The organism is Pseudomonas sp. SDO524_S393 (assembly GCF_054071875.1).
In genome coordinates, this window is record NZ_JBSVVZ010000033.1 from 1 (window position 1) to 56,838 (window position 56,838).

The following is a 56,838-nucleotide window of genomic DNA, read 5'->3' on the forward strand; positions in this document are numbered from 1 at the left end:
GCACTCCAGCGCGGGACAAGCCCGCTCACTACAGTGCACTGCATGCCCTCGTTTGGTGCGCGAACAAACTTGAACTTCCCCCAGGCCCTTTTTTTCTAACTTCACCCGACCCCGTGTGGAGCATCGACGTGCCCAGAATCATCTCGCCCCAGACCCCCGAAGCCGCGCTGACCGACCACAGTGAACACAACGCCAAGATTTTCGGCTCGCCCAAGGACCGTCTGGACTTCTATCGGCGAGAAATCCAGTACGAGACCAGCATCCTGGCCAACCGTACCGACGCCTACCTCACGGCCCAGTCGTTCCTGGTGATCGCCTTCGTCTCCGGCATGGGCAACCTCAACCCGGAATGGGGCAAGTTGTTCACCCTGGTGGTGCCGGTGTTTCTGGTGGCGTTGGGCATCCTCAGTTCGTTGAACGCCTGGCCGGGCATTCGCGCAGCCTACGAAATCATCGACCACTGGCATTACAAGCAAAGCGAACTGCTGCGTAGCGAGCCGGTCATGGGCCTGGCCTACGACGAGTCGCCGCTGTTCTGCGAAACCGAGTCATCCCACAAGGGTTATCGCAAGTCGCTGCTGTTCTCCATGCGCGCGCCATGGTTGTTCATGGTGTTCTGGCTATTGCTGGGGATCTACGCGTTCTACATTCAGGTAGACAACCCGGGGTCTTAAACCAGGGGAACTTCAGCGCCCGGCGCGTGACCTTAACGTTAAGCAGGCGAGATTTCCGAGAGGTAACCCATGAGCACACCCAAGCAACCCGCCACCGGCGCCGATGCCCCCAAGGACCCGGCGCTGAGCCAGGATCCAACGGCCAAAGACCCCAAGGCCAAGGAAAACGACTACAGTCCAGACTTCAAGCCCGAGCGCGAGCCCAAGCCTGAAACCGATGCGGATATCGACACCCAGGGCGGTTAGAGGAGACGGTCATGTCAGATGCACTTGATGAAGAACTCGAGGAAGAACTCAACGACCCGGGCAATGAAGACCCCGGGTCGCTGATGGATGATGCGGAAGTGCCGCTCAATGATCTGGATGATGCGGCGGATTTGGGGAACACCGAGAATCAGGATTGAGCCCACGGGAATAGCCGCCTGAAAAACCGCTTTCAGGCGACTGACCTCCTAACGTCAGGTATTGATCCAGGAATGTTCGGCGCCAATCTGGACGTGCCAGCGTCGAAGTAACGGCTGGTAATGTTCCTTCATGGCCGCTATCTGCTTATTCAGCAAGTCAGGCGGTGCAATGCCCTGTCTTGCGAAGTACTCACGGATATCTTTTTCCACGTTGACGATGGGGCCCTTCGCAACGGGTTGTCCTCCAACAAACTCCATTTGCCGGGTGAGCCCGTCGAAACCCAAGTCGTACATGTCCGGTCTCTTGGTGCGCAGGATTTCATCGAACAGCGTCGGGCCTACGGTTTCGAAGATTTTCTGCTCATAGGCACGAAACTCCGGCGTGTACTGGATGTGGCCGTTGGCGTCTTTCGCGACGGTGGGGCGGTTTTTCTCGAGGTAGGGTTTATTGGCGGTAAAGCGTTTGTTCATCTCCGTAATCATGTCGCCGAGCACCGGATTGCCGGGTTGTGTCGCAAAGTTACTGGTGTTGTAGAACAGTTTGTAGTCAGACACCTGATGACCCACCGGGCGGTTGACCAGAATGTCGCGGGAGCCCGCGTTGAATGAAGCACCGCCGATGTTGGATTGAATCACGTCATCGGTGTCCAGATAGAACCCGCCATATTTGTTCATCAAGGGATAGCGCGCCACATCCGACGCGGCCGCGAGGTTTTTGCCTTGGCCCTGTCGGAAGTAGTTGTACATGTCTGTGCTTTTGAGCTGTTTGAAAAAGTCGTCGTCATGCAGATTGAGCACCGTCAGCCCAGGCGCCTGAGTTTCGAGGGTGTTTTTTATATTCTGAAAAATCGCCGGGCTGTCAGCGTCCACATGCAGGATCGAGCTGTACCCCGGCGTCTTCGAGCCGTTGTTGGCCATGTTCTTGACCAGCGACGGCGGTATGTCGTTGCCCGCCCAGAAATAGTGGATATGTTTGGGCAGGGGCTTGGCATCCTTGGGGATACCGATGATTGTCGGCGGCGATACCTCGACAAGCTTTAACTGCTGCGCATCGACTTTCTTCGCGCTTTTGAATTCGGTGAAGGTGCCACCTTGCCATTTGCCCTTGCGGCTCCTCCAGAAATACAGCGAGTCTTGATCGGAGGACTTCCAGGCCCCGGCGTAGCTGTCGAAGGTCACACTGCGTTCCTTACCCTGAAAGTCCAGCGTATAGGGGCGTGGCGAACCGGCCGTAAACTTGATGTCATCCAAGGGCAGCACGTAGTTTTTTTCCCCAAGTTTCCACGGTGTCAGCTGTCTACCCGCACCCCCCGGCACTCGACCGACCAGTGTGAAATCCTGCAGTGATTTGCCATAGGCCTGGCGTGTGCGTGGGTCATAGGCATGCCAATGGCCCGTTGCCGGGTCTGTTTTGGCTAACACGCGTTTTTCCTGGACCGCGCCTAACGACTTGGATGTGCCCTCGGCAATGTCCGGCTTTTTCGCCAGCTCCAGCAAGTTGATGTTGCGATATGATCCGCGCAGCTGCTTGATGCCGTTGTAGGCTGCGCCGTACGTCTTGCGCACGCCGTTCCCGACGCCCCGCGCCAGGACGTCCACTCCGTTCAGCGGGTTCAGAGCAGTCACGGTGGCGCGCCCGACGACCTTGAACGTCTGGCCGACTTTGGTCAGCGCAGAGACGCCCTGAGCCACGCCTTTGGCGCCTTTGAGCGCAGTACCGAAGCCGACCAGGAAGCCGAATACATCCCAGAACAAATCTCCAAATCCCTGGCGAGTATTGCCATTCTGGAAATTGACGATTGCTGAGCGGAACGGAATGAGGTTCAGGGCAAACGCTGCGACTTTTCCGTGGGTTGGCACCTCCGTATCAAAGGTGGTCACGCCTTTGACGGCCTTTTTGACAGCGGGAATGTCCATGTCCTTGAGGATCGCATCGGCCAGGTAAGCGGTTCGCGCACTGCCGAAGCTGTCTGGGGTGCCGCTGGCACCCGGGGTCTCGTCCATCAATCCGGCGGGGTAGTTCCCCTCGGGCGTGATGACCTTGAACTCGTTGAAAGGGCGTGTCTCTTTGTAATAGGGCTCGCCCGTCTTGAAGTCGCCGAGATCGGGGCGCGGGGTGATTTTGCCTTGTACACGGTCGATCTGGTAATTGAATATCTGGCCGTCGCGCTCGATCTTGACCTGCACACGACCTTCAGTCGAAGGTTTCTTGCCGCCCCATTCGTAATAGTTTTCCCTGGCGATGGTGACTTTGCCGAACTCGAAATTCTGCCGGTCCGCCAGGGGCAGCTTCGACACCAGGTATTTTATCTGCGCGGCAGTGGCGGTCTTGATCGCACCGGCATACTCCGAGAAGGCTCCCTCGAAGGCGCTGGGCAGGTGGGGCAACAGTGTGAGTTTTTGCAGGACATCGGCGATGTCGAATGCCGTCGACGAAGAGACCCAGGTGCCCGGCCTGCCGTCGGATGGTAAATCGACGATGCCGTATGTGGCTGCATTGATGAGGGCTCGACCTGTTTCCCCCCAGTTATCGGCGGAGTCCGGTGCTTTTGGGATGCCTCGACCGTCGAGGTATAAATCCAGTATCGAGTAGGGCCCGGGGAAGTACCGGTTGGCAGGGCTGACGCTGATGCATTTATCTTCAAGGTGCTTTGGGTCCAGCGCCGGCAGAGCCTTTTTCAGCTGTTCCAGAGCCAGCTCCCTGGCAATTGGCATTTCCGCGGTGGAGGCTTGCGAGGCCTTTTGCAGCTCGTTGACCTGAGCCGCAAATGCCTTGCGTACGTCAGCCATCTCGGCCTCGGTAACGGGGTACGGGCCGCCATTGGCAACGGCCCAGTCCTTGAGTGCGGCGGTATGGGCTGCGAACTCGATGCGCGCGTCCTCTTGCGAAACCGGCGCGATGCTGGCGTGCAGCATGACCTGTGCATAGCTCATGGTCGCCGTCGCCCCCGGGGCCTGGGCTTCGATACGCGCTACCGCCGTGGTGAAACTCACCCAACTGTGGGTACCCGGCACCAGATCCTGTGGAATGTCACGCACCAGAAACGCCGGCGCGCGGCTGGACAGCAACAACGTGGCCTGAGCCGACGCCAACTCGAGAGATAAACCCTTGCCGGCCTTGGCCAACACCTCCGTCAACTCCTTCAACACGGTGGCTGCGTTTTTGCCTGCGTTCTGAGCCGACAGCAAGGTGTACCCGGCAATACGGGTTTGTCCGTCGTTCGGTGCGGCGAGCTGAAGGTTCAAGGTCGCCAGCAGCCAGTCGTTGGCACTGCCCTTGACCGAACGGGCCTCGAATCGATCCTGAATCGCCTTGCCCAGCGCCTGGCCTTTGCGCGACTCGATCAGCGTGTCGATCAACCGCCGGGGATCCGCAGCGATTTCGGCGGATATCTGCTCGCCGTCCGACAGGTAATGCAGGACGCTGTCGAACGGGGTGAGGTCGATCCCGTCCAGCTTGCCCTGGATGTCCGCCCTTAATTGCCCTTCGCTGACGGCATCCAGCGGCTCGGGCCAGGCCAGGGCACCCCCGTAATTGCCATGAACCGCCGCCTTGGGAAGCGGAGTCGAGAGGGCGGCGGCCAGGTTGTCGAGTTGCTCAAGGTCGGTGGGGACGCTCCAACCGTGATCCTTGATGAACTGCAGCAGGCTGACGCTGTTCCACCGGCCTCCATCTTCAGGGACGTAAGTGCCCGCCGGATCCATATACAGCACAAGCGACTTCAGCTCGCGATTGATCTCTAACGTATCGCGCGAGCCTTCACGAACCAGTCCTGCCAGATGTCGCAGATCGTTCGCCGCCTGGTAGCGGTTGCCGATATCACCCAGCAATGCCTGTTGCTCCTCAAGCTTCGCTTCGCTACGACTGGCATGCAGGCCCGAAAAAAACTCGGGCTCCAATTCGATGAAAGTTTTGTCCCGTGCCAGCTCATCCACGCGCTGCTGTATTTGCTCGCGGGACAGCAGCGTCGGCTCTTTGTAAAAGCGATTTACCAGTCCAAAGGGCGCACTTCGCGCGGTCGTAAGCGAAGGCGGGGAGAACGTTGCGAAACCGTGACCGGAGACGATGACACGACCCGCCTCCAGAATCGGGCCGTTGACGGCAGACCACTCAGGATCGTCGCCTCTCAATGTGTGAATGACGTTGCCGGGATCCGCTTTGAGGCTGAAGGAAATCTGGCCGGACGTGGGGTTGAGGGTGATCGAGTTGCGCTTGATCCCCCGGTTTTCCATCCACTGCACGACATCGGGGGACTGAAACGCCAGCGCCAGTTGGTTCCACCATTGCCCAAAGGTTGAGCCGGCCGGGACGGGGTACAGCGAGAGGTTGAAATCGTGTGAAGTATGACCGTTGGTTTTGGCCAGCGTATGGCGATAGAGCGCCGCCAGCTCGCTGTCACTTTCCTCTCGCGTAGTGGGCAGCTGTTCCTGGCTGTCGGCGGGCTCATCCGCCTCACGGCGTTGTCGTGTCAGGGCTGGGGAAACGGGGGCGGTGGAGAATGGATCAAGCCGAGGCGTTTGGGTGAAAGTGATCATCATGGTTTCTCATCATGTGATTGACAGGTCTGTACCTGAGGCGCTGGTTACCCCGCGACAGAGTCTGTGTGTCACCTGAACCCCTGATGATTCCCGGCGTTGTGCGGTTTTTGTGTTGCTATTTCTAGGATGAGCGTCGTTCGTACCAGGCCAGCATCGGCTGGGTGCTCACGCCATGCACCACCCCAGTGGTGGGTCATGCAGGTTTGAGAGCCGCCGCGCGGTGCGGGTTCAATGCGTTTCGATCAACTGCGAGCCAATGGTTTTCAGACGGATCATATCGATCAAGTGCCGCAGGCCCGGCTGCGATTGCCGGCGACTCGGGTAGTACATGTACAGCGGCTCACCCATGCTGGCCCAGTCGGGCAAGACTTCGTGCAGGCGGCCGTCCTTGAGTTCCTGCTCCACGCGGTTGGACAGCACATAGGCGACACCCACGCCCTGCAGTGCGGCATTGACGATGGTTTCGGTGTCGGCTGCGCTGAAATGGCCAGGCACATCCAGACGCTGCTGGCGCGGGCCGTTGCCCAGCTCCCATTTGTAGGTGGTCCTGTCGCCCAGGTACATGCGGATGCAGGAGTGCTGCAACAGGTCGGCGGGCTCCTGCGGTGTGCCATGGTGCGCCAGGTAGGCGGGGGAGGCGACCATGATCCAGCGCAGCTCGCCGGTGAGTGGCACGGCGACCATGTCCTGGGGCACGGTCGCCCCATAGCGGATCCCCGCGTCATAGCCCTCGGCGATGATGTCGATCATCTGGTCCTGGACGATCAGGTCCAGGCGCAGTTGCGGATACGCGGCGCAGAAATCGCCGAGGATCGGCGAAAACAGTAGCACCGCCGCATCCCGTGGCACGTTCAGACGCAGGCGGCCAATGGGGGCTTCGCGATACAGCTCCAGAGTGTCGAGGCCGTCCTGGATCGTGGCGAAGCCCTGGGTAAGTTTTTCCGCGAGCAGGGTACCCGCATCGGTGGGTTCCACCGCCCGACTGGTGCGGTACAGCAACTTCACCCCCAGGCGGGTTTCGAGGTTACGCATGGTGTGGCTCAGCGCCGAAGTGGTGACCCCCAGCTCATGGGCGGCGTGGCGAAAACTGCGACGGCGGATGACGGCCATGAACACATTGAGATCGGCCAGTTCGGAGCGGTTAAAAGCGGCCATTTCAAGACTCTTTTAGGAGAATTCGGTTGTATGCGGCGTTGAGCCCTATTCAACCAGGGATGACCTAGAGTAATTGCTTTTCAAAGTATTGCTATGGGCAGAGTGATTTTTTATGAGTATCGAAACCCTCAAGATCCCCGGTATCGAAAAAGCCGTTTCACGGATCGCCCTGGGGACTTGGGCCATGGGTGGCCGTCTGTGGGGCGGCTCGGACAATGAACTGTCCATCAAGACCATCCGCCACGCCCTGGCCAGCGGCATCAACTTGATCGACACGGCGCCGGTCTATGGTTTCGGCTTGTCCGAAGAATTGATCGGCAAGGCCCTGCGTGGCATCCGCCACACCGCGGTGATCGCTACCAAGGCCGGTTTGCAATGGGACGACGGCACTACCCGCCGCAACGCGACTGCCCAGCGCATCCGCAAGGAAATCGAAGATTCGCTGGTGCGCCTGGAAACCGACTACATCGACCTTTATCAGATCCACTGGCCCGACCCGTTGGTGACGCAGGAAGAGACGGCCTACGAACTGGAGTGTTTGCGCCGCGAAGGCAAGATCCTGGCGGTGGGTGTGAGCAACTACTCGCCGTCGCAGATGGACGCGTTCAGTCAACACACGACCCTGGCGACGGTGCAGCCGCCGTACAACCTGTTCGAGCGCGCCATCGACAGCGATATCCTGCCTTACGCCAAACAGCACTCCCTGGTGGTGCTGGCCTACGGTTCGCTGTGCCGGGGCCTGCTGACCGGCAGCATGCATTCGGCCACCAGTTTTTCCGGCGATGACGTGCGCAAGCTCGATCCGAAATTCAAGGCGCCGCGCTTCGAGCAGTACCTGGCGGCCGTGGCGGCGCTGGACGTGTATGCCCGCGAATGCCACGGCAAAACCGTGCTCGCCCTGGCGCTGCGTTGGGTGCTGGACCAGGGGCCGACGGTTGCGCTGTGGGGTGCCCGCCGCCCCGAGCAATTGAGAGGCTATGAAGATGCTTTCGGCTGGCAACTGACCGCCGATGACCTGGGCCACATCGACCGTATTCTGGCCAGCACGATAAAAGATCCCATCGGCCCGGAATTTATGGCCCCCGCCAAGCGTTAACTCTTCGACAGGGATGTCGGCAGCCAAATAAAGAACGATATCCCTGTACGTCGAGGTTTTTGCATGAAGCGCGGTACCGTATTCACGATCGCTGGTGGTTTGCTCTGTGGGCTGGTGGTGCTGGGGGCCTGGAAATGGCGGGGCAACCCCGATGCCCTGTGGCAGATCGTCAGCCAGCAATGCGTGCCCAACCAGCAACGGCAGCACAATCCCGCCCCTTGCCTGTCGGTGGATCTGGACCGTGGCTACACACTGTTCAAGGACCGCAACGGCCCCTTGCATGACCTGCTGATTCCCGTGGACAAAGTCACCGGTATCGAAGACGTAGCCCTTAGTCGCCAGTTGCTGCCGCATTACTTCGCCCAGGCCTGGAAGCATCGGCGGGTGTTGTCCGAAGGCCTGAAAAAACCGATCGCCGATCAGTTCGTATCAGTGGCAATCAACTCACGCTATGGCCGTTCACAGAACCAGTTGCACGTGCACATCGCCTGTCTGCGCCCGGACGTTTACATGAGCCTCACTCAGCAAACCAAAGGCCTGAGCGAACAATGGCAGGTGCTGCCCACCGAGCTGAAGGGGCACACCTACAGTGCACGCATGTTCTCGGCGGCGGATGCCGAGGTGCTCGACCCGCTGGCGCTGCTGCGCGACTATGCGGCGGCCCGGAATGACTCGATCAGCCATTACGGGCTGCTGATGGCGCCGCGCGCCGACGGCAATTTCGTGTTGCTCACCACCCACCTGGACCTCACCGACCTGAACCTGGGCTCGGCCGGCGAGTTGCAGGACTATCGCTGCGACCTGATGAGTCAGTTGTAACTTTTTCCCTTTCTGACTGGGATATCCTTCCATGCGCTCGACTGTACTGCTTTCCCTGTTGCTGCTCGCCGGTGCCGTTCAGGCCGCCACTCGCGAAGTCGTCCCGATCCACAGTGCGACCATGGCCAATGGTGACTTGCGCTACAGCGTGACGCTGAAAATCGGCGACACATCGGTGGAGACCCAGTTCGACACCGGCTCGGTGGGGTTGCGCGTGCTGCCGGGAGTGCTCAAACCCCAGGACGTCGTCGCACAGGACACTCCCGCAACGATCCAGTACGGCAGTGGCGTGCGCCTGGGTGGCAAGCTGGCGCTGGCACGGGTCAGCCTGGGCAATGCCTCGGCACGGGTGCCGATGCAGTTGGTGGACAGCATCGGTTGCAGCGAGGCACGCCCGAAGTGCCCGGCGTCCACGGTGGCCGCCAGGGACTTCCTGATGGGTGGCCGCCCCGAACGGGGCGAAGGCTTCAAGGCAATCATGGGCGTGGGCATGCTGCGCGCGTCCGCCACCAACCCGCTGGTAGCCATGGGTGGCCGCTGGCTGGTGCTGCTGCCACGGCCAGGGCAGAGCACCGGGCAATTGATCATCAACCCGACCGCGGCTGAAACCCGGGGCTTCAGAAACATCAGCCTGCAACGCTTTGCCGTGAAGCCGGGTGATGCCGGCCCGTACTGGAAGGACCATGGCGTGCAAGGTTGCCTGCAACGCCTGGATACCCGTGAGCAGGTGTGCGCCAACAGCATTCTCGACACCGGCGCTGCGGGTTTTCATATTTACGCCGATGCCTTGCAGACCAACTGGCCGGTGGGCACGCCGGCGCACTTCAGCCTGGCCATGGCCGACGGTAGCCAGTTGGGCCAGCACTTCAAGGTGGACAACAGTGGCGGGCGCTATGTGCGCTATATCAGCGCCCAGGGCCCGCGCAACTTTCACGGCATCAATGCCGGGTTGCTGACGTATTTCGACAACGCGGTGCTGTATGACCAGGCGGCCGGCACCATCGGTTTGAAGGCGCGCTGATCGTCTGTACGATCCGGCACCGCGTCGAGGCTATCGCGCTTTTCCAGCCACTGCCAATCCCTGTGGGAGCGGGCTTGCCCGCGAATGCGTTGGGTCAGTCAGCATATTCAGTGATTGACACTCCGCATTCGCGAGCAAGCCCGCTCCCACATTTAAACCGCGTATGCCCGGTAAATTTCATTCACGACCTCTTTGCTCGATAAACGACATCCGCTCAAATTTATCCATTGAACGACTGTTCAGTTTCAACTATGTTGACCGCATCCACCCGTTTGCATGCAGGCGGGTTCGCGCTTTTTCTTCTTGAACGAGAGGCTCTGGCATGCGGTTTTCCCCCTTCGTCGAACGAATTGCAGGGCAGGGCGTAGCCGCCTGGGACATCCACCACGCCGCGTTCCACGCTGCCAGCCAAGGCGAAGACGTGATCATCCTCAGCGTTGGCGACCCGGATTTCGCCACGCCATCGTTCATCACCGATGTCGCCGTCGGCGCGTTGCGCACCGGTGATACCCACTACACCGAAATTCCTGGCCGCGCGGCACTGCGCGAGGCCGTCGCCGCGCGCTACAGCCAGACCCTGGCGCGCCCGCTGAACGCTGAAAACGTGATCATCGTGCCGGGTGCGCAGAACGCCTTGTTCATCAGTTCCCTGTGCCTGTTGCAGGCCGGCGATGAAGTGCTGGTGCTCGACCCGATGTATGTGACTTACGAGGCCACGCTCAAGGCCAGCGGTGCGAGCCTGGTGAGGGTGCCGTGTTCACCGGAGTCGGGTTTTCGCCTCGATGCACCAGCGCTCGCGGCGGCGATCACCCCGCGTACCCGGGCGATCTTCTTCTCCAACCCGAACAATCCCACCGGTGTGGTGCTCGACCCGCAGGAGCTGCAAGCCATTGCCGACCTGGCCATCGCCCATGACCTGTGGGTGGTGGTGGACGAGGTCTACGAAAGCCTGGTGTTCGACGGCCAGTACCACAGTCTCGCGGCCTTGCCGGGCATGGCCGAGCGTTGCGTGGTGATTGGCAGCCTGTCCAAGTCCCACGCCATGACCGGCTGGCGCATCGGCTGGATCGTGGCCCAACCGGCGATGGTCGCCCATGCCGAAACCCTGGTATTGAGCATGCTTTACGGGCTGCCCGGGTTTGTGATGGAAGCGGCGACGGCTGCCGTGCTGGCTCACGACGAAGTGACGGTGGGCATGCGCGAGCTCTATCGTCGTCGGCGTGACCTGGTGGTGGCCGGCCTCGGCCAGTGCCCGGGGATCCGCGTGCAGGCACCGCAGGCGGGCATGTTTGTGCTGGTGGACGTACGTGGCACGGGGTTGAGTTCGCTGGATTTCGCCTGGCGGCTGTTTCGCGAAGCCGGGGTGTCGGTACTGGACGCCGCCGCGTTCGGCGAACCGGCCCAGGGCTTTGTGCGATTGTCGTTCACCCTGGGTGAGGAGCGTCTGGCTGAAGCCTGCCGGCGTATCGCACAGTTCGTGGCCAGGCTTGCGACCGAACCGCGTATCGCCGCTGCACCGAAGATTGAAGTGGCGGCACCGGCCCAGGCCCGCAAGATGATCGAAGTCATCGACCTGCATAAACGCTTCGGCAATATCGAAGTGCTCAAGGGCATTTCCCTCACGGCCCACGAAGGCGATGTGATCTCGCTGATCGGTGCCAGTGGCTCCGGCAAAAGTACGCTGCTGCGCTGCATCAACATGCTCGAAATCCCTGATCAGGGCAGCATTCGGGTGGACGGCGAGAGCATCAAGCTCAATTACGACCGCCCCGGCGCGCCGCTGGTGGCCGACGCCGCGCAACTGGTGCGTATCCGCTCCACCCTGGGCATGGTGTTCCAGAACTTCAACCTGTGGCCGCATCGCACCGTGCTGGAAAACCTCATCGAGGCGCCCACCCAGGTGCTGCGCGAAAGCCGTGCCGAAGCCATCGAGCGTGCCGAAAGCCTGCTTGACCGTGTCGGGTTGGCCGCCAAGCGCAATGAATACCCGGCGTTTCTGTCCGGTGGCCAACAGCAGCGCGTGGCGATTGCCCGTGCACTGGCCATGCGCCCCAAAGTCATGCTGTTCGACGAACCCACCTCGGCCCTCGACCCGGAACTGGTGGGCGAAGTGCTGCGTGTCATCCGCTCCCTGGCCGAAGAAGGCCGCACCATGATCCTGGTCACCCATGAAATGGCCTTCGCCCGGGATGTGTCCTCCAAAGTCGCTTTTCTGCACCAAGGCATGATCGAGGAAACCGGTTCACCGGATGCGGTGTTCATCGACCCTCGCAGTGAACGTTGCCGACAGTTCGTCAACGCGCATCAAACTCGCTAACTCCATAAAAAGACGGGGCAAAATCATGAAATCCAAACGCATGGCAACGTGGTTGAGCAGTGCAGTGTTGATGGTGGCCGCCGGTTTCCTCCAGGCCGCGGAAAAACCCATCGTGTTCGCCGTCGCGGCCGAACCCTACCCACCGTTCACCGTGAAAGGCGGCAACGGTCAATGGTCCGGCTTTGAGGTGGACCTGATCCACAAGTTGTGTGAGGGCATGAAAGCCGAATGCCAGATCAAGGAAGTGGCCTGGGACGGCATCATTCCCTCACTGCTGGCCAAGAAGATCGACGTGATTTTCTCGTCGATGTCGGTCACCGACGAGCGTGAAAAACAGATCGCCTTCAGCCGCGCCTACTACGACTCTCTGTTGGGGGTGGCCGGTCCCAAGGGCAGCGAAGTGGAAATTTCCCCGGCGGGTCTCAAGGGCAAGCTGATCGGGGTGCAGATTTCCACCGTCAGCGCCAATTACCTGAAGAAGTATTACGAGAACATCGCCGACCTCAAGTACTACGACACCCAGGAGTCGGCCAACGCCGACCTGATCGCCGGGCGCATCGACTACATGATGGCCGACGACACCGCCATCGCCATGATGGTCAAGACCCCGGAGGCCAGCGGCCTGGCGCATATCGCCAGCGTGCCCTACGACCCGATCATCGGCCGTGGCGTCGGCGCCGGCCTGCGCAAGGAAGACACCGCCCTCAAGGCGCGGCTCGACAAAGCCATCGGCGAACTGCTGGTGAGCAAGGACTATGACGACCTGTCCCAGCATTATTTCGGCCTGTCGGTCAGCCCGTGCAAGCGCACCGACACCCCGGCGTTCGTCAGCAAGACCTGTGACAGCCCGTACCAGCAAGTCGCCCAGAAGACCGAATGATGTTCGAACTCCTCAGTTTCGACGAGCAAGGGTGGGGCCACGCGTTACTCAAAGGGTTAGGGATGACCCTGCAAATCTCCGCCGGGTCGTTTGCGGTGGGCTTGCTGATCGGCCTGGTGGTGGCGTGCGCCAAACTGGGTGCGCCACGCCCGATCGCACTGCTGATGCGCGGCTATACCACAGTGTTTCGCGCGGTGCCGGAACTGCTGATGATCCTGCTGCTGTACTACGCCGGCTCCATGGGCCTGAACGCGCTGATGCTGTGGCTGGGGTTCGCCCAGGTCAACATCAGCGGTCCGTTGGTGGCGGTGCTGGTGCTCGGGTTGGTGCAGGGCGCCTATGCGTCGGAGATCTTCCGCGCGGCGATCCTGGCGATTCCCCACGGGCAGATTGAAGCGGCGCGAGCCTTCGGCTTGAGCGGCGTTGGCCTGTTCCGCCGGGTGACGCTGCCGATCATGGCGCCGTATGCCCTGGCCGGCATGTCCAACCTGTGGATCAACCTGATCAAGGACAGCGCCCTGATCAGCGTGGTCGGCACCAACGAGTTGCTGTACACCGCCAAGCAGGCGGCGGGCTCGACCCGCCAGTACCTGTTGTTCTACCTCACGGCCGCCGCCTTGTATTACCTGGTGACGCTGGCTTCCAACTACCTGTCCGGGCGCCTGGAGCGACGCATTCGTCGCTGGATGCCGGTTGTCGAGTGAGGGGCCCATGCCTGAGTGGATGCCTGAATGGATCAGCTATTACGCGGGACTGATCGCCAAAGGGTTGCAGACTACCTTGTCACTGCTGCTGATTTCGGCGGTGCTGGGGTTCGTGCTGGCAGTGCTGGTGGCGTTGGCCCGTTTGTCACGGCGCAAGTGGCTGGCCCGTGGCGCGCTGGCGTACACCAGCGTGTTGCGGGGTACGCCGCTGCTGATCCAGATCTATATCTTCTATTACGGCCTGGGCAGCCTGTTCGCCCAGTTCCCGATGATTCGCGGCAGTTTCCTGTGGCCGTACCTGCGCGATGGCTACTGGTACATCGTATTTGCCCTGGTGCTGTCGGTGGGCGCCTACGTGGGCGAGGTGATTCGCGGTGGGTTGCTGGCGGTGCCCAAGGGCGAGATGGAAGCTGCTGCGGCGTTCGGCATGAAGCCCCGTCAGGCGCTGTTGCGCGTGCGCCTGCCACGGGCCATGCGTCTGCTGTTGCCGACCCTGGCCGGTGAAACCGTGATGCTGCTCAAATCCACCGCCCTGGCCTCGACCATTGCCGTGGTCGACTTGTTGGGCGCGGCCAACGTGGTGCGGGCGCAGACCTTGCAGGTCTACCAGCCATTGCTGTTGGTGGCGGGTGTCTACCTGTGTCTGACCTTCCTCATCGAAGGCGTCTACGCCATCGCCGAACGGCGCGGTACGCCGCTGCGCAGGTCGGCCGGATGAACCAGGACCGCTCGTTGCAAGGGATTGCCCTGTGTTCCCTGGCGTACCTGTTCCTGGCGTTGCAGGACGCGGTGATCAAGTGGCTGGTGGCCGATTATTCGGTGTTCACCATTCTGTTCTGGCGCAGCCTGGTGGTGGTCGCCGCGTGTGTCGTGGCCGGGCGCATGGGCCTGTTGCGCCGCGCCTGGACCTCGCTCAGCCGGCGACTGCTGATCGTGCGCGGGTTGCTGTCGTTGCTGGCCTGGCTGTTGTACTACACCGCCGCCCGGGACCTGACCCTGGCGGAAATGACCACCTTGTATTTCTCCGCGCCGATCATGGTCACCTTGCTCGCCGCGCTGATCCTCAAGGAGCGCGCCAGCCGTGGCCAGTGGGTGTCGCTGATCATCGGCTTCGTCGGCGTGGTGATCGCCTGTCGGCCCAGCCATCTGCTCGACCCGCTGCCCATCGCCCTGACTCTGGCTGCCGCATTGTGCTGGGCCTTTACGTATATCCAACTGCGTCAGGTCGACCCGAGTACCTCGGTGCTGGAGCAGATGCTGATCACTAACGTGGTGTTCGTGATTTGCATGGCGGTGACCTTGCCCTGGACCCACACCCCGGCGCCGATCCCGTCCTGGCTGGGTATGCTCGCGGCCGGCCTGGTCGGCGGCATCGGCCAGTTCCTGTTGTTCGCCAGCTTCCGTCGGGCCACGGCCACCTTGCTCGCGCCGTTCGAGTACACCGGGTTGATCTGGGCTTTTCTGTTGTCGAGCCTGGTCTGGGGCACGTCGATGGACAGCTCGCTGATCGTCGGCGCAGTGCTGATCGCCGTCAGCGGCACCCTGGCCATGCTCAGCGCACGCCACCCTGAATCACAGGACGTGGTCGGCGCCGAATGCTCCGTGACGCAGCCCCTGTACCCAGCAGCGACAGATGTGCAACCCGTTGGCGGGGCTGAAGGTGCCGGGGTTGAGGCACCCCTCGAGCCAGAGCCCGTCGAGCATCGCCGATAGGCCGATGGCGGCCAGGTGGCTGTCGTGGATCACCAGGTTTTCGCTGCGGGCCAGGTCGTCCAGCAGTTGCTGGATCAGCGCCAGGTAGGCGCGGTAGCTGTTTTCGTGGGACTGGTTAACGTGGGGCGAGTGGCGGATCAGGCTCCAGAACACGACCCACACGCCCAGCAGGTCGGGGTCCATGACCCGGGGTGAAAACGATGCGCTGAGAAACGCGTCCAGGCGCGCGGCAGCGCCCTCGGCCTGTTCCACCTGCTCCCAGAGGGCGCTGGTCAGCTCGTTGGCCAGCTTGTGGTAGGTCTCGGCGATGAGTGCATCGATGCTGCCGAAATGGTGGTTGAGCAAACCCACCGACACCCCGGCCTCGGCCGCGATACGCCGCACGGAAATCCCCGCGTGCCCGTCCCGGGCCAGGCTGGTGAGGGTGGCGGCAATCAGCAGGTCCCGGCGTTCGTCGGGGTCGGCACGGCGCAGTTTGGGAGGGTCGGCGGTCACGGAAAGGCCTTTGATGGGAACCGGTGCGATCAGGTTAGTTGAACGGCTGTTCAATCTCTACCCCTTAAACGATGAGAGGAGGGCAAGGCATGGCAAAAGACCTTTCGTGGCAGGTGCCGGGTGACGCCGGCAATGCGTTGCAGATTGGCGCCTGGCGTTTCGAGGGGAACGGCAGCGGGCCCCGGGTGCACCTGCAAGCGGGCGTACACGCCGATGAAATCGCCGGCATGCTGGTGCTGCACCAGTTGTTGCCGCGTTTGCAGGCGTGCGAGGCCGCAGGACGCTTGCGCGGCAGCGTGACGGTCGTGCCGCAAGCCAATCCGTTCGGCATCGGCCAGTTCCGCCAAGGCAAACTGCTGGGACGTTTCCACGAGGCCACCGGGCAGAATTTCAACCGGGGCTTCGACCATTCGTTGAACATGACGCGCCCGGCGAGCAACTTCGCACAGTGGCAAAAAAGCCTGGTGCAGCTGGCCGTCGATGCCGAGCTGATCCTGGACCTGCACACCGACGACGAAGCCTTGCCCTACCTCTATATCCACCGCAGTTTCTGGCCCGAACAGGGGTTGGCGTTGGCGGCGGCCTTGCAGGTGGATGTGGTGATCGTCTGGGATGAGGGCGGCGACGGCTCCTTCGAAGAAACCGTGATCGACCATGCCGCGCCACGCCTGGCGGCCACCGTCGAATTGCGCGGGCAAGCGGATGTCAGCGACGCGCTGGCGCAACAGGACGCCGACGGAATCTGGGCATGGCTGTGCCTCAATGGGGTGATCGACGAAGTGGCCCAGGTTCGCGAATGGCCGGGTGACGTGGTCGATATGGGCTGCATGGAGACTGTGCTCGCGCCCTGCGCCGGGGTGCTGGTATTCGAGAAAAAGCTCGGTGATGAGGTGCAGGAAGGCCAGCGCTTCGCGCGCATCATCGGACGCCCCGGCGAGCCGAATTCCGAAGTGATCCTGCACGCCGTACAAACCGGACGCCTGGTCACCGGCCACCGCGAACGCCTGGTGGCACAGGGCGCGGTGGTGGCCAAATTCACCGGTACGCGGCTGTCCGAGGGTTACAGCGGGGGTGTGTTGGATCCGTAGTCGTCTCTGTGAGTGTGACGAGCTTGGACACATTCGGTATTGAGGAGTGCTGGAACAAATTCGTACGCCAAGATCACACAAGGGAGGACAACGGCGATGGATTATTCCCGCGCTGACAATCAACTCCTTTACCTTGGCCATTTATGCTCATCACATCCTCCAGTCAATCCAGCGCTTCTGCAAACAGTGTCTCAGTGCTGGAAAAACCTTCGCAAAAAAATGCTGACCTGCATGTGTACAGTGATCACAAAGCCGCGTTCAGCGAGCGCGTGACAAAGGACTTGAACAGTGGCCGGCTGGCGCCTGACGCCAATGCCATGGTCGATGCCGTGTTGTACCCGGGGAAAGCGACCTCGCCCAAGGTGCAGGTCAAGACATTCGCGGTCAATGGCATCCAGGCGAATGACATCCTGTTCATACAGCGTGTACCCCCGGTTTCCGATGGTCCGAATATCGTGCTGTATGTGCCGGAAAAAGACGGCGGCTCCTTTCAAACCTTCACGACGCGCGAAGAAATGAACACCTGGTTGAAAGCCGTCGCGGGTGATCCCCAGCGCCTGAACGCTTTCGCCAAGCACTTTGCAGAAACCGGATACCCGGGTAGGACGCAAAGCGTCTTCGACACGATGGCCCAGTTCAAAAACAACGACATCAATGCCGTGGTCGGCCCCTTTGCCAATGAGTACAGCGATATTTTTGGCCGCCTGGACACAGGTGCATCGGCGCCACCGGTGTCGGTCAATGGGTTGAGCAACCTTAAAGCCGAGCGCGAGTCGCCAGAGGGGCGTGTGCTGTATTCCGGTCTGCGGCCGGACGGTGAAAAAGTCTACTTTCAGTTTGACGCCTATGGGAATTTGCTGGGCGACGGTGACAGGGGCAATTTCTATTTTTTGAACAACGGCGTGAACAGTAGCCGACCGCTGGTGCCTCTTTCGGAGCAAGCGTTCAAGCAGAAGGTTGCCAACCAGTCTCTCGATAACGTGGGCGCCAATGATATTCGCGGGTTCTACGATGAGCTGCTCAATCACCTTGAGCACCCATTTTCTGGCTTGGGTGAAGCGTTGCAGGTGTTCGGCGTCAACAAAAATACCGCCGACACCGTTGAACGCTACTTTGATAACCCCGTCAGCGCGCTGTTGTTGGATCTGAACAAAAACAACCAGATCGGCAACGTATTCGGCGTCGATAAGTCGACCATGGACGGTGTGCTCAAGGGCGTGGGTGACGTCGCCCAGGGCTTTGTGCCTGTTTATGGCCAAGCCAGGGGGATCGCGATGCTGTTGGCGAAGGCTATCCGCAATGAGCCGATGACAGACCAGGAAGTTCGCGACCTGGGTGATGCTCTGGGCTTGAAGCCAGACAGCCCGGCCATGAAAAACCTGCCGATGCGTGGGGCGCCCGGCAATCCTGCAGGACCATTGCCGGTTCCCCAGACAGCTGAAGTGAACACGCCGATTGAAAAGTCCCCTGTCACTGAGGTTGAAGAGCCCTCACCAGCAGGCCCTGCTACAACGCCCCAATACCCGGGTATCAGAAGCGTTTCGTTCCGGGGAGAAAATCGTTACTTCGCAGCTGAAACGCCGGATGCAGGCGATGGTGAGCATTACCTGCTGAGAGTCAAAGACCCGAATGATCCGACCCGATTGGTCAGCAGCGGCATCATTGCCAAGCCAGACAATACGGGGGTTTGGGTGCGTAGGGGGACAAGCGGCGGCGGTGGCGGCAGTTCGAAATCAGCCGCGCCGCAGGCATCTGCCAGCGGTGGAGGCTCGACGGGTTTCCTGGAAAACCTGCTGAAACAGCGTAACGAGACGCCTGGGGCAACGCCCGGGATCACATCTGTCGCCCAGCTCAAGGCTGAGGATTTTCCCGTACCTGCCAGGATCTATCGGGCTCACACCGGGACCGAGAATCCGTCTGTTACCGGCCTGCGTCGTGCCGCAGGAACAACAACGTCGGGTGATGACTACCTGGCGGCAATTATCAAACACACGGCGCGCCAGGGCGGCAGTAATGGCGAGGTCATGTCCTTCAGTACCCAGGGGATGAAGGCCGAAAGTTTCGCCAGGCAGTACTCCACCAACAACAATAAAGTGCCGGTCTACACCGTGGACACCACCCAAGACCCGTCGGCGTTTCGAACTGTGCCCGATATCATCCTCAAAGATGGGGAGCGCCTGGTGAGGGAAGGGAAAATAACCAAGGCGACCTTACTCCAAGCCATCGATAAGGTTCAGCTCAACGAGCAGGAAGTGTTTTATGTGAAGGGGGACGTGCCCCCGCAGTACCTGATTCTCTAGCGGTGGATGACATCGGCCAGGTGCGCCGAGCCTTGAGATCACTGCTGCTGCACCCACTCCCGCGGGCTGGTGCCGATCTTGCGCCGAAACGCCCGGGCCAGGGCCGAGGGGCTTTCGTAGCCCACTTCATCGGCGATCAGCGCGATGGGTCGGCCTTCGCGCAGGCGTTTCTGCGCCAGGCTCACGCGCCAGCTCAGCACATAGTCGGCCGGGGTCTGGCCGACGACCTTGTGGAAGTACGCGGCGAAGCTGGCGCGGGACATGTTCGACTCCACGGCCATTTCCTGCACGGTCCACGGACGCTCCGGATGGTTGTGCAGCAAGGTCATGGCCCGCGCCAGGCGCAGGTCGGCCAGGCCCGACATCATCCCGGTGGTCATGCTGTGCTCGGCCATCATATGGCGCAGGAACTGGATCACCATCAATTCGAACAGCCGGTTCATCACCGCTTCGCGGCCACAATGTTCGGCGAAGGCTTCGCTGAACAGCCAGTCGAGGGTGCCGGCGATCATCGGGATCTGGTCGAGGGGCATGACAATGGTATCGGTCAGGGCCACCGACAACGGGTTATCCAGGCCGCCGTCGAAGCGCAATGAGGCGGCAACCACCTGGGCGCCGTCCGCCGCGCTCGCCAGCAGCCGATGGGGCAGCGGACGAGGCACCAGCACCAGGCTGGGTTTGGGAATGCGCAACGGTCCGTCGGGCATTTCCAGCGTGGCCTGGCCTTCCTTGAGCAGGTAGACCCGACCGCGTTGCTGCAAGTCTTGAGTGTCGATGGCGCCGCGCAACGGGCCACTGTGGAAGGTATCGGCACCGATGCCGAAGTGCACGAGCAGTGTGGACAAACGATCCATGACTCACCTGAGGGTAAATAAACAATCTGTTTAGACGATCTGCGCCATATCGTCGACTAATAGCCTCCATTTGTAAAATCCGTTTCGGCATCATGGCTTCACGTTCAACGCCTTGAGCGCCTAACCCAACGGAGCAAATGCCCATGAAAACCTTCAAGTTCTCCCGTGTCGCCGCCGCCCTGTTCACCGGCGCTCTCGCCCTCGGCGCCGCCTCTGCCAGCTTCGCCGATACCCAGAAAGCCACCGTGGTGCTGGTGCACGGCGCCTTCGCCGACGCCTCCAGCTGGAACGGTGTGATCGCCGGGCTCAAGGCCGAAGGCTACCCGGTGGTCGCTGTGGCCAACCCGCTGCGCAGCGTGAAGACCGATTCTGACTATGTTGCCGACATCGTCGAACACACCCCGGGCCCGGTGATCCTAGTCGGCCATTCCTACGGTGGTTCGGTGATCACCAACGCCGTGCACGGCAGTGACAAGGTCAAGGCCTTGGTGTATGTCGCCGCCTTCGCCCCGGAAAAGGGCGAGACCGCCTTTGAACTGTCTGGCCGCTACCCGGGCGGCACCCTGGGCCCGACTCTGGACAAACCGGTGGTGTCCAAGGACGGCGTGACCGACTTGTATATCCAGCAGGACAAGTTCAACAGCCAGTTCGCCGCCGACGTCGCGCCGAAGGAGGCACAACTGATGGCCGCCGGCCAGCGCCCGATTACCGAGGCCGCGCTGAAGGAACCGTCGGGTGATCCGGCCTGGAAAAAACTGCCGTCCTACTTCATATACGGTTCAGCCGACAAAAATATTCCCGAGGCCGCGCTTAAATTCATGGCTGACCGTGCCGGCTCCAAGGAAACCGTCGACATCAAGGGCGCCTCCCACGTTGTGATGGTCTCCAACCCGGCGCGGGTGGTGGCGATCATCAACGATGCGGCCAAGGCCAACGCTCAATGAAGCTGAAATACCCGCTGTAGTGAGCAGGCTTGTCGAATCGTCGCACCGCCTGCGCCGGGGCGCGAAGCGGCCCTGAGATCAGGCGCCGCATTCTGGCTGACAGGATGCGGTGTTTTTATTGGGGCGGCTGCGCCACCCAGCGCGGGACAAGCCCGCTCACTACAAAAAGCCCGCAGGCGATGGCTTGGATTACTTACTGTGGAAATCAGGCGCCGCGTTCATCGGTCAAAATGTGACCCGCGCAATTTCAAGCGGCGCATCGCACTGTCCAGGTGGGCCCGCGCGCTGGCGGGGTCACCTTCGCGCATTTGTGTGTAGGCCAACTGTGCCACCTGTGGATCGATCGGTTTCAGCGCCTCGCCGCAGGCCATGGCCTTGAGTTGCACCTCGGCCGCACGCTCCAGGTAATACAAGTCATCCCAGGCTTCGGCGATGTTCGGCGCAGTCACCATCACGCCGTGGTTTTTCAGGAACAAAATATCGGCATCGCCCAATGCCGCCGCGATGCGCTGGCCTTCGCGGTTATCCAGAGCCAGGCCGTTGTAGTCCTCATCCACCGCCGTGCGCCCGTAGAACTTCAACGCCGTCTGCCCCAGCCAACGCAACGGCGGGCCCTGCAACAGGCACAGCGCCGTGGCGTTGGGCATATGGGTATGGAACGCCGCCTTGATTCTCGGCTGCGCCCGATGCAGTTGTGCATGGATGTAAAACGCCGTCGCTTCCGGCGTGCCATCGCCATCGATCACATGGCCGGCGACATCACACACCAGCAGATGGGACGCAGTGAGTTCCTCAAAGGCATACCCGAACGGGTTGACGAAAAACAGCTCGTCATGCCCCGGGACGGTCGCCGAAAAGTGGTTGCAGATGCCTTCTTCCATGCCGTGCAGCGCGGCCAGTTGCAGGCACGCCGCCAATTCGACCCGCGCTTGGATGGCGGCGACAGTGTCGAGGTTCCAACGCCCGGCGCGCGGGCCCAGGGATGAGGGCGTAAAGGTATGGGCCATGGCTCACCACCCCAGGGATTCGAACAGCCCGGGCACGCCGTCCAGGGTGGGCAGGGTGGCGTCGGGGGTGTAATCGGCCAGGCGCTGGCGACCGGTGCCGCGGTCGATCCACACACAACGAAAGCCCATGTCCCGCGCGGCGGCGTGGTCCAGGTGCGGGCTGGCGCAGATGTGCACCACCTCGTCGAGGCTCACGCCCAATTGCTGGTGTGCATGGTCGAACAGCCGGCGATCAGGCTTGTAGGCACCGGCCTGCTGGGCGGTAATCACCCGGTCGATATGCCCGCCCAGTTGCGCCACGTTGCCGGCGATCACGTCATCGTCAGTGTTGGAGACGATGCACAGTTTGTAGCCCAGTGCCTTGAGCTGGCGGAGGGTCTCCACCACTTCCGGGAACGGTGGCATGGCGCTGATGCTGTCGGTCAGGATCGCACCGTCCTCGGCGCTGGCCGGCAGCCCCAGGTCTTTGAGTGCCAATTGCAGGCTCAGCCCCGCCAGGGTGCGGAAGTTGCGGTGGGGCGGGGTTTGTTCGAGGGTGTGCTCGTGGTGGTCATAGGCGCCAATCAGGGTCTCACCGGCCACCTGATGTTCACCTTTGTTCTTCAGGATACGGTCCACGGCGGCGCGCAGGCCTTCGTCCCACTGGATCAGCGTGCCGTAGCAGTCAAACGTCAGCCATTGCGGGCGAGGGGAGTGTTCGAGGGGCATGGGTTCACCTGTTGGGTTATCAGCGACCGAACCAGCATAGGAGCCGTGGCGGTCAGTGGGAAATTAAATTAACCTCTGCATCTAAGTTGAATTATCGATATGAGGCGCGCTGCCATGTTTGATCTCGAACTCCTGCAAACCCTGGTCTGTGTGGTGGACGAAGGTAGCTTCACCCGCGCCGCCGAGCGGGTGCACCGCACCCAATCCACAGTCAGCCAACAGATCCGCAAGCTGGAGGAAAGCGCCGGGCACCTGTTGCTGGTGCGTGATCGCTCCGGGCAACAGGTCAGCCCCACGGAGCACGGCGAACTGCTGACCCAATACGCTCGCCGTTTGCTGAACCTCTCCCGCGAAGCACGTGACGCGCTGAGTACCGAAGCGAGCAGGGTGCCGGTGCGCCTGGGCGTACCTGAAGATTTCGACGCGGCGCGCATGGCGTCGATGTTGTCCGGCTTCGTGCGCGCCCGCCCGGAAGCGCGGTTGGAAACGGTGAGCGGCATGAGTATCGACCTGCGGCGGCAACTGGACGCCGGCGAGATCGACATTGCCCTGATCAAACGCGAGGCCGGCAGCGGCGACTGCCACGCCAGTTGGCCGGAACCGCTGGTGTGGGTCAGCGGGCAGGACCAGGACCTGCACGCCGAAACCCTGCCGCTGGCGCTGTTTCCCCAGGGCTGCATCTACCGCCAGCGTGCGACCCGTGCGCTGGACAAATCCAGGCGCGGTTGGCGTGTGGCCTTTGGCAGCCACAGCCTCACCGGGATTCAGGCGGCGGTGAGTTCCGGTCTCGGAATCAGCCTATTGCCCCGCAGCGCGGTGCTGGCCAGCCATCGGGTGTGCAGCGAACTGCCGGCAGTGCCGCCGTCGGAACTGGCGTTGATCAGCGGTACAGAACGTCTGAGTGCAACCCAGCGCGGGCTGATCGAGTGTTTGCGCGAGGAAATTTCACTGTCACATGTTGGTGCATCTCATTGATTGCGCACTGTTTTATGGCGATTTTCCGCATGGCAACGTCTAGCTACGCGGTCTTGGCCCTGATTCGGTAGGTAGCTAGCTAACTGGTGTGGTAATTGCCTTGGATTATGGCAATTGGATATCACTCCAGGAGAGCGCCATGAGCCTGTCGAGCAACGCAATGCAACTATCCCCCTCCGAAAGAGGCTGGCTGCCCTGGCTGGGCAAGACCGGCAAGCTTGCGATGGGGTGGTCCTGCCGGGTCAATCGCGCGTTGTACCCGGTGATAGAGCAAACCTTCGAAGCCATTGCAGAAACCCGGGTCAAGCTTCTGCACACCTGGACCCGCGAGCAGTGGGAGCATATGAGCGAGTTGAGCAGTGCGCTCACCCGTGACGCGAGCCTCACGGATAACCGGTTGTTGCTGGACAAGCTGCGCCAGGCCAGCGATTTTTCCGAACTGTTCGTACTCGACACCACCGGCAACCTGCTGGCCTCGACCTGGACACACGCCGCGCCGCGCACGGTCAATCCAAAGGCGTTGTCCGCCGGGCTGAAAGCGCCGTTTCTGCACGGCCCGTATACCGACCCGCTGACCTTGCAGATCGGCCCTTCGACCTCACGTTTTCACGATGAAGTCACCCTGATGTTCTACCAGCCGCTGATCAGCGAAGGCCACGTGCTGGGCTGCCTGTGCGGGCGGGTACCCAACGACATCCTGGGCGACCTGATCCAGCGCGAAGCCGGGCATATCTACCCCGAGTCCGGCGATAACTACCTGTTCATGGTGCAGTCGCGCTTCGACCCGTCGATTCAGCCCGGCATCGCCCTGTCGCGCTCGCGCTTCGAAGACGGTGCCTTCACCCATGGCGAAAACCTCAAGAGCGGCGTGCACACACCCTGGAAAACCGTGCAGATTCAGCGTCACACCGAGCTGGAACTGCGCTTTATCGACCCGGCTACCCAGCAATTGCATCCCGGCGTGCGCGAAACCATCCGCAAGGGCTCCAACCTGTTTGTGACGTACCCGGGCTATTCGGATTACCGGCATATCCCGGTGGTGGGCAAGGGCGTGACGTTCGAGCTGCCCGGCTCGCCGGATCGGTGGGGCATGATGTGCGAGGCCGACCTGGAAGAGGTCTATCGCCGGCGCTCCTTGAGCCACGGCCTGATGAAACCGTACCTGGCGACTATGGTCGGTCTGTTTGCCGGCAACTTCCTGGTCCAGCACTACAGTAGCCTGCCCCAGCCGTGGATCGATGCCTGTGAAGTCGCGAGCATGGCGGTGGCCGCGTGGGTGTTCGCGCACCTGGGGCCTAAGCGCCTGGCCTCGCGCCTGAATGAAATGACCGGGGTGATCCGCACCATCGCCGAAGGCGAGGGCAACCTGCGCCAGCGCCTGGACAGCGGGCGTATGGTCAACGATGAAACCGGCGAGATGAGCCGCTGGATCAACAGTTTCATCGACCGACTGGATTCGGTGGTCGGCCAGGTGGTCAAGGCCAGCCACAGCGTGGGCAATACCAACCAGGCGATGCTCGGGCGCAGCCGGGAAGCGGGGCTGATGTCCCATGAAGTGGCCGACGCCACCCACCGCATGATGATCATCGTCGAGGAGCAATTGGGCGAAATCCAGCAAGCGTCAGTGAGCGCCGAACAAATGAAGCAGGCCATGGATGACGTGGTGAGCCGCGCGCGAGAACAGTTCCTCGAGGTGCAGGCGGGCACCCAGTCGATTCGCGACGTGGTGCTGCGCTCCTCGGAGAGCGTGCGTCGCCTGGACAGCCGCATGGCGCAGATCAGTTCGATCACCGGGCTGATCAGCAACATCACCCAACAGACCAACCTGTTGGCGCTCAACGCCGCCATCGAGGCGGCCCGTGCGGGAGAACACGGGCGCGGGTTTGCCGTGGTGGCAGACGAGGTGCGCAGCCTGGCCTCGCGCACGTCGCTGGCGGCAGAAGACATCCGCCAGATGGTCGAAGGCCTGCAAGGGGAAACCCGCCAGGCGGTGAGTTTCATGGACGATGGTGTGACCGACGTCGACAACAGCCTGCGCCTGGCCGAAGACGCCTCTTCGGAAAACGTGCAACTGCATCAGGCGGTGGAAAGCATGTTCAGCATCATCCAGCAGCTCAACGCCCGCAGCCTCGATTACGGCAAGACCATCAAGCAGGTCAGCCATTCCTCGGAGCAGATGCGCGTCACCGTCGGCGTGTTGCAAAGCAGTGCGGAGACGGTGCGGATCAATGCCGGCAAGTTGCAGAAGCTGGTGGGACTGTTCGAGGTCAGCGACGCGGCCTGAGCCGCGCACGGTTCAATTCACGGCAAGGCGTTGCGCGCGCAGGTGGTCGAGGCTGAACGCGCCAGCGCCGAACACGTAAACCTGCAAGAAGCCGCCGGCGATCGCCAGGTTCTTCAGGAAGTTGAGCAACTGGCCTTTGTCGCTGAACTGGTTATGGAACATCAGCGCCGTCAGCAGGCTGAAGGCGGCCAGCACCAGCGCTACCGGGCGCACGCGATAACCGAGCAAAAAGGCCGTGGCCAAGCCCAACTCGACGATCAGCGCAATGCCGTAGGCGAGGGTGGGCAATGGGGCGCCTTTGGACGCGATATAGGCGATCGTCGCCTCGGGCGCCAGCAACTTGCCGATCCCGCTGAATAGAAACAGCGCGACCAACAACGCACGACCAAGGAGCAAGGTGAAATTCTGGCGGGTATTCATGGGACGACCTGCAGGGTGGTGGGAGGCGTTTTCCACGGATCATTCACCAACGTCCGCAGGCGCGAAAGGCATCTGTGTTTATTCACACTATTTGATTTGCTGATAGGGCCCTGTGCATCTATCGAAGGCCGAACATGAACGCCCCTTTTTCCGGGCAGTTCTCGCTCTTGGCTTTGGTGGCGAGGCCCCGGTCACGCAGCTCGTTACAGATCTGCGCGATGTTTTTGGGGGTGATGTACAGGTTGCTGGAAAACCACGCGCGCTTGATTGCCGGCAGTTCTTCCAGCGCGCCGCCCGCCTTGAGTACACGCATCACGATGGTCGAGCAGCTCTTGCGCAACATCTGATAATTGGCGTTGGGTTTGCTGCGGATGGCGTACCACTCGGCCTGCATCGCTTGCAGGTTCAGCCCGGAGATCGTGTAGACCACGTGGGGTTTGCTGCCTTCGGCGCTGATATCCGACTCCAGAAACAGGTTGCGTTCCTGCGGCTGTTTTTCGGTCTTGGCTGCCCGGCCTTCCGGCCACCAACTCACATAGGCGGTGTTGTACTGCTCGATAAAGGCGCGGTCGCGATCACGTTCGCCGTCGTTGCGATAACTGTCATAACGGACTTCGATCATTTTGCCGATCACGGGATCGCCGATGTACATCGCGGCATGGCCGATATTCGTCCCATGGGGATACCAGATATAAACAACGACGCTTGCAGGTGAAGTCATGACGCACCCTGATGTCTTCCAGTGAATGCAGGCAGAACGGCCCGGGGCGCCGTTTTATTCCGATGGCTTTCAAATTCATTTCATTCGCCCGCCCGCTGGCGAGTTGCGGGCTTTTGCACAAGATGAAACGTTTAATCTGTCGATAAACGGCATACGCAAGCGCTTGCGCAGCAAAATACATCTGGCATAGAGTCGGCAACACTCGATTACAAAAACAATAAATCCTGGAGCTCAGCCATGAGCCTTGAACCCTTGCTCGAGATGCAGGGCATCAGCAAGACCTTCAATGGTCTGCGGGTGCTCAAGAGTGTCGGCCTGAAGGTCTACCCCGGCGAAATCCACGCCTTGATGGGGGAGAACGGCGCCGGCAAATCGACCCTCATGAAAATCCTTTCCGGCGCTTACCAGGCCGACCCCGGCGGTGAAATCCGCATCGGCGGCCAACTCGTCGCCACCTTCGACCCTGCCACTGCCAAAGCCCTCGGCATCGCCGTGATCTATCAGGAATTGAGCCTGTGCCCGAACCTGAGCGTGGCCGAGAACATCTACCTGGGCCGCGAACTGCGGCGTGGCTGGACCATCGACCGCAAGGGCATGGAGGCCGGCTGCATCGAGGTGCTGCAACGCCTTGGCGCCGAGTTCACTCCGGCCACGCGGGTCAGCAGCCTGTCGATTGCCGAGCGCCAACTGGTGGAAATCGCCCGCGCCCTGCATGCCCACGCCAGGCTCCTGGTGATGGACGAACCCACCACGCCGCTGTCATCCCGCGAGACCGATCGCCTGTTTGCGCTGATCAAACAGCTGCGCAGTCAGGGCCTGGCGATCATCTACATCAGTCACCGCATGGCGGAAATCTACGAGCTGTCGGACCGGGTGTCGGTACTGCGCGACGGCCAGTACATCGGCGAGCTGACCCGCGAGGCACTGTCGGCCGAGGTGCTGGTGAAAATGATGGTCGGGCGCGACCTGTCCGGTTTCTACAAGAAGGAACACGCCGCGTACAACCCGGGCGATGTGGTGATGCGCGTGCGCGACATGGCCGACGGCAAGCGCGTGCGTCAATGCAGTTTCGACCTGCATGCCGGCGAAGTGCTGGGCATCGCCGGGCTGGTCGGGGCCGGGCGCACCGAGCTGGCGCGGCTGATTTTCGCTGCCGACCCGCGCACCAGTGGCACCCTGGAAGTGGTCGGTAAAACAGTGACTCAATTGCGCACCCCGGCCGATGCGATTCGTGCCGGCGTCGTGTATCTCACCGAAGACCGCAAGGCCCAGGGCCTGTTTCTGGACATGAGCGTGGCCGACAACATCAATGTGTGCGCCTGCGTGCCGGACGCCCGCGCCGGTGGCGTACTCGACCGTGCCCAGGGCGCACGGCGCGCCAGCGACGCGATCAAGTCGCTGTCGATTCGCGTGGCGTCGGGCAAGGTCAATGTCGGGGCGTTGTCCGGCGGCAATCAGCAAAAGGTGCTGTTGGCGCGGCTGCTGGAGGTCAAGCCCCATGTGCTGATTCTCGATGAGCCCACGCGCGGCGTGGATATCGGCTCCAAGTCCGAGATCTACCGCATCATCAATCAACTGGCCGAGGCCGGCGTGGGCGTAGTGGTGATCTCCAGCGAGTTGCCGGAAATCATCGGCACCTGCGACCGCGTGCTGATCATGCGTGAAGGCCGGTTGGTGGCCGAAGTCGGCGGGGCCTCGGGCCACGTCATCTCCCAGGAACGTATTATCGACCTCGCCACCGGTGGCGATCAGGTGGCTGCCAATGGCTGAGTTGAAGGTTGCAACAACGGGCAAGGCTGAACGCGCTCGCGAGCTGATGCGCACGGTCGGCATGTTGCCGGTGCTGGTCTTGCTGCTGGTGGGCTTCGCCCTGGCCAGCGAGAACTTCCTGACGGTGCAGAACCTGTCGATCATCACCCAGCAGGCCTCGGTCAACGTGGTGCTGGCGGCAGGCATGACGTTTGTGATCCTCACGGCGGGCATCGACCTGTCAGTGGGCGCAATCCTGGCGGCGTCGGCGGTGGTGGCATTGCAGGTTTCGCTGTCGCCGCAGTTCGGGATGTTCGGGATTGCTGCCGGCATCGGCTTCGGCTTGCTGCTGGGGTTGGTCAACGGTGGCCTGATCGCCTTTATGCGCCTGCCGCCGTTTATCGTCACCCTCGGCGCGCTGACGGCCATGCGCGGCCTGGCGCGGCTGCTGGCCGATGACAAGACCGTGTTCAACCCGGACCTGCCGTTTGCGTTTATCGGCAATGACTCGATCCTCGGCGTGCCTTGGTTGGTGGTGATCGCCGTGGCGGTGGTGCTGCTGTCGTGGTTCATCCTGCGGCGCACGGTGATGGGCGTGCAGATCTACTCGGTGGGCGGCAACCCGGAGGCCGCGCGGCTGTCGGGCATCAAGGTGTGGAAGGTGTTGCTGTTCGTCTACGCCATGTCCGGCGCGCTGGCCGGGCTCGGCGCGGTGATGAGCGCCTCGCGCCTGTTTGCCGCCAACGGCCTGCAACTGGGGCAATCCTACGAGCTGGATGCGATTGCCGCAGTGATCCTCGGCGGCACCAGTTTTACCGGCGGCGTCGGCACCATCGGCGGCACGCTGATCGGGGCACTGATCATCGCCGTGCTGACCAACGGCCTGGTGCTGCTGGGTGTCTCGGACATCTGGCAGTACATCATCAAGGGCATCGTGATCATCGGCGCGGTGGCGCTGGATCGTTATCGCCAGTCCGGCGCGCGCACCTGATTTCACTCAAACAACAATCACAAGAGAGACCCGCATGAACGTCAAACGCCTCTTTCCCGTCATTGCCCTGGCTGCCCTGATGGCCCAAACCGTCGAAGCCCGTGAACTCAAGGCCCTCGGCATCAGCATGGGCTCCCTGGGCAACCCGTATTTCGTGACCCTGGCCGATGGCGCGACCGCCCGGGCCAAGGAGCTGAACCCCAACGTCAAGGTCACTTCGGTATCGGCCGACTATGATCTGAGCAAGCAGTTTTCGCAGATCGACAACTTCATTTCGTCCAAGGTCGATCTGATTCTGCTCAACGCCGTGGACCCGTCCGCCATGGCCTCGGCGATCAAGAAAGCGCGTGACGCCGGCATTGTAGTCGTCGCCGTGGATGTGGACGCCAAGGGCGTGAACGCCACCGTGCAGACCGACAACGTCGAAGCCGGCAAGCTGGCTTGCCAGTTCCTGGTGGACAAGCTGTCGGGCAAGGGCAATGTGATCATTCAGAACGGCCCCCAAGTCACCGCCGTGACCGACCGCGTCAAAGGTTGCAAGGCGGCGCTGGCCGCCGCGCCGGAGATCAAGGTGCTGTCCGATGATCAGGACGGCAAAGGCTCGCGCGAAGGCGGCCTGAATGTGATGCAGGGCTACCTCACACGCTTCCCGAAAATCGACGGCCTGTTCGCGATCAACGACCCGCAAGCCATCGGCAGCGACCTGGCGGCCAGGCAGCTTAAACGCAGCGGCATCATCATCACGTCGGTGGACGGCGCGCCGGACATCGAGAATGCGCTGAAGAGCGAGTCGCAGATCCAGGCGTCTTCCAGCCAGGACCCGTGGGCCATGGCCCAGACGGCGGTGAACGTCGGCAATGACATTCTCAATGACAAAGCCCCGGCCGAAGCGGTTACCCTGCTCACGCCAAAACTGATCACCCGGGACAACGTGGGCACCTACACCGGTTGGTCGAGCAAACATTGATCCGTTGAAGGGAAGGGGAGCCGTATCGTGGTCACCATGGATGACGTGGCAAGCAGGGCGGGCGTGTCGACCTCGACCGTCTCCCACGTGTTGAACGGCACCCGCAAGGTCAGCCCGGCCACGGTGCAGGCGGTCCAGCGGGCGATTCAGGAGCTGGGGTATATCCCCAACACCCTGGCGCGCTCGTTGGCCCGGTCGAGCACCAACACCATTGGCGTGGCGATCTCGGCACTGTCCAACCACTACTTCAGCGAAACGGTGCACGCAATCGAAACCGAGTGCGCCAAGCACGGCTACATGATGCTGTTCGTCGACACCCACGACGACCCGGAGCAGGAGCTGCGGGTGGTTACCGCGCTGCATCACCGTCGCGTCGACGGCATCCTGCTGGCGCCGTCCACCGGCTCGCGGGCTCTGGAGTATTTGCGCGCCAACGAAATGCCCACGGTGCTGGTGGATCGCATGATGAGCACGCAATTCGATCAGGTCGGGGTGGAGAACACCCGGTCCACCCAGGCCTTGGTCGCGCACCTGATTGAACACGGTCACCGCCGTATCGGCTTTATCGCCGGTCGCGCGGGGCTGGGCACGACCGATGAACGGGTGGCCGGTTACCGCGCAGCGTTGCAGGCGGCCGGCCTGGGGTTCGATGCGCAACTGCTGGTCAACGGCGGTTCGAACAGCGAGCCGGCCAGGGCAGCCACTGCACAACTGCTGGCGTTGAACGAGCCGCCCACGGCGATCATGGCCGGCAACAACCTGATGACCCTGGGCGCCATGCACGCCTTGCGCGACGCACGTATCGACGTGCCGGCGCAGATGGCCCTGGTGGGCTTCGATGATTTTGACTGGGCGGACTTCTTTGTGCCGCGCCTCACCCTGATCGCGCAGCCGGTCAAGGCCTTGGGTGCGCAGGCGGTAGACCTGCTGCTGCAACGCATGACCACGCCCGACGCACCGACCCGGAGCGTGCGTCTGGCGCCCACCCTGCAACTGCGTAATTCATGTGGCTGTCTCTGATTGGAATGACACACGTATGAGCCTTCCTGTTTCCCTCGGTATTGATCTCGGCACTTCGGAACTCAAGGCCATCCTGATGGACGCCAGCGGCACCGTGCTGGCGCGCACCGGCGTGCACCTCGACGTGATGCGGCGGCACAGCGGCTGGTCCGAGCAGAACCCCGAGGACTGGTGGCAGGCCTGCCTGCAAGCACTTGCGCAATTGCGTGTGCATGAAGCTTTTGCCCGCGTGGCCTGCATCGGTTTGTCGGGGCAGATGCACGGCGCGGTGCTGCTGGATGAGGATGACCGGGTGCTGTACCCGGCGATTCTATGGGACGACTCCCGCGCCGTGGCCGAGGCGGCAAGCCTGGGCGCGGGCTTTGCCGACGCCACCGGCAGCCTGCCCATGGCCGGGCTTACCGCGCCCAAGCTGCTGTGGTTGCAGCGACATGAGCCCGACGTGTTCAAGGCGATCGATTGCGTGCTGTCGCCCAAGGACTACCTGCGTCTGCGCCTGAGTGGCGAGCGTGTCAGCGACGTGTCGGACGCGGCGGGTACGCTGTGGCTGGAGGTGGCTCGACGGCAGTGGTACGCGCCGATGGTACAGGCTACCGGCCTTGAACTGGCGCAGTTGCCCCGGCTGGTGGAGGGCGGCGCCGTCAGTGCGGTAGCCCGTAGCGACTGGGGGCTGGGCGAGGGCGTGGTGATTGCCGGCGGCGGTGGCGACAACCCGGTGGCCGCCGTGGGGATCGGCGCCGTGAATGCCGGCGATGCGTTCATCACCCTTGGCACCAGCGCGGCGATTGTGGCGATTACCGACCAGGCGGCGGGCAACCCGGCCAGCGCCGTGCACAGCTTTTGCCATGCGTTACCGGGACGTTGGTACACCATGGGGGCCATGCTGGCCGGGGCCAGTTGCCTGCGCTGGGTGACGCGGCTGACCGGCACGCTGGATGAACAGACGCTGCTGGACCAGGTGCAAGCGCAGTTGCCCATCACGCAGACGGTGCCGCTTTCAACTCCGCTGTTTCTGCCCTACCTGGCTGGTGAACGTACGCCGCACAACGACCCCCTGCTGCGGGGCGGCTTCATGAACCTTGGCCACGACTGCACGCCGGCGAGGCTGGGGTATGCGGTGATGGAGGGGGTCGGGTTCGGGCTGCTGGATGCGTTGAATGCGGTAGAGTCGGCCGGCGCCAGGGTCGGCGCTTGCGCATTGGTGGGCGGCGGTGCGCGCAGTGAATATTGGGCGCAGTTGCTGGCCAATATCCTCCAGCGTGAAATCTTTACCCTGGACGGCAGTGAATTGAGCGCCTGCATCGGCGCGGCCAAGCTGGGGCTCCTGGCGATCGGGCAAGGCGCGTCGTTATTGCCGGCGGGCATGCCGGTCAAGGCACGCTACCGGCCAGACCCGGCGCAACAACCGGTGCTGGAAACCCGTTATCGCAAGTTTCAGGGGTTGTTGGGCGCGGCCACCGCGTTGCACGACTGAAGGGTGTGTTGCCCCAAACGGTGACGAGCGGGCAAATCCGCTCGCCACAACAGGTTGGTTCACCTCGATACGTCAGGCGGTCGCCGCCGCCAGTTCCCGCAAAACGGTGATCAACGACGTCTGCCCCTTCAACACCCGGTCATGCTCGAAGCAAATCCATTCCTCGTTGAAACCGTCGATCATTCGAATACGGGGCATCGGGTTTTGCGCGCCTTGTTCGCGAAACAGCGGCTCCCAGGTGTCACGCGGCACAACGTGCGCGGTGACGCCGCGCCCCAGCACCTGCGTAAGGGCCAGCGCCAGGTCGTTGGGGCTCACGCGTTGCGGGCCTTCCAGTTCCACCACGCGGCGACCGCTCCAGTGTTGCTGGATCAGTTGGGCGCCGAGCAGGCCGATGTCCGCCGTGGCGATCATCGGCACGGCCTTGTCCAGCGGTTGCAGGAAGCTGTTGATCACACCGCTCTCGCGGGCGGCAATCAGGTCATACAGCGAGTTCTCCATGAACCAGCCCGGTCGCAGAAAGGTCACCGGCAGGTCCAGGTCGCTCAAGGCCTGCTCCATCATCGTGCGGGTGGTCAGCAGGTTCACCTGTGCGGCCTGGGCGCCGATGGTCGACAGGCACAACACTTTGGGCGGTGCAGCGGCTTTCAGGGCTTCGACGATGGCGGCGATTTCCGCCTGGGCCTCGGGGAAGCCCGGCTGGGGGTCGAAGCACGGTGGCGGCAGGATAAACACCGCGGTGGCGCCCTTGAAGGCTTCGGTCAGTGCCGGTGCGTCGGTCATGTCGGCAATCGCAATCTCGCAGCCGAGTTTCTTCCAGTCTTCGCCTTTGGCCGCATTGCGTACCACGCCGCGTACGGCTTGGCCTTGCTTGAGCAGTTCACGCGCCAGTGCCCCGCCGACTTTGCCAGTGATTCCGGTGATGACATACATGGTGTTCACGCCTGTGGTTGCTGTAAGTGAGGCCCAGCTTAAACACCGGTGAATGCTGCAAAAATAGCCATGCCGTCATTACAAAGGTGACTTCAAGTCATTAATCCCCCAGCGGCGGCAAACGCCGTTTCACCGGGGTTTTCTTGACGATCGCCGTATTGGTTTCGGCATACACATTGAGCCGGTCGAGCAGGCTGTCCAGGTGCTCCATGGTGCGCACATGCAGGCGTGCGATAAAACAGTCGTCACCGGTGACCTTGTCGCATTCGGTGAACTCGGGAATCGCCTGGATCTGCCGTTCCACTTCCTGCAATTTGCCGGGCAGAGGGCGAATGCGCACGATGGCTTGCAGCAGGTAGCCGAAATGCGTGGGGTCGATGTCGACGGTGTAGTGGGTCAGTACGCCACGTTCTTCCAGGCGGCGCAGGCGCTCGCCGACGCTGGGCGAAGACAGCCCGGTGATCCCGGCGAGGGCTTTGAGGGAGAGGCGCGAGTCGTCCATCAGGGCGGCGATCAGTTGCTGGTCGATGGTGTCGATCATGGTGTTTGCCTAATTAATAAAGGTCAATTGGCGAGCTGGCCTTGTTTAGGCGCTGGAGCCGCTGCCGATCAGATTGCCATACTGGAGCCTCATTTGAGGAGCTTCAATCGTGGACACATCTATCCGTCGCGGTTCGTGGGAAATGATCGCCGCCATGCTGATCTCGGGCACCATTGGCTGGTTTGTGCTGGTATCTGGCGTGTCGGTGCGCGAAGTGGTGTTCTGGCGCTGCGTCATCGGTGCACTGGCCTTGCTGCTGGTGTGCGCCTGGCTGGGTTACCTGCGCCGGGACTTGCTGAGCCGGACTTCATTGGGCCTGGCGATGCTCAGCGGCGTGGCCATCGTCGGCAATTGGCTGCTGTTGTTCGAGTCCTATTCCCATGCGTCCATCGCCATCAGCACGGCGGTGTACAACGTGCAGCCGTTCATGTTGGTCATGCTGGCGGCGGTATTTCTGAGCGAGAAGATCACCGTGCAGAAGCTCGCGTGGTTGAGCGTGGCGTTCCTCGGCATGTTGGCGATCGTGACGGCCCACGGTGATTCGTCGCGTGCTGAAGGTTATCTGGCGGGGATCGGGCTGGCATTGGGTGCTGCGTTCTTGTATGCGGTTGCCGCATTGATCATCAAGCGCTTGAAGACGGTACCGCCGCATTTGATGGCGTTCATCCAGGTTGCGACCGGGGCTGTGCTGCTCGCGCCCTGGGTGCCCTGGAACGGTTTGCCTGCCGCGCCCACCGCCTGGGCGGCGTTGGTGACACTCGGCGTGGTGCACACCGGCTTGATGTATGTGTTGCTCTACGGCGCGATCCAGAAACTGCCGACGGCCCTGACCGGCGCACTGTCGTTCATCTACCCGATTGCGGCGATCTTCGTCGACTGGATCGCTTTCGGTCACCAGCTGGGTTGGCTGCAATGGCTGGGGGTGACGGCGATTCTGCTGGCAGCCGCCGGGTTGCAGCGGGGCTGGTGGTGGCCCCGCTCCCTGAACGTCAGTGCGTGCCCTGGAAAATGATATTTTCCGGGTTGAAATGCTCCACCGTGCTGCCTGGCTGCGGCAGGCCGAGGATATGGCCCTTGATCTTGCCCACCACATGCATTTCGCAGGGTTTGCAGTCGAACTTCAGGGTCAGCACTTCATCGCCGTGGATCAACTGCATCGGTGCGACCTTGGTGCGCACGCCCGTTACACCCTTGGCCTGTTTGGGACACAGGTTGAACGAGAAACGCAGGCAGTGCTTGGTGATCATCACCGGCACTTCGCCGGTTTCTTCGTGGGCTTCGAAGGCGGCGTCGATCAGCTTCACCCCGTGGCGGTGGTAGAAGTCGCGAGCCTTCTGGTTATACACGTTGGCCAGGAACGACAGATGCGCCTCCGGGTACACCGGCGGTGGCGTGGTTTCGGCTTTGCGGCCACCGCGCGGATGCGCTGCAACGCGCGCAGCGGTCAGCGCTTCGATCACTTCGCGGCGCAACGCCTTGAGTTGCGAGTTGGGGATGAAGAACGCCTGCGGCGCATCCAGCCGGATGTCGGTGGCGTGGTATTCGGTGGTGCCCAGTTGGCCGAGCAGGTCGCGCAGGGTGTCCAGCGCCTGCTCCGGTTTGTTGGCTACGCCGAACGGGCCGGGCAGGGCGACGCTGGCGCTGATGCCTTCTTCGCTGGTGGCGGTCACGTCCAACTGGTCTTCGCGCAGGCGCGCAACCCAGGTCAGGCCGATACGGCGTTCGGACGAAGTCTTGAGCAGCGCCTGTTGCCAGTTATGGTCCAGGTTGCGATTCAGCGCGTGGTTGGGGCGCAGCTGGTGCAGGCCTGCCGGCATTTCGTTCGGCTCGACGCGGTAGCGGTAGCGTTTCTGACCGTCTTCTTCGAACTCGCCTTTGGGCTCGGCGATGTTGGCGCGAAAACCCACGACTTCGCGCTTGATCAGCACGTTCAGGCCATCGCCATTGGACAGCGGCTCATGGGTGACGACTTGCAGGTCGCGCTTGCCGGCTTTCTCCACCACACCCACCGGCAGGCCGGTGAAAGTCGGGGTGTCGAAGGCGCCGATGTCGATCTTGCGGTCGGTGACGAAATAGTCGGTGCTGCCACGGTGAAAGGTCTTTTCCGGGTCGGGCAGGAAGAAGTGCGCGGTACGCCCGCTGGACGCGCGGGCCAGGTCCGGGCGGTCCTCCAGGATGTCGTCGAGGCGCTGGCGGTAGTAGGCGGTGATGTTCTTCACATAGCCCATGTCCTTGTAGCGACCTTCGATCTTGAACGACCGCACGCCGGCTTCGACAAGCGCGCGGAGGTTGGCGCTCTGGTTGTTGTCCTTCATCGACAGCAGATGTTTTTCGAAGGCTACGACGCGGCCCTGATCGTCTTTCAAGGTGTAGGGCAGGCGGCAGGCCTGGGAGCAGTCGCCCCGGTTGGCGCTGCGACCGTTCTGCGCGTGGGAGATGTTGCATTGCCCGGAGAACGCCACACACAGCGCGCCGTGGATAAAGAACTCGATGGCGGCATCGGTCTGCTCGGCGATGGTGCGGATCTCTTGCAGGTTCAGCTCGCGGGCCAATACCAACTGCGAGAAACCGGCCTGGTCGAGAAACTTGGCACGGGCCAGGGTGCGGATGTCGGTCTGGGTGCTGGCATGCAGCTCGATGGGCGGAATATCCAGCTCCATCACGCCCAGATCCTGCACGATCAGCGCGTCGACACCGGCGTCGTAGAGCTCATGGATCAGCTTGCGCGCTGGCTCCAGCTCGTTGTCATGCAAAATGGTGTTGATGGTGGTGAACACGCGCGCGTGGTAACGGCGGGCGAATTCCACCAGAGACGCGATATCACTCACGTCGTTACAGGCGTTATGGCGCGCGCCGAAGCTTGGGCCGCCAATGTACACGGCGTCGGCGCCATGCAGGATAGCCTCGCGCGCGATGGCGACATCGCGGGCAGGGCTGAGCAATTCCAGGTGATGCTTGGGCAAGGACATAGTTTTTTTAGTCAGGCTTGTCACGGTCGAGGCGCGCATTGTAGCCGTGAAATGCCTGACCGGCATCTACCGCAGGGCTGTCAGTTCAGAGGGGGCAATGCGCCTTGGCTGTGAAGACGGCGGCACAATCGATAGAGATGTCGCCTGACCCGCCGCTTTCGCGGGCAAGCCCGCTCCCACAGGGGATTGGTGGTGGCTGGAAAACGCTGTCATCAGGGCCATTGCGCCGGGCACTGTCTTACCAACAATAGAACTCCAATGTGGGAGCGGGCTTGTCGGGTCGCCGCATCGCCTCGAAGACGGCGGCATGGCTGACAGGGATGTCATCTGACCCACCGCCCCCAGCGATTCAGGCCTTGGCGGCCATCGCGGTGACTTCCACGCGCATGCCGTCGACCGCTAATGCGGCGACGCCAACGGCCGCACGTACTGGCCAGGGCTTGGCGAAAAAGCGCTTGTAGACTTCGTTGAACGCGGCGCGGTCGGCCATGTCGGTGAGGTAGATGGTCAGGTGCATCACCCGGTCCATGGAGCTGCCGGCCTTTTCCAGGGCGACTTTCAGCGCTTGCAGGGTGCATTCGCTTTGCAGGGTGATATCGCCCAGTTCCAGGCTGCCGTCGGCACGGGTCGGTATCTGGGTGGAAACCAGGATGCCGTTGAAACCGATCACGTCGGAAGATATCGAGTCGGCATCGGGGTCCGGGGTGTACTGCAGGTCGTGGTTGGCCATGGGCGCCTCTCGTTGGCAGAGTGAGAAAGGCGCCATGGTCCCCGAAAAGATCCCTCGGGGCAAACTACGCCCAGCGCTTGAACAGCACGCTGGCATTCACCCCGCCAAAACCGAAGCCGTTGGACAACGCGTATTCGATCGACATAGGCCGCGCATGGCCGCGCACCATGTCCAGTCCTTCGGCGAGGGCGTCCGGGTTGTCCAGGTTCAGGGTCACCGGAGCGATCTGGTCACGCAGGGCAAGCACGGTGAAAATCGCTTCGATGCCGCCCGCAGCGCCCAGCAAGTGGCCGGTGGCGGACTTGGTCGAGCTGATCGCCGGGTGGCCAAGGGTGCCGAAAACGGTCCTGATGGCCGCCAGCTCGCCTTTATCGCCCACTGGCGTCGAGGTGGCATGGGCGTTCAGGTACTGCACCTGCGCGGCGTCCACCCCGGCCTGGCGCAGCGCTTGCAGCATGGCACGGCGTGCGCCGTCGCCATCCTCCGGCCCGGCGGTCATGTGGTAGGCATCGGCGCTGGTGCCGTAGCCCACCAATTCGGCGAGGGGCTGCGCGCCACGGGCCAGGGCGTGGTCCAGGGATTCGATGACCAGAATGCCGGCGCCTTCGCCCATGACGAAACCGTCACGGGCCTGATCGAATGGCCGCGACGCCCGCTCGGGTGTGTCGTTGAAGTCGCTGGACAACGCCCGCGCCGCGGCGAAACCGGCCAGGCTGACCCGGTGAATCGCCGCTTCGGCACCCCCGCACACGGCCACATCGACTTCGCCGGCGCGGATCATCCGCGCCGCATCGCCAATCGCCTGCACACCCGCCGCGCAAGCGGTCACCGGAGCGCCCAGCGGGCCTTTGAGTCCGTAATTGATCGACACATGCCCGGCGGCCATGTTGCTCAGGAATGACGGAATGGTGAACGGCGACAGCCGCCGCGGGCCCTTGCTGTCGGTGGTGCGCACGGCCTCGGCGATCGCCGGAAAGCCGCCCACGCCGGAGGCGATGATGGTGGCGGTGCGCTCTTGCGCCTCGACGCTATCGGGTGCCCAGCCGGACTGCTTCAACGCCTCATCGGCGGCAGCCAGGGCAAACAGAATGAAACGGTCCATCTTGCGCTGTTCCTTGGCCGCCAGGAGCTGATCAGGATCGAACCCGGCCTGCGGGTCCTGCAACGTGCTTTGCACCTGGCCACCGATGCTCACGGCCAGGTCTCCGATCAACGCCTCCGGCAGGCGACGAATGCCCGATTGCCCGTCCAGCAGACGTTGCCAAGTGGACTCCACACTGGCGCCCAGCGGCGTCACCGCGCCCATGCCTGTCACAACGATACGTTTGCTCATGATCAATCGACTCCGGTTGCATTGAGGGTTACAGACTCTATGGACGTCACTATCATCATGAAAGTAACATGGCGTCCTACAACTGTGTACCGTCGAGCAGGAACCGCCATGCAACGCAAATCCCTCACGAGTGAAGAATGCCCCGTCGCCCGCAGCCTGGAGCGGGTCGGGGAGTGGTGGAGCATGTTGATCATGCGCGACGCTTTGCAGGGTCTGCGCCGTTTCGACGAGTTTTCACGCAGCCTGGGGATTGCGCCGAACATGCTGACCCGCCGCCTGAACGGGCTGGTGCACGCCGGGATGCTCGAACGCCGCGCCTACAGCGAGCGCCCACCGCGCGATGAGTACGTGCCGACAGCCAGGGGCGAGGATTTGCGCATGGTGCTGATGGCGCTGGTGGCGTTCGGCAATCGGCATTACGCCGAGGAGGGCACCAGCGTAGCGCTGGTGGAGCGTGACACGGGCCTGGCGGTGCAGCCGATGATGGTGAATGCCGAAGGGAAGGTGGTGGCGCTGGAGGATTGCGCCTTGCAGGCCGGCCCGGCCGCCAGCGCGGGGATGCGCCAGCGGTTGGGCTCGACGCCGCAGTGATTACAACAGGGTGAACGGGTAGTCGACGATCAGGCGCAGCTCATTGAGCTTGCCGTCACGCTGATCGGCATTCGATGACACGATGGCGTCGCGCACCCGCAGCGACAGGTTTTTCGCCGGGCCGCTTTGCAGCACGTACTTGGCCTCCACATCGGTCTCGTGGTGATCGCCGTCGGCGCCGTAATCACCCACATAAGCGCTATTGGCCGGGGTGTGGGTGCCGTTGATGTCCGAGCCATTCACGTAGCGGGTCATGAAGCTCAGGCCCGGCACGCCGTAGCTGGCCATGTTCAGGTCATAACGAATGCCCCAGGACTGCTCGCCCGGGCCGTTGAAGTCACCCCATTGAATCGAGTTGGCCAGGTACACCGAGTCGCCACCTTCGCCGGCGCCGTTGTTGCCGGTGCCGATGTAGTCGAACGGCGTATCGCCATGCACCTTCTGGAACGACAGCGTCAGTGTGTGAGCGGTCAGGAACGAATAGGCCGCTGCCAGCGAATACGTGGTGTTGTTGATCGCACCGGCCTTGGCGCTGCCGGTGTCGAGGGTGCGGTACAGGTTGCCGTCCAGTGCCAGCGACTGGTCGTGGCCCAGCGGGAGCACATAGTTGAGGTTGGTGTAGTACTGGCGCCAGATATCTTCCAGTTCGCCCGCATACAGCGTTGCACTCAACGACGGAGTGAAGGTGTATTTGCCGCCGACAAAACTTGCACTGTTGGCCGCGACGTTGGCGTAGGTCGCATAGATGTCGTGGTCATGGTTGCTGGTCATGCCGCTGTTGGTGCTGGTGAAGTGCCCGGCTTCCAGGTCCAGGCCGGCAATCTCGCTGCTGGTCAGATCGAAGCCGGTGGCGGTCTGCGGCAGGATCCGCGTACCGCCGGTGGCGAACACCGGCGCGGTGGGCTGCAGGTCGCCGAATTTCAGCTGGGTCCTGGAGACTTTGATCTTGACTGCTGCGCCCACCGAGCCGTAACCGTCCTGGGGGTCACCATGGCGGTCGGTCGGCAGGTCGCCGGTGCCAGCATCGGCGTGGGTAGCGTCGAGCTTCATCGCGCCATAGGCGTAGGCATCCACGCCAAACCCGATAGTGCCCTGGGTGAAGCCCGAGGCGTAGTTGAGCATCGCGCCTTGGGTCCAGTCGCGGTTGTCGGCCTTGCCGCTTTGCCGGTCGCGGTCGAAATAATAGTTACGCAACAGCCCGGTGACGCTGCTGCCGTCGATAAATCCCTTGGATTCGGCCTGGTCGGTGACGGACTCGGCAAACGCCGTTTGACTGAGGCTGGCGCACACCGCCAGTGTTAACAGACTGCACTGTTTAAGCATGTTGTTCATTTCCCCGGAATACGTTGAGCGCGCACAGAAACACTGCACTTTGTTGGGTGCTGCAAAGGGTTTTATGGGCAGGTTTTTCAGCTGGGAGCGTTGAGTTTTTATTCTGTTCGACGTGGTTGTCGAAATCGATTCTATGCCCAGTCTGCGCGGGCTGCAGCCAGGTCCGGGATTAAACTCGATTAATTAAACTTCACTATTTTTAATCGATGCCGGGTGTAGCGTTGGGCGGGTCCTGGCCGCTCTGCTTCGACAAAAACCTTTGGTTGCCGCCGCAGGATCTGCGGCGGATTTTTTACGCGTCCGGTCTTTTCAGTGGGCGGCTCAGTTGAACTCACTTATGCTGCGACCCCCCTGGCTGAAACCTTCGAGACGCTGCATGAGCATGAAGTCCACCTTGCCCGAGGCCATTCCCGGCGCCCGCCCGGTGCACCTGCCGGCGCTGATCGCGTTCGAGTGCGTGGCGCGCCACATGAACTTCGCCCGGGCCGCAGCCGAGCTGGACGTCACGCCCACCGCCATGTCCAAGACCATCAAGCAACTGGAAGCGCAATTGGGCGTGCGGCTGTTCAACCGCACCACCCGCAGCGTGGCGCTGACCGAGTCCGGCACCCAGTTGCTCGATACCCTGGCGCCCGCGCTGGAACAGATCCGCTTTTCGGTGCAGCAGGTACACGACACCGCCACCCGACCGTACGGCGCCTTGAAGATCAACAGCTCCTACGTGGCCTACGCCTCGCTGATCGAGCCCCATATGGCGGCGTTTCTTGCGCAGTACCCGGACATCACCCTGGATATCGCGGTAGACAACACGCTCAGCGACATCGTGGGCGAAGGGTTTGATGCGGGAATCCGCCTGGGCCAGGCCCTGCAACGCGACATGATCGCGGTGCCGCTGGGTGCATCACAGCCGATGGTGGTGGTGGCCACGCCGCACTATTTGAAACACTCGGCGCCGTTGAACACCCCTGAGGATTTGCTGGCCCATGACTGCATCCGTCAGCGCCTGAGCAGCCGCGGGCCGTTCATGGACTGGATCTTTCGCATTGGCCAGGCCAACGTCAAGATCGACGTAAAGGGACGCCTGGTGCTGGATGAGATGCGCACCACGTTGTCGGCGGCGCGCCAGGGCTGCGGGGTGGCCATGGTGTTCCGGCCATTCGCCGAAGCGGAAATCCGCAGCGGCCAGTTGGTGCCGCTGCTGGAGCAGTACGCCGAGCCCGCCGAGACCTTCCACCTGTATTACGCCAACCGTGCGCAAATGCCCGGCAAGCTCCGGGCATTCATCGACTTCTTTCAGCAGCGCAACCGTCAGGCTATCGAGTAGCCGCCGTCCGCCAACAAGGCATGGCCAGACACGTAGCTTGAGTCTTCGGAACCGAGAAACGCCACCACGGTCGCCATTTCTTCGGCGCTGCCGAAGCGGCTGGCCGGCGTGCCGGCGGCGAACGCATGCTGGGCTTCCACCGACGGCCAGATCCCGCGGTGATGGAACGGTGTTTCGATCAGTCCCGGGCACAACGCGTTCACGCGCACACCCTGTTTGAACCACTCGATGGACGCTGTCTTGGTCATGCCCACCACCGCGTGTTTGCTGGCGATGTACAGCGCGGCGCTGTCAAAGCCGATTACGCCGCCCATGGACGCGTTGTTGATGATGCTGCCGAAGCCTTGTTCCAGCATGACCCTGGCTTCGTGCTTCATGCAGTTGAAGACCCCGCGCACATTGGGCTCGAACACCAGGTCGAAGCGTGCGTTGTCCTGCTCGACCAGCGGCGCGAACACGCCTTCGGTCCCGGCATTGTTGAAGGCGATGTCGAGTTTGCCGTAGGTGTCCACGGCAAACTTGACCATGGCGATGATGTCGGCTTCACGGGTCACGTCGACCACGATGGACGCGGCGATCCCGCCGTTGGCGGTGATCTCAGCGACCACCTCGTCCAGTTCGCTCTGGCGGCGGGCGGCGGCAACGATCTTCGCACCGCGCTGGGCCAGCACGATGGCCGCCGCCCGACCGATGCCGGAACTGGCACCGGTGATCAGCGCGACTTTACCTTCGAGTTGGCGTGGAGTGGATGAGGTCATGGCAATCTCCGTTCATGTGCTGCGCAAGGCGGTGTGCTTGCGCTATGGGCACAGGTTACGGCGCAGGATTACCCTCGATAATCCACGCAATCCTCAGTGAGTCATTAACCTTGGGTTCATTGTTGAGCGCTCTGGCTTTGAACCTGGCGTAACGCTCCCGGTTGCTCCGGCTTGCCGTCGACAATCACCAGGAACCGGCGCTGTTCCGGTCCGTCGCCCTGGACGATCTGGCGGATAGGGCCCACGGTGGATACCACGGCGGCGCCCGCCGGGTTGGTCATGAACGCCAGCAACGGTTCAAGCTTGCCGCTGCCATCGGCATTGGGCGCCAATGCCAGGGTGTACGGCTGTTTCGGCTCCAGGCCAGTCACGCCGGCTTGCAGCACTTGGGTCAGCCCCTGGCTGAACAGCGTGACGCTGGTGGCGGGTTGCCCGGTGGCCTGGCCAATGCTTTGCAAACCCAGGTGCAACGCCTGGCCCGCCACGCCCAACGGCTTGAGGTTGTCGGTGCCGGCGCCCCGGGTCACGGCATTCGGCACATAAGCGATGGCTTGCGGCGCCTGGCCGATGGCGATGTTGTCGCCGATCAGTTGGTTGGTCAGGGTGTCGATCACGGCGAAGGCGTCATCGTTCTCCAGGCCCACATAGATCCGCGTGCCATCCCCCGACGGCCAGATGCCGTGGGGCAGGCGACCCACCTTGACGGTGGCGATTTTTTCAAAGGTATCGGTGCGGTACACCTGCACCTCATTCAGGCCGCCGACGGTGATGTAGGCAAACGAGCCCTTGGCGTTTTTCACCAGGTTGACGTGGTTGGCGATCGGGCCGATGTCCAGGGTCTTGAGCAGGGTGAACGGCGGTGTGGCGCTGAAGACCTGGGCCTTGCCGATGTCCTTGAGGGTGAACCACACCTGCTTGCCGTCGGCGGAAGCGGCGATGTTCGGGCAGAACGGGCTGGCCTGCTGCACTTCACCGACTTTCTTGTGGTCGGCCACGGTGAAGATTTCAGTCAAGGGGTTGAAGGAGGAGCACACATAACCGTATTTGCCGTCCGGGGAAAATATCTGCATGCCCGGGCCCGCCTGGGTCTTGATGCGGGTTTTTTCCTGGTAGGTCTTGGCGTCGATCACCGACACATAGTCCTCGCCGCGCACCGTCACCCAGACGTCCTTGCCGTCGGGGGTGAAAAACGCCTCGTGGGGCGCGCGGCCAACGTAGGTTTTGTGCTTGACGGTATTGGTCTCGGTGTCGATGAACGACACTGAGTTCGTGCCGATGGACACCACTGCCAGGGTCTTGTGGTCCGGCGAAAAGCCCATGCCGTGCACCAGCACTTCGCCGCGGTACAGCGGGCTGAGGTTGCCGGGTTGCGGGTCGCCCAGGCTGATCACGCCCAACAGCTTGTTGTCGACCGGGTCGACCACCGACACCGTGTTCGAATACTGTTCCGCCGCGTAGAGCCGGTCCTGGTGGGTGATCGGAATGTCCGGGGCAGAGGCCTTGCCGGGAATCTGCCCGGCAAAACTGCCGGTGGCGCAGGCGATCAGGGCGAGGTTCAGCAGGGACAGTGTCAGCGTTGAACGTTTCATGCAGATTTCCTTGTGTAAGGTCAATTCGCGGGGACGGCGGGTGTTTGGGTGGGGGCGGGTGCAGGCGGTGGCGGCGGGTCGCCCACGGCCAGGCGCATGGCCGCGATCTCTTGCTGCTGTTCCACGATGATTTCCTGGGCCAGGCGCCGCAGTTGTTCGTTCTTGCCGTACTTGAGCAAGGTCACGGCCATGTCGATGGCGCCCTGGTGGTGAGCCGTCATCGAGGTGACGAAATCGCGGTCGATATCGCCGGTGGGGGGCGCGTCCATGCCGGTCATCATGCGGGTCATGGCGGCGTTGTTTTCGTCGATGAACGCGGCTTCGTGGGCCGGTGGCGCGGCGTGGGCCAAGACAGAAAACAGCACGCCGGACAAACCGCACAGCACAACGGCTGGGCCTTGCGTGGGGGAGCGGAAGATTCCCATAAGAGGATTCCCTGAATGGAGGTGCCCGGTACGACGCACGCCGACGACTTCTATTCCACCCTGGCTTGCGCCAGTATGTTCACTCGCTGCCTGCCCTGACCGAGAACGGATGACACCCCCATGACCGAAAACCTGCTCGACGCCGTTCGCCGTTACGTCGAGGCCAACGCCAACCCGGCGGGCGTGGCCCAGACCCCGATCCCCGGCTTGACCACCATTCGTTGCACCGCCCCGAGCGGGTTGCTGCACGACATGCCCAACCCGCTGGTGTGCCTGGTGCTGCAAGGCACCAAGGACGTGACCCTCGGTACCGAGACCTTTACCTTCGAGGCCGGGGATTCGTTGCTGGTGACCGCCGACGTGCCCACCGTAAGCCAGATCACCCGGGCCAGCGTCGAGGCGCCGTACCTGTCTATCGTGTTGAACCTGGATGCGGCAGTGATCGCCGAGCTGTCGTTGCAGATGAAGCCGCAGCAGGCGTCCACGGGCCTTCAGGTCAAGGCCGCCGAGCGCATCGATGAGCAAGTGGCCGATACGGCGTTGCGCCTGATGCGCTTGCTGGAGTTTCCCGCGTCGGCCCCGGTGCTGCATGCGCAGCTGGTGCGTGAGTTGCACTATTGGTTGCTCGCCGGACGCCACGGCGCCGCGATCCTTCGCCTCGGCTTGGCCGACGGCCAGGCGCACCGGGTGGCGCGGGCGGTGGCGGTGCTGCGCGCCGACTACCGGCAGGCGCTGCCGGTGGAGCGCCTGGCGGCAGCGGCGGGGATGAGTCCGTCGTCGTTCCATCGGCACTTTCGCGCGGTCACCTCGTTGTCGCCGTTGCAGTTCCAGAAGAACCTGCGGTTGATCGAGGCACGTCGCTTGATGATGTCCGAAGGCGCCTCGGCCAGCAGCGCGGCGTTCAATGTCGGCTATGAAAGCGTGTCGCAGTTCAACCGCGAATACGCCCGGATGTTCGGCCTGCCGCCGATCAAGGACGTGGAATCGGTGAAGGACTGGGCCAGAGCCTCGGCTTAGGCTCTGTACGAAAAGCCTTGATACTCGGTGATGCTGCGTTGAAAACAGGCGCAGGGTTGGTCGGAATGGGCAAACAACCGGCACGTTTCGGCAACGCCTGGGACGCAGTGGCTTTCTATCATGGCGGCACACCCCATCAGGAGCTGTGCCATGACCCAGATCACCCTCGTAACCGGCGCCAGCCGCGGCCTTGGCCGGAACACCGCACTCAGCATTGCCCGCCACGGCGGTGATGTTGTCATCACTTACCAGCGCCGCGCCGAAGACGCCCTGGCCGTGGTCGCCGAGATCCAGGCCCTGGGCCGCAAGGCCGTCGCGTTGCCCCTGGACACCGGCGATGTCAGCGGCTTTGCCGCTTTCGCCAGCGCACTGCGCAACGCCCTGCGCGACACCTGGCAGCGTGACAGTTTCGATCACCTGGTGAACAACGCCGGCCACGGCGACTACGCCTTGATCGAGCACACCACCGAAGCGCAGTTCGACGGCCTGGTGAATGTGCATCTCAAGGGCGTGTTCTTCCTCACCCAGGCCCTGCTGCCCGTGATCGCGGACGGTGGCCGTATCGTCAACCTGTCCTCGGGGCTGACCCGCGTGTCATTCGCCGGCTATGCCGCCTATGCGGCGGTCAAGGCGGCGGTCGAGGTGTTGTCGGTGTACATGGCCAAGGAGTTCGGCGCGCGCGGCATTGCGGTGAACACCGTGGCACCGGGCGCGATCGAGACCGATTTTGGCGGCGGCGCCGTGCGCGACAACCCGGAGGTGAACAAACTCTTCGCCGACATGACCGCCCTGGGCCGCGCCGGTGTGCCGGACGATATCGGCCCGATGATTGCCGGGCTGCTGTCACCCGACAACCGCTGGGTCAACGCGCAGCGCATCGAAGTGTCCGGTGGTCAGGGCATCTGAGCCCTGAAGGCATAAGCCAGCACGTTTGATTATTGGACAGGGAACGTCCTCGCCACCAATGCTGGAGCCCTTTATTCAGAGGGTGCTCCATGACCGTTCAACGCCAACTCAAGCTGGGCGCGTTCATGCGCCCAGCCAGTATTCATACCGGTGCCTGGCGCTATCCGGGCGCCTTTCGCGACGCCAATTTCAACTTCTCCCACCTCAAGCGTTTCGCACAGACCCTGGAAAAAGCCCGTTTCGACGCGTTTTTCATGGCCGACCACCTGGCCCTGCTGAATATGCCCACCGAGGCCTTGAAGCGCAGCCACACGGCGACGTCCTTCGAACCCTTCACCTTGCTGTCGGCCCTGAGCCAGGCTACCGAGCATATCGGCCTGGTGGCGACGGCTTCGACCACCTATGACGAGCCGTTTCATATCGCGCGGCGCTTTGCCTCGCTGGACCACCTGAGCAACGGCCGCGCCGGTTGGAATATCGTCACCACCGCCAACCCCGATGCGGCGCTGAACTTCGGCCTCACGGAGGCACATTCCCATGACGAGCGATATGCCCGGGCGCGGGAGTTCTACGATGTCGTCACCGGGCTCTGGGACAGCTGGGCGGATGATGCGTTTATTCGTGACGCCGAAAGCGGCGTCTACTTCGACCCCGACAAGCTGCATACCCTCGATCACCAGGGCCGCTACCTGAACGTGCGTGGCCCGCTGCATATCGCGCGGCCGGTGCAGGGCTGGCCGGTGATCGTGCAGGCGGGTTCGTCCGAGCCCGGGCGCCAGTTGGCCGCCGAAACCGCCGAAGTGATCTTCGTGGCACCCGGCACGCTGGAGGAGGGGCGCAGGTTCTACGCCGACATCAAGCAACGCATGCGCCTGATCGGGCGCCAGCCGGATCACCTGAAGATCCTGCCCGGCGCCTTTGTGGTGGTGGGTGACACGCTGGAACAAGCACGCCGTACACGCGCCCACCTTGACAGTCTGGTGCACGAGCAGAGCGCAATCGCGTCGCTGTCGGTGGCCCTGGGCACGGATGCGTCGGCATTCGATCCCGATAAGTACCTGCCCGATATCCCGCCCACCAACGGCAGCCAGAGCGCCCGCGAGCGGGTCCTGGCACTGGCCGACCGCGAACAACTGACCGTACGCCAACTGGCGCAACGCCTGGGCGGCTATGCCGGGCTTTCGTTCGTGGGCACGGCCCACAGCATCGCCGACGAGATGCAACAGTGGCTGGAGGAAGAGGGCAGCGACGGCTTCAACATCATGTTCCCGTGGTTGCCCGGCGGGCTCGATGACTTCGTCGACAAGGTGGTGCCGGAGCTACAGGCACGGGGGATTTTCCGGCGTGAATACGAGGGCACCACATTGCGTGAAAACCTCGGATTGCCACGGCCGGGGAATCGCTTCTTCCCCTGACCGTTGGCAGCTAGTACGCCAGGGGCCGGCTTACTCTTTGACGTTCATGAACTCTTCGGCCCACGCCACGTAGCTTTCCGGCAGCGTATAGGTGTGGGTCAGTTCGGTGGCGCTGAGGTTCGAGGTGGTGTGGGTGACGTTGCGCTGGGCGCGCAGGCTGTCGTAGGTCGCCTTGATCGAGGCGAAGTAGGCGCCGTGCCCGGCCACCACCACCCGCACACCCAGGTCGGCCAGGCGCTGGCTGTCGTTGAGTTTCGGGTTGCCGTAGGTCACCAGCATCAGCGGCACGGTGAGGTTGGCCGAAATCTGCTCCAGGTGATCGAAATCGGCGACACCGACCATGCAGATACCGTCGGCGCCGGCTTTTTCATAGGCTTTGGTACGTTCGATGACCGCGCTGGTGGGCAATACGCCGGCGTTGGTACGCGCGATGATCGACAGCTCAGGGTCGACCCGTGCTTCGAGCGCCGCCTTGACCTTGCCGATGCCCTCGTCGATGGAGATGAGGTCGGTGGACTTGCGGCCAAACTGCGCCGGCAGCAGCGTGTCTTCGATGGTCAGGGCCGCCACACCGGCGCGTTCCAGTTCTTCGACGGTGCGCATCACGTTCAGCGCGTTGCCGTAGCCGTGGTCGGCGTCGGCGATGAAGGGCAGTTGGGCCACGCGACCGATGCGGGTGGCCTGTTCAACGAACTCACTCAACGTGATCAGCGCGAAATCCGGTGCCGCCAGCACCTGCAACGAGGCGACGGAGCCGCCCAGGATACCGACTTCAAAACCCAGGTCGGCGGCGATGCGCGCCGACATCGGGTCGAACACCGAGGCGGTTTCGACGCACATCCGGGTGGCGAGCAATTCACGAAATTTGCGACGAAGCGCCGAGTGAGACATTTTTGACATGATCTTTCCTGGTTCTGGCCATTGTCGACGTACGATCAATGCCTGTTCATAGTTATGCAAGTCTTGGTTGCGCAAGACTACCACGCGCTAAAACCGGGGATTATGACGTTTGAGAATGGGCTATGCGCCAATCACATGGCGTGTTCCCGCGCCGCCGGCAGTCAAGCCAGGTCTTTGAGCGGTTCGGCCAGCTCCAGCACCTGCTGATGGAACCGTCGCAGCGAGGCATTGTGGCCCACGCTGATCAGGATGGTGTCCGGCAGCTGCTGCTTGAGCAATTGGTAGCAGACCGACTCGTTCGCCGCATCCAGCGCTGAACTGCTCTCATCCAGAAACAGCACCGCCGGGCGTGCCAGCAGGGCGCGCACGAAGGCACAGCGTTGTTGTTCCCCCACGCTCAGGGACTGGGCCCAGTCGCGTTCCTGATCCAATTGTTCACTCAAATGCTGCAGGCCAACAAGCGCCATGGCGTGAATCATGGCTTCATCTTCCGCAGGGCGAGGCGGGTTGGGGTACCACAGCGCTTCGCGCAGGCTGCCCAGGGGCAGGTAGGTTTTTTGCGCCAGCGTCAGCGACTGCGCCAGGTCATAGCTCGCCGTACCCCGGGCGTGGTGCCAGATGCTCGTGATCGCACGGATCAGCGTCGACTTGCCAAAACCCGAGGGCGCGCTGATCAACAGGCTGTCACCGGGCTTGAGGCTCAGGTTGAAGCCCTCCAGCAGGCGTCGGCCATTGGGCAGCCAGATGTCCAGGTTGCGGATGTGCAGGTCGCCGGTCTGTTGGCTCAGCACCACCTCGGACTTGACCTTGACGGTGTCCAGGCGCCGCTGGAAGCCGATCAAGCGGTCGATCACCGATTTCCATTCGGCCAGTTCCGGAAACACCCCCACCAGGTAGGCAATCGCCGCATGCACTTCGCCAAAGGCCGCGCTGATCTGGGTCAGGCGGCCCAGGGTAAAGGCCCCGGCAAAAAACTGCGGCGCCATCACGAACATCGGAATCACCGTGGCGCTGCGCAAGTAGAAGGTGGAGTAACCCATCATCAGCTTCTGCTTTTTCACCAGCACCCAGAAGTTCTGCAACGCCGCTTCCAGGCGCTGGTTGAAACGCTGGTTTTCCACGGCCTCGCCCCGGTACTGCGCGACCGAGTCGGCGTTTTCCCGCAAGCGCATCAGCGCAAAACGAAAGTCCGCCTCACGCCGTTGCTGCATGAAGTTCAAGTGGGGCAACGCGCGGCCCAGCCAGAACGCGAACCCGGTGCCCAGCAGGGCATAGACAATCGCCACCCAGACCAGCAAACCCGGGATGACCAGGGTATGTTCACCCACGGGGATGCTCACCAGGTCCGAGGCCTGCCACAGGATATTCAGGAACGAAAACAGCGAGACCACGGCGGTCAGCAAGCCCAGGCTCAGCTTGAGGGACTTGATGATAAACAGGTCCACGTCTTCGGCGATGCGCTGGTCGGGGTTGTCCACATCGGTTTCGGTCAGCTTGAGCTTCTGGTAGCGCTGGTCGTTCAGCCACTGGTCCAGCAGGTGCCGCGTGGACCAGCGCCGCCACAGCAACGTGAGCTTCTGCTGGAAGTGATAGGCGCCCACGGTGAATGTCGCCAGGCCGACCTGCAGCAGGATGAATTGCAGGCCGCCGAGCAGGAAACCCGGGTAATCCTTGTCCTGCAAGGCGTTATAAAAATGCAGGTTCCAGAAGTTGTTGAGGATGTTCACCCCCACCAGGCACAGGTTCATCAGCACGGTGGCCAACAGCAACAACAGGGCCGGGTACTTCTGTTCGGATGTCCAGAAAGGTCGTGCCAGGCGCCAGAAATTGCGAAGTGTATGCATGGGGGCTGAAGAAGTCCGGTCGCTTGCGACGTTGAGTTTGCAGGGGAGGGAGGATAGGATCCCCAATGCTAATCGCTTGCATTCATTAGGGAAAGTCACGGGAGACCCGTTATCGAATTTCCAGACTGGCTCCAGCAGGCCTGGCCGCCCATCCAACGGGTCATCCAGCACGAGCCGAATGATCAACCTTCCATCGTCCTCCGCCACGCCGCCGACCCCGCCGTGCTGCACCCGGTGCTGGCCGAGTTCGCGCTGCGCTATCCGGGGATCAACAAGGCGGCGGTGGCTTCGCAGTGGTCGATGAACTACATGAGCATCACCGTGCCCGCCACGCTGGCATGCCTGCTGACGCTGGACTGGGCCATTGATTTTTGGGATGACGGCAGCGTATTGCGGCTGGACGGCGGCCAACCCCTTGCCTTGCACTTTGCCAACCCGGTGCCCACGCTGGCGGTGCACGGGCGTGCCGCTTACCTGTCACGCTGGGTGCATGAGCATTTGGCGCCGCTTTTTAACACCCTGGCAGCGGCGGGCGGCCTGGCGCCGAAGATCCTCTGGGGCAATTTTGTCGCGATCTGGGACGGTGCCTTCGAACGGCTTGACCGCGACCTGCGCCGCGAAGGCTTTGCCGAGGCGCACCGCTGGCTGGAGCCGGTCACCGTAAATGACGGTCGCTTGAAGCTGCGCGGCTTGCAGCGCCAGGTGCCGTCGCCCGCGCCGGAGATCTGCGCCCAGTTGCCCTTGCGTCGGCATTGCTGCCTGCATTACCAGTTGCACGAGTTGGTGGAAGGCGAGCCGCTGGTGCTGTGCGAATCCTGCCCCAAACTGCATCGCCTGCCCGTGGCCGAGCAGGTCAGCTACCTGCATTACCTCTACGACTGAGGCTGAACCATGCCCGCCGGGCGTGTTTCGGCCACCGGTTCCACTTCGCTCAAGCGCCCATGTTCGATGCGGATCAGTCGATCCGCCAGACCAAAGTACGCATCGTCGTGGGAGATCACGATCACCAGTTTGCCGCGCTCGCGCAGGTCGGTCAGGATCCGCGTGTAGAAGAAGTGCTTGAACACCGGGTCCTGGTCCGCGGCCCATTCGTCGAACAGGTAGCAGGGGCGGTCGTCCAGGTACGCGCTGAGCAGTGCCAGGCGCTTGCGTTGCCCGGTGGACAGCGCGAGGGTGGTCAACCGCCCGTGTTCGATATGCACTTTGTGATCCAGCTGCAGGTGCACCAGGTAATCCTGGGCCTGCTGCATCAAGTGCGGATCGTCGCCGTCGAAGAGGTTTTCGAACAGGCAGAAGTCGGTGAAGATCGCCGAAAAATGCTGGCGATAATGGTGATTGTCGTCACTGGAGGACACCTGTTCGTCCAACATCACGTCGCCGCTTTCCGGGCGGTAGAGGCCGGTGAGCAATAGCGCCAGGGTGGTCTTGCCGCTGCCGTTGCCGCCGGTGATGAATACGGTTTCCCCGGCGTTGAGCGTCACATCGATGGGCCCCAGGGTGAAATGCCCGTCTTCGCGCTCGCGGTAATAGGTATGGGTGACCTGGCGGCACACCAGGCTGCGCACGTGGGTCGGCGCGAAGGTTTCGATGGCTTCATGGGCGCCTTGCATCTCGCCTTCCAATGCGCGGATCTTGTTCAGCGCCACGCTGGCCCGGCCCAGGGTCGGCAGGGCATGCATCAGTTCCGAAAGCGGGGTGATCATGTACAGAATCGCCAGGATATACCCGGTGACCAGGCTCACACTCAGCTCGATAAAGTGCGGCGCAGCAAACAACACCACGCCGATCAGCAGGTAGAACACCGCGTTGCCCCAGTTCAGCACCACGGCATAGATGCTCATGCCGCGCACGAAATCCCGGCGATACTGCTGGCTGACCGGCAGCAGCAGGCGCGCGAAGAAATGCTGGCGACGCGGGTGGTTGAGCTGCAACTCTTTACTGCCGTCAGTGAGCAGGCGGTAGTGATCGAACAGTTGGTCCTTGAGCTCCCGCGCCCGGGAAATCGAGGTCAGCGCCCGGCGCTGCGGCCAGTTGAAACTCAAGCTACCCAGCACGATCAACAACACGGTCAAGCCCAACAGCGGCAGGCTGAGCCAGCCCAGGTAGGCCAGGCACGCGACGATGATGCCGCCGTTGACCAGCAGGATCGGCACCAACTCCACCGCCTGGCTGATGGTTTGCGTATCGTCGGTCAGCATCGCCAGCAGGCGGTGCTTGCCGAGTTTCTGCAATTGCGCGTACGGCGTGTCGATCAACTTGGCGCTCAGGTGCAGGCGCATATCGTTGACAGCGGCCTGGCCCAGGCGCAGCAGGCTGATGTCGGAGATGATCCGCGACACCGCCACCAGCAGCACCAAAGCGCCAAAGTACGCGCTATCGATCGGGCGCAATTGTTCGAACACCGTGAGGCTGTGGTTGATCATGGCGATCAGACCCGCCGCCGCGAGGCCGCAGGCCAGGCCGGTCAAGGTCGCGACCGAAAGCGCGCGCCACGAGCGCCGGGCCATGAGTATCAGCAAATCCATTCAAACCGCTCCGTCTGTAGCGATGGCCGCAAGGCTCGCCACCAATTGTTGATGCACCACCGGTTGCTCGAGGATGTTCAAGTGCTGGGCCTGAACCACTTCGCGCACCAGCGGCCCGCTGCTCAGGTGTTCCCACTGCGGGTCGGCAAAGTCGGCGGCCTGCAACGTGTCGCTGGCCCACCATACGTGAACCGGGCAGCTTAGCCGCGGCGGCTGGAAACTGGCCAGCAGGCGTTGCGTGTGCTGCTCGTAGCCCAGGCGGGTGTGCAGGTGTTCCCAGCTGTCGCCATCCAGTTGCAAGCCTTGTTGTTGAGCCCACTGAGCGAGTTCCGGCAGGCGCTCGGCGGCGGGCAGGGCGTCGAGTCTGGCGGTCAATGCCGTCAGCGGCAACTGGCGCAGCGCGGCCTGGCTGTCCGCCGTCAACGCCTGGGCTGACGCCGCCAGCAGGGTTTGCGCGCTGTCCGGCGCTGCCTGGCGCTGGTATTGCGAATCGAGAATGCCGAGGAACGCCACCTGTTCGCCGTCGCGCTCCAGCTGCGCGGCCGCGCTCATTGCGAGCAACCCGCCGAGGGAAAACCCCAGCAGATGATACGGCCCGTGGGGCTGCTGGCGGCGCAAGTGCTCGACGTACAGCGCCGCCAGGCGTTCGAGGTCGCTGTCTGCCTGGGCGGCGCTGTCCGTGCCCAGGTACGCAGCCTGCAAACCCCACAGTTGCCAGTTCGGCAGATGGGGCAACAGCGCGCGGTAATCCTGCACATGGCCGGTGGAGGGGTGGAAGCAGAACAACTGAGGGCCGCTGTCGGTGCTCGACAACCGCACCAGCGGCGACAGCTGGAACTGCGCCTGTACCAGCGTCGCGAACGCCGCCACGCTGGGCGCGTTGAACACCGCGTTCACCGTGACCGGCGCCGACAACACCGTTTGCAAGCGGCTGGCCAGGCTCACCGCCGCCAGCGAATGCCCGCCGAGGGCAAAAAAATCATCGTCGATGCCCACCCGCTCCAGGCCCAGTACCTGGGCCCAGACGTCAGCCAGCAACGCTTCCAGCGGTGTGCGCGGCAAGGCACTGCCGACGCTGTCGAGGACCTTGTCGGCCCATTGCTGCAAGGTCTTGCGGTCGAGTTTGCCGTTGCCCATCAGCGGCAGCGCTTCGACGATACGCAAGCTCGGCAGCATATAGTCCGGCAAACGGTCCTGGGCCTGGCCATGCAGTTGCGCCACGCTGGGCGTTTGCCCGGGTGTCAGCGTGAGGAAGGCGAACAGTTGCTGGCCAAGCTCGCCCTTGGGGATGCATTCCACCGCCGCCTGGGCCACGCCCGGCAGGCTGGCCAGTTGCGCCTGGATCTCGTCGAGTTCCACACGAAAGCCACGCACCTTGACCTGGCGATCCGCTCGGCCACTGATTTCCAGGCTGGCGTCATGCCGGTAGCGCGCGCGGTCGCCGCTGCGGTAGAGGCGTTCGCCGTCGCGCTCGATAAACCGCTCGGTGTCCTGCTGCGCTTCCAGATAACCGCGCGCCAGTTGCGGGCCGCCGATATACAGTTCGGCGGCTTGCCCCGGCGCGACCGGTTGCAGGCTGTCGTCGAGCAGGTAAAGGCGCATGCCGTCCAGGCGGTCACTCAACGGCAGGCGACGGTAATCGCAGCTCGGCTCAAGCCGGTGCATCGCCACGCCTACGGTGGTTTCCGTCGGGCCATAGTGGTTGAACAACGTCAATGCCGGCGCACGCTGGCGCAGTTGCTGCAACAGGCGCGGCGAGCAGGTTTCGCCGCCGAGAATCAGTTGTTTGCCGGGCAGCACATCCGCTCCGGTTGTGCTGAGCAGCCAGGCGTCGAGCAACGACGGCACGATTTTCAGGTGATCGACCGGGTATTGCGCCTGCCAGGCCGCCCAGGCGTGGGCGTCCATGGCGATGTCCTTGTCCAGCAAATGCAGTTCGCCGCCGCTGAGCAGGGCCGGGAACAGCAGGGTGTAACCCAGGTCGGCTGCCAGCGAGGTGACGATGGCACTGCGTTCGCCCGGGGCCAGTTGCAGGCGTGCGGACACGCTGGACACATAACTGGCCAGTTGCGCGTGCTCCACGATCACACCTTTGGGCGAACCGGTACTGCCCGAGGTGAACAGCACATAGGCGGCGTCCTGGGGTTGAATCCCGTGCGCCACCTCAGTCATCGGCGCCTGCTGCCAAGTGGCGGTGTCGCGCAGATCCAGGCTGCCCGCATTCGCCAGCAGCGGGGCAGGGCCCGCCGCGCCGCTGAGTACGAAACGCGGCTGCGCCTGTTGCAGCATCGCCAGGGTGCGTTGCGCTGGCTGATGCACATCCAGCGGCACGAACGCCGCGCCGCTCTTGAGCACGCCGAGCATCGCCAGCACCATCGACGCCGAAC

At 62.6% G+C, this 56,838-nt stretch carries 48 protein-coding genes and 1 pseudogene (1 of these 49 only partly in view); 28 read left to right on the top strand and 21 right to left on the bottom strand.

Going from position 1 to position 56,838, the window contains the following annotated elements; all coding sequences use genetic code 11:
• Positions 1 to 128: 128 nt before the first annotated feature.
• The 3 genes from ACW9IB_RS16045 (at position 129) to ACW9IB_RS16055 (ending at position 1,078) form a co-directional block, all read left to right on the top strand.
• On the top strand, positions 129 to 674 hold the full coding sequence (locus ACW9IB_RS16045) for a hypothetical protein (protein ID WP_457368654.1): 546 nt from the start codon (positions 129 to 131) through the stop codon (positions 672 to 674).
• A 69-nt stretch (positions 675 to 743) separates the two neighbouring features.
• Positions 744 to 920, top strand: a complete 177-nt coding sequence (locus tag ACW9IB_RS16050; protein ID WP_457368655.1) for a hypothetical protein — start codon at positions 744 to 746, stop codon at positions 918 to 920.
• 11 nt (positions 921 to 931) lie between these two features.
• Complete coding sequence (locus ACW9IB_RS16055; protein ID WP_457414419.1) at positions 932 to 1,078, top strand: hypothetical protein; 147 nt, start codon at positions 932 to 934, stop codon at positions 1,076 to 1,078.
• A 54-nt stretch (positions 1,079 to 1,132) separates the two neighbouring features.
• Here ACW9IB_RS16055 and ACW9IB_RS16060 read toward each other — a convergent pair whose 3' ends face one another.
• The gene (locus ACW9IB_RS16060; protein WP_457414421.1) at positions 1,133 to 5,617 is read right to left on the bottom strand and encodes a glycosyltransferase family 32 protein; all 4,485 of its coding nucleotides are present in this window, start codon (positions 5,615 to 5,617) and stop codon (positions 1,133 to 1,135) included.
• A gap of 228 nt (positions 5,618 to 5,845) precedes the next feature.
• Positions 5,846 to 6,772 (bottom strand): LysR family transcriptional regulator, encoded by a 927-nt coding sequence (locus ACW9IB_RS16065; protein WP_457414422.1) that lies wholly within the window; start codon positions 6,770 to 6,772, stop codon positions 5,846 to 5,848.
• A 112-nt stretch (positions 6,773 to 6,884) separates the two neighbouring features.
• Between ACW9IB_RS16065 and ACW9IB_RS16070 the strand changes: the two genes are divergently transcribed.
• The 8 genes from ACW9IB_RS16070 to ACW9IB_RS16105 all read left to right on the top strand — a co-directional run bounded on the left by ACW9IB_RS16070 (position 6,885) and on the right by ACW9IB_RS16105 (position 15,322).
• Entirely contained in the window at positions 6,885 to 7,868 is a 984-nt protein-coding gene (locus ACW9IB_RS16070; RefSeq protein WP_457368660.1) for an aldo/keto reductase, read from the top strand.
• 63 nt (positions 7,869 to 7,931) lie between these two features.
• A complete protein-coding gene (locus tag ACW9IB_RS16075) occupies positions 7,932 to 8,687 on the top strand; it encodes a CDP-diacylglycerol diphosphatase (protein WP_457414423.1) in 756 nt (251 codons plus the stop codon).
• A 31-nt stretch (positions 8,688 to 8,718) separates the two neighbouring features.
• Positions 8,719 to 9,708 carry a hypothetical protein gene (locus ACW9IB_RS16080; RefSeq protein ID WP_457414425.1) on the top strand — a complete coding sequence of 330 codons (990 nt, stop codon included), beginning with the start codon at positions 8,719 to 8,721 and terminating at the stop codon, positions 9,706 to 9,708.
• A gap of 322 nt (positions 9,709 to 10,030) precedes the next feature.
• Entirely contained in the window at positions 10,031 to 12,025 is a 1,995-nt protein-coding gene (locus ACW9IB_RS16085) for an aminotransferase class I/II-fold pyridoxal phosphate-dependent enzyme (RefSeq protein WP_457368663.1), read from the top strand.
• Between the two features lie 25 nt (positions 12,026 to 12,050).
• Positions 12,051 to 12,905: a transporter substrate-binding domain-containing protein gene (locus tag ACW9IB_RS16090; protein WP_457368664.1), complete on the top strand. Its 855-nt coding sequence runs from the start codon at positions 12,051 to 12,053 to the stop codon at positions 12,903 to 12,905.
• Positions 12,905 to 13,609, top strand: coding sequence for an ABC transporter permease (locus ACW9IB_RS16095; protein ID WP_457368684.1), 705 nt, complete (start codon positions 12,905 to 12,907; stop codon positions 13,607 to 13,609). Before ACW9IB_RS16090 ends, ACW9IB_RS16095 begins: the two co-directional genes overlap by 1 nt.
• 19 nt (positions 13,610 to 13,628) lie before the next feature.
• Complete coding sequence (locus ACW9IB_RS16100) at positions 13,629 to 14,327, top strand: ABC transporter permease (protein WP_457414461.1); 699 nt, start codon at positions 13,629 to 13,631, stop codon at positions 14,325 to 14,327.
• Complete coding sequence (locus tag ACW9IB_RS16105; protein WP_457368665.1) at positions 14,324 to 15,322, top strand: DMT family transporter; 999 nt, start codon at positions 14,324 to 14,326, stop codon at positions 15,320 to 15,322. The genes ACW9IB_RS16100 and ACW9IB_RS16105 overlap by 4 nt, the downstream gene beginning before the upstream one ends.
• Here ACW9IB_RS16105 and ACW9IB_RS16110 read toward each other — a convergent pair.
• A pseudogene (locus ACW9IB_RS16110) lies at positions 15,278 to 15,817 on the bottom strand (TetR/AcrR family transcriptional regulator); the annotation flags it as partial. The gene ACW9IB_RS16105 and the pseudogene ACW9IB_RS16110 sit on opposite strands and share 45 nt — an antisense overlap.
• 89 nt (positions 15,818 to 15,906) lie before the next feature.
• Here ACW9IB_RS16110 and ACW9IB_RS16115 point away from each other — a divergent pair.
• Positions 15,907 to 16,905, top strand: coding sequence for a succinylglutamate desuccinylase (locus tag ACW9IB_RS16115; RefSeq protein WP_457414426.1), 999 nt, complete (start codon positions 15,907 to 15,909; stop codon positions 16,903 to 16,905).
• 143 nt (positions 16,906 to 17,048) lie between these two features.
• On the top strand, positions 17,049 to 19,205 hold the full coding sequence (locus tag ACW9IB_RS16120; RefSeq protein ID WP_457414428.1) for a dermonecrotic toxin domain-containing protein: 2,157 nt from the start codon (positions 17,049 to 17,051) through the stop codon (positions 19,203 to 19,205).
• Between the two features lie 38 nt (positions 19,206 to 19,243).
• Here ACW9IB_RS16120 and ACW9IB_RS16125 read toward each other — a convergent pair whose 3' ends face one another.
• A complete protein-coding gene (locus tag ACW9IB_RS16125) occupies positions 19,244 to 20,059 on the bottom strand; it encodes a cupin domain-containing protein (protein WP_457368668.1) in 816 nt (271 codons plus the stop codon).
• Positions 20,060 to 20,202: 143 nt separating this feature from the next.
• Here ACW9IB_RS16125 and ACW9IB_RS16130 point away from each other — a divergent pair, with 143 nt between their 5' ends.
• Positions 20,203 to 21,003, top strand: a complete 801-nt coding sequence (locus ACW9IB_RS16130; protein WP_457414429.1) for an alpha/beta fold hydrolase — start codon at positions 20,203 to 20,205, stop codon at positions 21,001 to 21,003.
• 218 nt (positions 21,004 to 21,221) lie between these two features.
• Here the strand turns inward: ACW9IB_RS16130 and ACW9IB_RS16135 are convergent, their stop codons facing one another.
• Positions 21,222 to 22,010 (bottom strand): aldolase, encoded by a 789-nt coding sequence (locus ACW9IB_RS16135; protein WP_457414431.1) that lies wholly within the window; start codon positions 22,008 to 22,010, stop codon positions 21,222 to 21,224.
• Positions 22,011 to 22,013: 3 nt separating this feature from the next.
• Positions 22,014 to 22,718: a haloacid dehalogenase type II gene (locus ACW9IB_RS16140; RefSeq protein WP_457414432.1), complete on the bottom strand. Its 705-nt coding sequence runs from the start codon at positions 22,716 to 22,718 to the stop codon at positions 22,014 to 22,016.
• Positions 22,719 to 22,832: 114 nt separating this feature from the next.
• Here ACW9IB_RS16140 and ACW9IB_RS16145 point away from each other — a divergent pair, with 114 nt between their 5' ends.
• Positions 22,833 to 23,693, top strand: coding sequence for a LysR family transcriptional regulator (locus ACW9IB_RS16145; RefSeq protein ID WP_457414435.1), 861 nt, complete (start codon positions 22,833 to 22,835; stop codon positions 23,691 to 23,693).
• A 1,651-nt stretch (positions 23,694 to 25,344) separates the two neighbouring features.
• Entirely contained in the window at positions 25,345 to 25,977 is a 633-nt protein-coding gene (locus tag ACW9IB_RS16150) for a methyl-accepting chemotaxis protein (protein ID WP_457368686.1), read from the top strand.
• Positions 25,978 to 25,989: 12 nt separating this feature from the next.
• Here the strand turns inward: ACW9IB_RS16150 and ACW9IB_RS16155 are convergent, their stop codons facing one another.
• The gene (locus tag ACW9IB_RS16155; protein WP_457414437.1) at positions 25,990 to 26,397 is read right to left on the bottom strand and encodes a DoxX family protein; all 408 of its coding nucleotides are present in this window, start codon (positions 26,395 to 26,397) and stop codon (positions 25,990 to 25,992) included.
• A 118-nt stretch (positions 26,398 to 26,515) separates the two neighbouring features.
• On the bottom strand, positions 26,516 to 27,118 hold the full coding sequence (locus ACW9IB_RS16160) for a hypothetical protein (protein WP_457368674.1): 603 nt from the start codon (positions 27,116 to 27,118) through the stop codon (positions 26,516 to 26,518).
• A gap of 237 nt (positions 27,119 to 27,355) precedes the next feature.
• On the opposite strand from ACW9IB_RS16160, the gene ACW9IB_RS16165 reads away from it, so the two are divergent.
• The 5 genes from ACW9IB_RS16165 to xylB are packed head-to-tail and all read left to right on the top strand — an operon-like array spanning position 27,356 to position 33,319.
• The gene (locus ACW9IB_RS16165; RefSeq protein WP_457368675.1) at positions 27,356 to 28,888 is read left to right on the top strand and encodes a sugar ABC transporter ATP-binding protein; all 1,533 of its coding nucleotides are present in this window, start codon (positions 27,356 to 27,358) and stop codon (positions 28,886 to 28,888) included.
• A complete protein-coding gene (locus ACW9IB_RS16170; protein ID WP_457368676.1) occupies positions 28,881 to 29,858 on the top strand; it encodes an ABC transporter permease subunit in 978 nt (325 codons plus the stop codon). The genes ACW9IB_RS16165 and ACW9IB_RS16170 overlap by 8 nt, the downstream gene beginning before the upstream one ends.
• 34 nt (positions 29,859 to 29,892) lie before the next feature.
• The gene (locus ACW9IB_RS16175; protein ID WP_457368677.1) at positions 29,893 to 30,825 is read left to right on the top strand and encodes an ABC transporter substrate-binding protein; all 933 of its coding nucleotides are present in this window, start codon (positions 29,893 to 29,895) and stop codon (positions 30,823 to 30,825) included.
• 27 nt (positions 30,826 to 30,852) lie between these two features.
• Complete coding sequence (locus tag ACW9IB_RS16180) at positions 30,853 to 31,845, top strand: LacI family DNA-binding transcriptional regulator (RefSeq protein ID WP_457368678.1); 993 nt, start codon at positions 30,853 to 30,855, stop codon at positions 31,843 to 31,845.
• Positions 31,846 to 31,861: 16 nt separating this feature from the next.
• Positions 31,862 to 33,319 (top strand): xylulokinase, encoded by a 1,458-nt coding sequence (gene xylB, locus ACW9IB_RS16185; RefSeq protein ID WP_457414439.1) that lies wholly within the window; start codon positions 31,862 to 31,864, stop codon positions 33,317 to 33,319.
• Positions 33,320 to 33,391: 72 nt separating this feature from the next.
• Here the strand turns inward: xylB and ACW9IB_RS16190 are convergent, their stop codons facing one another.
• Together ACW9IB_RS16190 and ACW9IB_RS16195 are read right to left on the bottom strand one after the other, a co-directional pair.
• The gene (locus ACW9IB_RS16190) at positions 33,392 to 34,252 is read right to left on the bottom strand and encodes an NAD(P)H-binding protein (protein WP_457414441.1); all 861 of its coding nucleotides are present in this window, start codon (positions 34,250 to 34,252) and stop codon (positions 33,392 to 33,394) included.
• Between the two features lie 100 nt (positions 34,253 to 34,352).
• Positions 34,353 to 34,793 carry an Lrp/AsnC family transcriptional regulator gene (locus ACW9IB_RS16195; protein ID WP_457414442.1) on the bottom strand — a complete coding sequence of 147 codons (441 nt, stop codon included), beginning with the start codon at positions 34,791 to 34,793 and terminating at the stop codon, positions 34,353 to 34,355.
• A 109-nt stretch (positions 34,794 to 34,902) separates the two neighbouring features.
• Between ACW9IB_RS16195 and ACW9IB_RS16200 the strand changes: the two genes are divergently transcribed.
• The gene (locus ACW9IB_RS16200; protein ID WP_457414443.1) at positions 34,903 to 35,805 is read left to right on the top strand and encodes a DMT family transporter; all 903 of its coding nucleotides are present in this window, start codon (positions 34,903 to 34,905) and stop codon (positions 35,803 to 35,805) included.
• Here the strand turns inward: ACW9IB_RS16200 and ACW9IB_RS16205 are convergent.
• The 3 genes from ACW9IB_RS16205 to fabF form a co-directional block, all read right to left on the bottom strand.
• Positions 35,783 to 37,762, bottom strand: a complete 1,980-nt coding sequence (locus ACW9IB_RS16205) for a peptidase U32 family protein (RefSeq protein ID WP_457368683.1) — start codon at positions 37,760 to 37,762, stop codon at positions 35,783 to 35,785. The genes ACW9IB_RS16200 and ACW9IB_RS16205 overlap by 23 nt on opposite strands.
• 349 nt (positions 37,763 to 38,111) lie before the next feature.
• Positions 38,112 to 38,492 carry a RidA family protein gene (locus tag ACW9IB_RS16210; protein ID WP_457368782.1) on the bottom strand — a complete coding sequence of 127 codons (381 nt, stop codon included), beginning with the start codon at positions 38,490 to 38,492 and terminating at the stop codon, positions 38,112 to 38,114.
• A 64-nt stretch (positions 38,493 to 38,556) separates the two neighbouring features.
• Positions 38,557 to 39,825, bottom strand: a complete 1,269-nt coding sequence (gene fabF, locus ACW9IB_RS16215; RefSeq protein WP_457414445.1) for a beta-ketoacyl-ACP synthase II — start codon at positions 39,823 to 39,825, stop codon at positions 38,557 to 38,559.
• A 108-nt stretch (positions 39,826 to 39,933) separates the two neighbouring features.
• Between fabF and ACW9IB_RS16220 the strand changes: the two genes are divergently transcribed.
• Positions 39,934 to 40,416 (top strand): winged helix-turn-helix transcriptional regulator, encoded by a 483-nt coding sequence (locus tag ACW9IB_RS16220; protein ID WP_457414446.1) that lies wholly within the window; start codon positions 39,934 to 39,936, stop codon positions 40,414 to 40,416.
• Here the strand turns inward: ACW9IB_RS16220 and ACW9IB_RS16225 are convergent, their stop codons facing one another.
• Positions 40,417 to 41,739, bottom strand: a complete 1,323-nt coding sequence (locus ACW9IB_RS16225; RefSeq protein WP_457414447.1) for an OprD family porin — start codon at positions 41,737 to 41,739, stop codon at positions 40,417 to 40,419. It abuts the gene before it with no gap.
• 385 nt (positions 41,740 to 42,124) lie between these two features.
• On the opposite strand from ACW9IB_RS16225, the gene ACW9IB_RS16230 reads away from it, so the two are divergent.
• A complete protein-coding gene (locus tag ACW9IB_RS16230) occupies positions 42,125 to 43,072 on the top strand; it encodes a LysR family transcriptional regulator (protein WP_457368786.1) in 948 nt (315 codons plus the stop codon).
• On the opposite strand, the gene ACW9IB_RS16235 is transcribed toward ACW9IB_RS16230, so the two are convergent.
• From ACW9IB_RS16235 to ACW9IB_RS16245, 3 genes are all read right to left on the bottom strand, one after another.
• A complete protein-coding gene (locus tag ACW9IB_RS16235; RefSeq protein WP_457368787.1) occupies positions 43,057 to 43,830 on the bottom strand; it encodes an SDR family NAD(P)-dependent oxidoreductase in 774 nt (257 codons plus the stop codon). The two genes, ACW9IB_RS16230 and ACW9IB_RS16235, sit on opposite strands and share 16 nt — an antisense overlap.
• Positions 43,831 to 43,946: 116 nt before the next feature.
• A complete protein-coding gene (locus ACW9IB_RS16240; RefSeq protein ID WP_457414450.1) occupies positions 43,947 to 45,419 on the bottom strand; it encodes a YncE family protein in 1,473 nt (490 codons plus the stop codon).
• Between the two features lie 20 nt (positions 45,420 to 45,439).
• The gene (locus tag ACW9IB_RS16245) at positions 45,440 to 45,844 is read right to left on the bottom strand and encodes a DUF305 domain-containing protein (RefSeq protein ID WP_457414451.1); all 405 of its coding nucleotides are present in this window, start codon (positions 45,842 to 45,844) and stop codon (positions 45,440 to 45,442) included.
• Positions 45,845 to 45,964: 120 nt separating this feature from the next.
• Between ACW9IB_RS16245 and ACW9IB_RS16250 the strand changes: the two genes are divergently transcribed.
• The 3 genes from ACW9IB_RS16250 (at position 45,965) to ACW9IB_RS16260 (ending at position 49,182) form a co-directional block, all read left to right on the top strand.
• Positions 45,965 to 46,861 (top strand): AraC family transcriptional regulator N-terminal domain-containing protein, encoded by an 897-nt coding sequence (locus tag ACW9IB_RS16250; RefSeq protein ID WP_457414452.1) that lies wholly within the window; start codon positions 45,965 to 45,967, stop codon positions 46,859 to 46,861.
• A gap of 150 nt (positions 46,862 to 47,011) precedes the next feature.
• Positions 47,012 to 47,767 (top strand): SDR family NAD(P)-dependent oxidoreductase, encoded by a 756-nt coding sequence (locus tag ACW9IB_RS16255; protein WP_457368791.1) that lies wholly within the window; start codon positions 47,012 to 47,014, stop codon positions 47,765 to 47,767.
• 89 nt (positions 47,768 to 47,856) lie between these two features.
• On the top strand, positions 47,857 to 49,182 hold the full coding sequence (locus tag ACW9IB_RS16260) for an LLM class flavin-dependent oxidoreductase (RefSeq protein ID WP_457414454.1): 1,326 nt from the start codon (positions 47,857 to 47,859) through the stop codon (positions 49,180 to 49,182).
• Between the two features lie 30 nt (positions 49,183 to 49,212).
• On the opposite strand, the gene ACW9IB_RS16265 is transcribed toward ACW9IB_RS16260, so the two are convergent.
• Both ACW9IB_RS16265 and ACW9IB_RS16270 read right to left on the bottom strand, forming a co-directional pair.
• Entirely contained in the window at positions 49,213 to 50,082 is an 870-nt protein-coding gene (locus tag ACW9IB_RS16265) for an isocitrate lyase/PEP mutase family protein (RefSeq protein ID WP_457368793.1), read from the bottom strand.
• Between the two features lie 161 nt (positions 50,083 to 50,243).
• A complete protein-coding gene (locus ACW9IB_RS16270; RefSeq protein ID WP_457414456.1) occupies positions 50,244 to 51,926 on the bottom strand; it encodes an ABC transporter ATP-binding protein/permease in 1,683 nt (560 codons plus the stop codon).
• A 225-nt stretch (positions 51,927 to 52,151) separates the two neighbouring features.
• On the opposite strand from ACW9IB_RS16270, the gene fhuF reads away from it, so the two are divergent.
• Positions 52,152 to 52,808 (top strand): siderophore-iron reductase FhuF, encoded by a 657-nt coding sequence (gene fhuF / locus ACW9IB_RS16275; protein ID WP_457414462.1) that lies wholly within the window; start codon positions 52,152 to 52,154, stop codon positions 52,806 to 52,808.
• Here fhuF and ACW9IB_RS16280 read toward each other — a convergent pair.
• Positions 52,799 to 54,451, bottom strand: a complete 1,653-nt coding sequence (locus tag ACW9IB_RS16280) for a cyclic peptide export ABC transporter (protein ID WP_457414457.1) — start codon at positions 54,449 to 54,451, stop codon at positions 52,799 to 52,801. The two genes, fhuF and ACW9IB_RS16280, sit on opposite strands and share 10 nt — an antisense overlap.
• On the bottom strand, positions 54,452 to 56,838 hold the 3' portion of the coding sequence (locus ACW9IB_RS16285) for a non-ribosomal peptide synthetase (RefSeq protein WP_457414458.1). It continues 1,351 nt past the right edge of the window; the window shows 2,387 of its 3,738 coding nt (coding positions 1,352–3,738); its start codon lies off the right edge, out of view — the gene reads right to left on this strand; the stop codon is at positions 54,452 to 54,454. It abuts the gene before it with no gap.

What these genes read in the sequence shown, in the direction of transcription:
- ACW9IB_RS16265 (WP_457368793.1), bottom strand. Translation starts at nt 50,082, where the DNA reads ATGTCAAAAATGTCTCACTCGGCGCTTCGTCGCAAATTTCGTGAATTG.
- ACW9IB_RS16250 (WP_457414452.1), top strand. Translation starts at nt 45,965, where the DNA reads ATGACCGAAAACCTGCTCGACGCCGTTCGCCGTTACGTCGAGGCCAAC.
- ACW9IB_RS16120 (WP_457414428.1), top strand. Translation starts at nt 17,049, where the DNA reads ATGCTCATCACATCCTCCAGTCAATCCAGCGCTTCTGCAAACAGTGTC.
- ACW9IB_RS16175 (WP_457368677.1), top strand. Translation starts at nt 29,893, where the DNA reads ATGAACGTCAAACGCCTCTTTCCCGTCATTGCCCTGGCTGCCCTGATG.
- ACW9IB_RS16115 (WP_457414426.1), top strand. Translation starts at nt 15,907, where the DNA reads ATGGCAAAAGACCTTTCGTGGCAGGTGCCGGGTGACGCCGGCAATGCG.
- ACW9IB_RS16065 (WP_457414422.1), bottom strand. Translation starts at nt 6,772, where the DNA reads ATGGCCGCTTTTAACCGCTCCGAACTGGCCGATCTCAATGTGTTCATG.
- ACW9IB_RS16165 (WP_457368675.1), top strand. Translation starts at nt 27,356, where the DNA reads ATGAGCCTTGAACCCTTGCTCGAGATGCAGGGCATCAGCAAGACCTTC.
- ACW9IB_RS16080 (WP_457414425.1), top strand. Translation starts at nt 8,719, where the DNA reads ATGCGCTCGACTGTACTGCTTTCCCTGTTGCTGCTCGCCGGTGCCGTT.
- ACW9IB_RS16105 (WP_457368665.1), top strand. Translation starts at nt 14,324, where the DNA reads ATGAACCAGGACCGCTCGTTGCAAGGGATTGCCCTGTGTTCCCTGGCG.
- ACW9IB_RS16150 (WP_457368686.1), top strand. Translation starts at nt 25,345, where the DNA reads ATGGATGACGTGGTGAGCCGCGCGCGAGAACAGTTCCTCGAGGTGCAG.
- ACW9IB_RS16070 (WP_457368660.1), top strand. Translation starts at nt 6,885, where the DNA reads ATGAGTATCGAAACCCTCAAGATCCCCGGTATCGAAAAAGCCGTTTCA.
- ACW9IB_RS16255 (WP_457368791.1), top strand. Translation starts at nt 47,012, where the DNA reads ATGACCCAGATCACCCTCGTAACCGGCGCCAGCCGCGGCCTTGGCCGG.
- ACW9IB_RS16245 (WP_457414451.1), bottom strand. Translation starts at nt 45,844, where the DNA reads ATGGGAATCTTCCGCTCCCCCACGCAAGGCCCAGCCGTTGTGCTGTGC.
- ACW9IB_RS16145 (WP_457414435.1), top strand. Translation starts at nt 22,833, where the DNA reads ATGTTTGATCTCGAACTCCTGCAAACCCTGGTCTGTGTGGTGGACGAA.
- ACW9IB_RS16260 (WP_457414454.1), top strand. Translation starts at nt 47,857, where the DNA reads ATGACCGTTCAACGCCAACTCAAGCTGGGCGCGTTCATGCGCCCAGCC.
- ACW9IB_RS16235 (WP_457368787.1), bottom strand. Translation starts at nt 43,830, where the DNA reads ATGACCTCATCCACTCCACGCCAACTCGAAGGTAAAGTCGCGCTGATC.
- ACW9IB_RS16230 (WP_457368786.1), top strand. Translation starts at nt 42,125, where the DNA reads ATGAGCATGAAGTCCACCTTGCCCGAGGCCATTCCCGGCGCCCGCCCG.
- ACW9IB_RS16095 (WP_457368684.1), top strand. Translation starts at nt 12,905, where the DNA reads ATGTTCGAACTCCTCAGTTTCGACGAGCAAGGGTGGGGCCACGCGTTA.
- ACW9IB_RS16060 (WP_457414421.1), bottom strand. Translation starts at nt 5,617, where the DNA reads ATGATGATCACTTTCACCCAAACGCCTCGGCTTGATCCATTCTCCACC.
- ACW9IB_RS16130 (WP_457414429.1), top strand. Translation starts at nt 20,203, where the DNA reads ATGAAAACCTTCAAGTTCTCCCGTGTCGCCGCCGCCCTGTTCACCGGC.
- ACW9IB_RS16195 (WP_457414442.1), bottom strand. Translation starts at nt 34,793, where the DNA reads ATGATCGACACCATCGACCAGCAACTGATCGCCGCCCTGATGGACGAC.
- ACW9IB_RS16280 (WP_457414457.1), bottom strand. Translation starts at nt 54,451, where the DNA reads ATGGATTTGCTGATACTCATGGCCCGGCGCTCGTGGCGCGCGCTTTCG.
- ACW9IB_RS16090 (WP_457368664.1), top strand. Translation starts at nt 12,051, where the DNA reads ATGAAATCCAAACGCATGGCAACGTGGTTGAGCAGTGCAGTGTTGATG.
- ACW9IB_RS16240 (WP_457414450.1), bottom strand. Translation starts at nt 45,419, where the DNA reads ATGAAACGTTCAACGCTGACACTGTCCCTGCTGAACCTCGCCCTGATC.
- ACW9IB_RS16055 (WP_457414419.1), top strand. Translation starts at nt 932, where the DNA reads ATGTCAGATGCACTTGATGAAGAACTCGAGGAAGAACTCAACGACCCG.
- ACW9IB_RS16210 (WP_457368782.1), bottom strand. Translation starts at nt 38,492, where the DNA reads ATGGCCAACCACGACCTGCAGTACACCCCGGACCCCGATGCCGACTCG.
- ACW9IB_RS16125 (WP_457368668.1), bottom strand. Translation starts at nt 20,059, where the DNA reads ATGGATCGTTTGTCCACACTGCTCGTGCACTTCGGCATCGGTGCCGAT.
- xylB (WP_457414439.1), top strand. Translation starts at nt 31,862, where the DNA reads ATGAGCCTTCCTGTTTCCCTCGGTATTGATCTCGGCACTTCGGAACTC.
- ACW9IB_RS16155 (WP_457414437.1), bottom strand. Translation starts at nt 26,397, where the DNA reads ATGAATACCCGCCAGAATTTCACCTTGCTCCTTGGTCGTGCGTTGTTG.
- ACW9IB_RS16085 (WP_457368663.1), top strand. Translation starts at nt 10,031, where the DNA reads ATGCGGTTTTCCCCCTTCGTCGAACGAATTGCAGGGCAGGGCGTAGCC.
- ACW9IB_RS16075 (WP_457414423.1), top strand. Translation starts at nt 7,932, where the DNA reads ATGAAGCGCGGTACCGTATTCACGATCGCTGGTGGTTTGCTCTGTGGG.
- ACW9IB_RS16270 (WP_457414456.1), bottom strand. Translation starts at nt 51,926, where the DNA reads ATGCATACACTTCGCAATTTCTGGCGCCTGGCACGACCTTTCTGGACA.
- fabF (WP_457414445.1), bottom strand. Translation starts at nt 39,825, where the DNA reads ATGAGCAAACGTATCGTTGTGACAGGCATGGGCGCGGTGACGCCGCTG.
- ACW9IB_RS16225 (WP_457414447.1), bottom strand. Translation starts at nt 41,739, where the DNA reads ATGCTTAAACAGTGCAGTCTGTTAACACTGGCGGTGTGCGCCAGCCTC.
- ACW9IB_RS16170 (WP_457368676.1), top strand. Translation starts at nt 28,881, where the DNA reads ATGGCTGAGTTGAAGGTTGCAACAACGGGCAAGGCTGAACGCGCTCGC.
- ACW9IB_RS16205 (WP_457368683.1), bottom strand. Translation starts at nt 37,762, where the DNA reads ATGTCCTTGCCCAAGCATCACCTGGAATTGCTCAGCCCTGCCCGCGAT.
- ACW9IB_RS16050 (WP_457368655.1), top strand. Translation starts at nt 744, where the DNA reads ATGAGCACACCCAAGCAACCCGCCACCGGCGCCGATGCCCCCAAGGAC.
- ACW9IB_RS16190 (WP_457414441.1), bottom strand. Translation starts at nt 34,252, where the DNA reads ATGTATGTCATCACCGGAATCACTGGCAAAGTCGGCGGGGCACTGGCG.
- ACW9IB_RS16100 (WP_457414461.1), top strand. Translation starts at nt 13,629, where the DNA reads ATGCCTGAATGGATCAGCTATTACGCGGGACTGATCGCCAAAGGGTTG.
- ACW9IB_RS16160 (WP_457368674.1), bottom strand. Translation starts at nt 27,118, where the DNA reads ATGACTTCACCTGCAAGCGTCGTTGTTTATATCTGGTATCCCCATGGG.
- ACW9IB_RS16220 (WP_457414446.1), top strand. Translation starts at nt 39,934, where the DNA reads ATGCAACGCAAATCCCTCACGAGTGAAGAATGCCCCGTCGCCCGCAGC.
- ACW9IB_RS16135 (WP_457414431.1), bottom strand. Translation starts at nt 22,010, where the DNA reads ATGGCCCATACCTTTACGCCCTCATCCCTGGGCCCGCGCGCCGGGCGT.
- ACW9IB_RS16140 (WP_457414432.1), bottom strand. Translation starts at nt 22,718, where the DNA reads ATGCCCCTCGAACACTCCCCTCGCCCGCAATGGCTGACGTTTGACTGC.